The sequence below is a fragment of the Paracoccus haematequi genome, assembly GCF_900631945.1.
In the GTDB taxonomy this organism is placed as follows: Bacteria; Pseudomonadota; Alphaproteobacteria; order Rhodobacterales; family Rhodobacteraceae; genus Paracoccus; species Paracoccus haematequi_A.
Window position 1 is genome coordinate 1 of the sequence record NZ_UZWE01000033.1, and the last position, 54,860, is coordinate 54,860.

At 65.7% G+C, this 54,860-nt stretch carries 56 protein-coding genes, 1 tRNA gene and 1 other RNA gene (1 of these 58 running past the window's edge); 23 read left to right on the forward strand and 35 right to left on the reverse strand.

Annotated features, from left to right (window positions below):
• The first annotated feature begins 78 nt into the window (after positions 1 to 78).
• A complete protein-coding gene (locus PARHAE_RS11640; RefSeq protein ID WP_126154792.1) occupies positions 79 to 525 on the forward strand; it encodes a recombinase family protein in 447 nt (148 codons plus the stop codon).
• 84 nt (positions 526 to 609) lie between these two features.
• On the opposite strand, the gene PARHAE_RS11645 is transcribed toward PARHAE_RS11640, so the two are convergent.
• The gene (locus PARHAE_RS11645) at positions 610 to 1,884 is read right to left on the reverse strand and encodes a hypothetical protein (RefSeq protein ID WP_126154793.1); all 1,275 of its coding nucleotides are present in this window, start codon (positions 1,882 to 1,884) and stop codon (positions 610 to 612) included.
• 70 nt (positions 1,885 to 1,954) lie between these two features.
• On the opposite strand from PARHAE_RS11645, the gene PARHAE_RS11650 reads away from it, so the two are divergent.
• Complete coding sequence (locus PARHAE_RS11650) at positions 1,955 to 3,316, forward strand: hypothetical protein (RefSeq protein WP_126154794.1); 1,362 nt, start codon at positions 1,955 to 1,957, stop codon at positions 3,314 to 3,316.
• Positions 3,317 to 3,493: 177 nt separating this feature from the next.
• Positions 3,494 to 4,972 (forward strand): pentapeptide repeat-containing protein, encoded by a 1,479-nt coding sequence (locus tag PARHAE_RS11655; RefSeq protein ID WP_126154795.1) that lies wholly within the window; start codon positions 3,494 to 3,496, stop codon positions 4,970 to 4,972.
• A 690-nt stretch (positions 4,973 to 5,662) separates the two neighbouring features.
• On the opposite strand, the gene PARHAE_RS11660 is transcribed toward PARHAE_RS11655, so the two are convergent.
• The 7 genes from PARHAE_RS11660 to PARHAE_RS21080 all read right to left on the reverse strand — a co-directional run bounded on the left by PARHAE_RS11660 (position 5,663) and on the right by PARHAE_RS21080 (position 10,987).
• Positions 5,663 to 5,738, reverse strand: a tRNA-Ala gene (locus PARHAE_RS11660).
• A gap of 34 nt (positions 5,739 to 5,772) precedes the next feature.
• Positions 5,773 to 7,128, reverse strand: a complete 1,356-nt coding sequence (locus PARHAE_RS11665) for a cytochrome P450 (protein WP_126154796.1) — start codon at positions 7,126 to 7,128, stop codon at positions 5,773 to 5,775.
• On the reverse strand, positions 7,125 to 8,312 hold the full coding sequence (locus PARHAE_RS11670; protein ID WP_126154904.1) for an alpha/beta hydrolase family protein: 1,188 nt from the start codon (positions 8,310 to 8,312) through the stop codon (positions 7,125 to 7,127). The genes PARHAE_RS11665 and PARHAE_RS11670 overlap by 4 nt, the downstream gene beginning before the upstream one ends.
• A 71-nt stretch (positions 8,313 to 8,383) precedes the next feature.
• Positions 8,384 to 9,052, reverse strand: a complete 669-nt coding sequence (locus PARHAE_RS11675) for a M48 family metallopeptidase (RefSeq protein ID WP_126154797.1) — start codon at positions 9,050 to 9,052, stop codon at positions 8,384 to 8,386.
• 5 nt (positions 9,053 to 9,057) lie between these two features.
• Complete coding sequence (locus PARHAE_RS11680) at positions 9,058 to 9,645, reverse strand: DedA family protein (RefSeq protein WP_126154798.1); 588 nt, start codon at positions 9,643 to 9,645, stop codon at positions 9,058 to 9,060.
• Positions 9,642 to 10,823 carry a vWA domain-containing protein gene (locus tag PARHAE_RS11685; RefSeq protein WP_126154799.1) on the reverse strand — a complete coding sequence of 394 codons (1,182 nt, stop codon included), beginning with the start codon at positions 10,821 to 10,823 and terminating at the stop codon, positions 9,642 to 9,644. Before PARHAE_RS11685 ends, PARHAE_RS11680 begins: the two co-directional genes overlap by 4 nt.
• Positions 10,823 to 10,987, reverse strand: a complete 165-nt coding sequence (locus PARHAE_RS21080; RefSeq protein WP_164555227.1) for a hypothetical protein — start codon at positions 10,985 to 10,987, stop codon at positions 10,823 to 10,825. The genes PARHAE_RS11685 and PARHAE_RS21080 overlap by 1 nt, the downstream gene beginning before the upstream one ends.
• Before the next feature lie 41 nt (positions 10,988 to 11,028).
• Here PARHAE_RS21080 and PARHAE_RS11690 point away from each other — a divergent pair, with 41 nt between their 5' ends.
• Positions 11,029 to 11,238, forward strand: coding sequence for a hypothetical protein (locus PARHAE_RS11690; protein WP_126154800.1), 210 nt, complete (start codon positions 11,029 to 11,031; stop codon positions 11,236 to 11,238).
• Here PARHAE_RS11690 and PARHAE_RS11695 read toward each other — a convergent pair.
• The 5 genes from PARHAE_RS11695 to PARHAE_RS11715 all read right to left on the reverse strand — a co-directional run bounded on the left by PARHAE_RS11695 (position 11,205) and on the right by PARHAE_RS11715 (position 16,037).
• Positions 11,205 to 12,548: a GH1 family beta-glucosidase gene (locus PARHAE_RS11695; protein ID WP_126154801.1), complete on the reverse strand. Its 1,344-nt coding sequence runs from the start codon at positions 12,546 to 12,548 to the stop codon at positions 11,205 to 11,207. The genes PARHAE_RS11690 and PARHAE_RS11695 overlap by 34 nt on opposite strands.
• A 10-nt stretch (positions 12,549 to 12,558) precedes the next feature.
• Positions 12,559 to 13,386: a metal ABC transporter permease gene (locus tag PARHAE_RS11700; protein WP_126154802.1), complete on the reverse strand. Its 828-nt coding sequence runs from the start codon at positions 13,384 to 13,386 to the stop codon at positions 12,559 to 12,561.
• The gene (locus tag PARHAE_RS11705; protein WP_126154803.1) at positions 13,383 to 14,234 is read right to left on the reverse strand and encodes a metal ABC transporter permease; all 852 of its coding nucleotides are present in this window, start codon (positions 14,232 to 14,234) and stop codon (positions 13,383 to 13,385) included. The genes PARHAE_RS11700 and PARHAE_RS11705 overlap by 4 nt, the downstream gene beginning before the upstream one ends.
• An 85-nt stretch (positions 14,235 to 14,319) precedes the next feature.
• Positions 14,320 to 15,168 carry a manganese/iron ABC transporter ATP-binding protein gene (locus PARHAE_RS11710; RefSeq protein ID WP_126154804.1) on the reverse strand — a complete coding sequence of 283 codons (849 nt, stop codon included), beginning with the start codon at positions 15,166 to 15,168 and terminating at the stop codon, positions 14,320 to 14,322.
• Positions 15,165 to 16,037 (reverse strand): metal ABC transporter substrate-binding protein, encoded by an 873-nt coding sequence (locus tag PARHAE_RS11715; RefSeq protein WP_126154805.1) that lies wholly within the window; start codon positions 16,035 to 16,037, stop codon positions 15,165 to 15,167. Before PARHAE_RS11715 ends, PARHAE_RS11710 begins: the two co-directional genes overlap by 4 nt.
• A gap of 114 nt (positions 16,038 to 16,151) precedes the next feature.
• Between PARHAE_RS11715 and PARHAE_RS11720 the strand changes: the two genes are divergently transcribed.
• Entirely contained in the window at positions 16,152 to 16,580 is a 429-nt protein-coding gene (locus PARHAE_RS11720; protein ID WP_126154806.1) for a Fur family transcriptional regulator, read from the forward strand.
• The gene (locus PARHAE_RS11725; RefSeq protein ID WP_126154807.1) at positions 16,580 to 16,936 is read left to right on the forward strand and encodes a YigZ family protein; all 357 of its coding nucleotides are present in this window, start codon (positions 16,580 to 16,582) and stop codon (positions 16,934 to 16,936) included. Before PARHAE_RS11720 ends, PARHAE_RS11725 begins: the two co-directional genes overlap by 1 nt.
• On the opposite strand, the gene PARHAE_RS11730 is transcribed toward PARHAE_RS11725, so the two are convergent.
• From PARHAE_RS11730 to PARHAE_RS21085, 6 genes are all read right to left on the reverse strand, one after another.
• Complete coding sequence (locus PARHAE_RS11730; protein ID WP_126154808.1) at positions 16,933 to 17,952, reverse strand: LLM class flavin-dependent oxidoreductase; 1,020 nt, start codon at positions 17,950 to 17,952, stop codon at positions 16,933 to 16,935. The two genes, PARHAE_RS11725 and PARHAE_RS11730, sit on opposite strands and share 4 nt — an antisense overlap.
• Positions 17,953 to 18,066: 114 nt before the next feature.
• Entirely contained in the window at positions 18,067 to 18,939 is an 873-nt protein-coding gene (locus PARHAE_RS11735) for a lysophospholipid acyltransferase family protein (protein WP_126154809.1), read from the reverse strand.
• Positions 18,936 to 19,859, reverse strand: a complete 924-nt coding sequence (locus PARHAE_RS11740; protein WP_241232787.1) for a DMT family transporter — start codon at positions 19,857 to 19,859, stop codon at positions 18,936 to 18,938. The genes PARHAE_RS11735 and PARHAE_RS11740 overlap by 4 nt, the downstream gene beginning before the upstream one ends.
• Positions 19,860 to 19,862: 3 nt before the next feature.
• Positions 19,863 to 20,840: a site-specific tyrosine recombinase XerD gene (locus PARHAE_RS11745; protein ID WP_126154810.1), complete on the reverse strand. Its 978-nt coding sequence runs from the start codon at positions 20,838 to 20,840 to the stop codon at positions 19,863 to 19,865.
• Positions 20,837 to 22,294, reverse strand: coding sequence for a hypothetical protein (locus PARHAE_RS11750; protein WP_126154811.1), 1,458 nt, complete (start codon positions 22,292 to 22,294; stop codon positions 20,837 to 20,839). The genes PARHAE_RS11745 and PARHAE_RS11750 overlap by 4 nt, the downstream gene beginning before the upstream one ends.
• Entirely contained in the window at positions 22,291 to 22,458 is a 168-nt protein-coding gene (locus tag PARHAE_RS21085) for a hypothetical protein (RefSeq protein WP_164555226.1), read from the reverse strand. Before PARHAE_RS21085 ends, PARHAE_RS11750 begins: the two co-directional genes overlap by 4 nt.
• Positions 22,459 to 22,543: 85 nt before the next feature.
• Here PARHAE_RS21085 and PARHAE_RS11755 point away from each other — a divergent pair, with 85 nt between their 5' ends.
• On the forward strand, positions 22,544 to 23,134 hold the full coding sequence (locus PARHAE_RS11755) for a shikimate kinase (RefSeq protein ID WP_277600676.1): 591 nt from the start codon (positions 22,544 to 22,546) through the stop codon (positions 23,132 to 23,134).
• On the forward strand, positions 23,131 to 24,240 hold the full coding sequence (gene aroB, locus PARHAE_RS11760) for a 3-dehydroquinate synthase (protein WP_126154813.1): 1,110 nt from the start codon (positions 23,131 to 23,133) through the stop codon (positions 24,238 to 24,240). Before PARHAE_RS11755 ends, aroB begins: the two co-directional genes overlap by 4 nt.
• Before the next feature lie 17 nt (positions 24,241 to 24,257).
• Here aroB and ssb read toward each other — a convergent pair whose 3' ends face one another.
• A complete protein-coding gene (gene ssb / locus PARHAE_RS11765) occupies positions 24,258 to 24,740 on the reverse strand; it encodes a single-stranded DNA-binding protein (RefSeq protein ID WP_126154814.1) in 483 nt (160 codons plus the stop codon).
• Positions 24,741 to 24,905: 165 nt separating this feature from the next.
• On the opposite strand from ssb, the gene PARHAE_RS11770 reads away from it, so the two are divergent.
• Positions 24,906 to 25,529, forward strand: a complete 624-nt coding sequence (locus PARHAE_RS11770) for a lytic transglycosylase domain-containing protein (RefSeq protein WP_126154815.1) — start codon at positions 24,906 to 24,908, stop codon at positions 25,527 to 25,529.
• Positions 25,530 to 25,608: 79 nt separating this feature from the next.
• Here the strand turns inward: PARHAE_RS11770 and PARHAE_RS11775 are convergent, their stop codons facing one another.
• The 4 genes from PARHAE_RS11775 to scpA form a co-directional block, all read right to left on the reverse strand.
• Positions 25,609 to 26,913, reverse strand: a complete 1,305-nt coding sequence (locus PARHAE_RS11775) for a homoserine dehydrogenase (protein WP_126154816.1) — start codon at positions 26,911 to 26,913, stop codon at positions 25,609 to 25,611.
• 63 nt (positions 26,914 to 26,976) lie between these two features.
• A complete protein-coding gene (locus PARHAE_RS11780) occupies positions 26,977 to 27,498 on the reverse strand; it encodes a hypothetical protein (RefSeq protein WP_126154817.1) in 522 nt (173 codons plus the stop codon).
• Positions 27,499 to 27,500: 2 nt separating this feature from the next.
• Positions 27,501 to 27,866 (reverse strand): hypothetical protein, encoded by a 366-nt coding sequence (locus PARHAE_RS11785; protein WP_126154818.1) that lies wholly within the window; start codon positions 27,864 to 27,866, stop codon positions 27,501 to 27,503.
• Positions 27,867 to 27,995: 129 nt separating this feature from the next.
• Positions 27,996 to 30,131 carry a methylmalonyl-CoA mutase gene (gene scpA, locus PARHAE_RS11790; protein ID WP_126154819.1) on the reverse strand — a complete coding sequence of 712 codons (2,136 nt, stop codon included), beginning with the start codon at positions 30,129 to 30,131 and terminating at the stop codon, positions 27,996 to 27,998.
• Between the two features lie 57 nt (positions 30,132 to 30,188).
• Here scpA and PARHAE_RS11795 point away from each other — a divergent pair, with 57 nt between their 5' ends.
• Positions 30,189 to 30,695 carry a DUF4174 domain-containing protein gene (locus tag PARHAE_RS11795; protein ID WP_126154820.1) on the forward strand — a complete coding sequence of 169 codons (507 nt, stop codon included), beginning with the start codon at positions 30,189 to 30,191 and terminating at the stop codon, positions 30,693 to 30,695.
• Positions 30,696 to 30,784: 89 nt separating this feature from the next.
• On the opposite strand, the gene PARHAE_RS11800 is transcribed toward PARHAE_RS11795, so the two are convergent.
• The 9 genes from PARHAE_RS11800 to PARHAE_RS11835 form a co-directional block, all read right to left on the reverse strand.
• On the reverse strand, positions 30,785 to 31,462 hold the full coding sequence (locus PARHAE_RS11800) for a hypothetical protein (RefSeq protein WP_126154821.1): 678 nt from the start codon (positions 31,460 to 31,462) through the stop codon (positions 30,785 to 30,787).
• Positions 31,459 to 33,516 (reverse strand): acetyl-CoA carboxylase biotin carboxylase subunit, encoded by a 2,058-nt coding sequence (locus PARHAE_RS11805; protein WP_126154822.1) that lies wholly within the window; start codon positions 33,514 to 33,516, stop codon positions 31,459 to 31,461. The genes PARHAE_RS11800 and PARHAE_RS11805 overlap by 4 nt, the downstream gene beginning before the upstream one ends.
• Positions 33,517 to 33,618: 102 nt before the next feature.
• Positions 33,619 to 33,831, reverse strand: coding sequence for a hypothetical protein (locus PARHAE_RS11810; protein WP_126154823.1), 213 nt, complete (start codon positions 33,829 to 33,831; stop codon positions 33,619 to 33,621).
• 57 nt (positions 33,832 to 33,888) lie between these two features.
• A complete protein-coding gene (locus PARHAE_RS11815; protein WP_103173705.1) occupies positions 33,889 to 34,134 on the reverse strand; it encodes a hypothetical protein in 246 nt (81 codons plus the stop codon).
• A gap of 130 nt (positions 34,135 to 34,264) precedes the next feature.
• Positions 34,265 to 34,693: a hypothetical protein gene (locus PARHAE_RS11820; protein ID WP_126154824.1), complete on the reverse strand. Its 429-nt coding sequence runs from the start codon at positions 34,691 to 34,693 to the stop codon at positions 34,265 to 34,267.
• Positions 34,694 to 34,774: 81 nt separating this feature from the next.
• On the reverse strand, positions 34,775 to 34,921 hold the full coding sequence (locus PARHAE_RS21090) for a hypothetical protein (protein WP_164555228.1): 147 nt from the start codon (positions 34,919 to 34,921) through the stop codon (positions 34,775 to 34,777).
• A 198-nt stretch (positions 34,922 to 35,119) separates the two neighbouring features.
• Positions 35,120 to 36,652 carry an acyl-CoA carboxylase subunit beta gene (locus PARHAE_RS11825; protein ID WP_126154825.1) on the reverse strand — a complete coding sequence of 511 codons (1,533 nt, stop codon included), beginning with the start codon at positions 36,650 to 36,652 and terminating at the stop codon, positions 35,120 to 35,122.
• A 171-nt stretch (positions 36,653 to 36,823) separates the two neighbouring features.
• Positions 36,824 to 36,920: signal recognition particle sRNA small type (gene ffs, locus PARHAE_RS11830), an RNA gene on the reverse strand.
• Between the two features lie 39 nt (positions 36,921 to 36,959).
• Positions 36,960 to 38,813, reverse strand: coding sequence for a bifunctional 2',3'-cyclic-nucleotide 2'-phosphodiesterase/3'-nucleotidase (locus PARHAE_RS11835; protein WP_126154826.1), 1,854 nt, complete (start codon positions 38,811 to 38,813; stop codon positions 36,960 to 36,962).
• Between the two features lie 260 nt (positions 38,814 to 39,073).
• On the opposite strand from PARHAE_RS11835, the gene PARHAE_RS11840 reads away from it, so the two are divergent.
• On the forward strand, positions 39,074 to 39,526 hold the full coding sequence (locus tag PARHAE_RS11840; protein WP_126154827.1) for a hypothetical protein: 453 nt from the start codon (positions 39,074 to 39,076) through the stop codon (positions 39,524 to 39,526).
• On the opposite strand, the gene PARHAE_RS11845 is transcribed toward PARHAE_RS11840, so the two are convergent.
• Positions 39,523 to 40,380, reverse strand: a complete 858-nt coding sequence (locus PARHAE_RS11845) for a prephenate dehydratase (protein WP_126154828.1) — start codon at positions 40,378 to 40,380, stop codon at positions 39,523 to 39,525. The two genes, PARHAE_RS11840 and PARHAE_RS11845, sit on opposite strands and share 4 nt — an antisense overlap.
• A gap of 115 nt (positions 40,381 to 40,495) precedes the next feature.
• Between PARHAE_RS11845 and PARHAE_RS11850 the strand changes: the two genes are divergently transcribed.
• The 12 genes from PARHAE_RS11850 (at position 40,496) to ychF (ending at position 54,402) form a co-directional block, all read left to right on the forward strand.
• The gene (locus tag PARHAE_RS11850; protein ID WP_126154906.1) at positions 40,496 to 41,032 is read left to right on the forward strand and encodes a c-type cytochrome; all 537 of its coding nucleotides are present in this window, start codon (positions 40,496 to 40,498) and stop codon (positions 41,030 to 41,032) included.
• 146 nt (positions 41,033 to 41,178) lie between these two features.
• Entirely contained in the window at positions 41,179 to 43,041 is a 1,863-nt protein-coding gene (locus PARHAE_RS11855; RefSeq protein WP_126154829.1) for an extracellular solute-binding protein, read from the forward strand.
• A 93-nt stretch (positions 43,042 to 43,134) separates the two neighbouring features.
• Positions 43,135 to 44,211 carry a microcin C ABC transporter permease YejB gene (locus PARHAE_RS11860; RefSeq protein ID WP_126154830.1) on the forward strand — a complete coding sequence of 359 codons (1,077 nt, stop codon included), beginning with the start codon at positions 43,135 to 43,137 and terminating at the stop codon, positions 44,209 to 44,211.
• Positions 44,211 to 45,314, forward strand: a complete 1,104-nt coding sequence (locus PARHAE_RS11865) for an ABC transporter permease (RefSeq protein WP_126154831.1) — start codon at positions 44,211 to 44,213, stop codon at positions 45,312 to 45,314. Before PARHAE_RS11860 ends, PARHAE_RS11865 begins: the two co-directional genes overlap by 1 nt.
• On the forward strand, positions 45,311 to 46,909 hold the full coding sequence (locus PARHAE_RS11870; RefSeq protein WP_126154832.1) for an ABC transporter ATP-binding protein: 1,599 nt from the start codon (positions 45,311 to 45,313) through the stop codon (positions 46,907 to 46,909). Before PARHAE_RS11865 ends, PARHAE_RS11870 begins: the two co-directional genes overlap by 4 nt.
• Complete coding sequence (locus PARHAE_RS11875; protein WP_126154833.1) at positions 46,906 to 48,123, forward strand: glycosyltransferase; 1,218 nt, start codon at positions 46,906 to 46,908, stop codon at positions 48,121 to 48,123. Before PARHAE_RS11870 ends, PARHAE_RS11875 begins: the two co-directional genes overlap by 4 nt.
• Before the next feature lie 28 nt (positions 48,124 to 48,151).
• Positions 48,152 to 49,570, forward strand: a complete 1,419-nt coding sequence (gene cysS, locus PARHAE_RS11880) for a cysteine--tRNA ligase (protein WP_126154834.1) — start codon at positions 48,152 to 48,154, stop codon at positions 49,568 to 49,570.
• A complete protein-coding gene (locus PARHAE_RS11885; RefSeq protein WP_126154835.1) occupies positions 49,567 to 50,346 on the forward strand; it encodes a squalene/phytoene synthase family protein in 780 nt (259 codons plus the stop codon). Before cysS ends, PARHAE_RS11885 begins: the two co-directional genes overlap by 4 nt.
• Positions 50,347 to 50,424: 78 nt before the next feature.
• Positions 50,425 to 51,294, forward strand: a complete 870-nt coding sequence (locus tag PARHAE_RS11890; protein ID WP_126154836.1) for an ABC transporter permease — start codon at positions 50,425 to 50,427, stop codon at positions 51,292 to 51,294.
• Complete coding sequence (locus tag PARHAE_RS11895; protein ID WP_126154837.1) at positions 51,291 to 52,103, forward strand: ABC transporter permease; 813 nt, start codon at positions 51,291 to 51,293, stop codon at positions 52,101 to 52,103. Before PARHAE_RS11890 ends, PARHAE_RS11895 begins: the two co-directional genes overlap by 4 nt.
• Positions 52,104 to 52,141: 38 nt before the next feature.
• Positions 52,142 to 53,242 carry an ABC transporter ATP-binding protein gene (locus tag PARHAE_RS11900; protein ID WP_126154907.1) on the forward strand — a complete coding sequence of 367 codons (1,101 nt, stop codon included), beginning with the start codon at positions 52,142 to 52,144 and terminating at the stop codon, positions 53,240 to 53,242.
• A gap of 62 nt (positions 53,243 to 53,304) precedes the next feature.
• On the forward strand, positions 53,305 to 54,402 hold the full coding sequence (gene ychF / locus PARHAE_RS11905; RefSeq protein ID WP_126154838.1) for a redox-regulated ATPase YchF: 1,098 nt from the start codon (positions 53,305 to 53,307) through the stop codon (positions 54,400 to 54,402).
• Between the two features lie 3 nt (positions 54,403 to 54,405).
• Here the strand turns inward: ychF and PARHAE_RS11910 are convergent, their stop codons facing one another.
• On the reverse strand, positions 54,406 to 54,860 hold the 3' portion of the coding sequence (locus PARHAE_RS11910) for a sigma factor (RefSeq protein ID WP_126154839.1). Its footprint extends 295 nt past the window's final position; only the last 455 of its 750 coding nucleotides appear in the window; its start codon lies off the right edge, out of view; it ends in the stop codon at positions 54,406 to 54,408.

Genomic DNA, 54,860 nt, shown 5'->3' on the forward strand with positions numbered 1-54,860 from the left:
CTGGCACCAGTTCCTCGACGACTTCGTTAGCGATCCTGAACTCGCGCAACGCTTCAAGGCTCAACCGCCGCGGTAACAATCGGCCGGTTACGTTCGGTCGCCAAGCGGCAGCAACTTGAGGCTTGCCTGGACTACCTGAGAGAAGGTGACACGCTGATCGTCACCAAGCTGGACCGGCTGGCCCGCAACGTGGCGCACCTGGGGCAACTTGTCGCGACCCTGAAGGCTAAGGGTGTGAGCCTGCGCATTCTGGACCTGGGCCTAGACACCAGCACCCCAACCGGCGAACTGATCCTGAACATGATGGGGGCAGTCGCACAGTTCGAGCGTCAGATGATGCTGGAACGCCAACGGGAGGGCATCGCCAAGGCCAAGGCCGACGGCAAATACAGGGGCCGAGCTCCCACGGCAATGAGACAGGCCCGTAGAGTCCATGAGCTGGCCGCTGAGGGGCTGAAGCGCTCCGACATAGCCCAGAGGCTAGGGCTGTCCGAAAGGTCGGTCTACAGGGCTCTCAGCGTCTAGTTTGGTTAGGTGGGACCGTCTCTCTCCCGACACAGAAATATGGTTCCACCTCCCGACGCGGGATGCTTTTTGAACTGTTTGACATCATTGCCTCCGCAACCTCATTGCTTTGCTCAAAGTCCGCGATAAGCGATGTCTTCGCTCATCACTCCAAGCCAAATCACAGAACTCATAGAACTCACTAATCGATTTGAGTTTGTAAGGGTTGATTATAAAGTGCTTGAGCATTGGATGTATAAATTGGTTCATTTGATAAATAACAAGCTCGCTGTGCTCTTGGTGAACTACGTGTCCGTGAGATAAAGAGTTCCGGCGCTCGGCTAGGTGAAAACCATAGATCGCAGCAAGCTTTGGATCATCGTAAAAGGCTGAAGCTCGCTCCACTAGCTTGGAATACTTTGTGTCTCGGTCTCCTGCTAGGTGCTCCAAAACTCTCCATCCACCTAGGAAAGCCTCATCGACAGAATGATCACTAAACGCGTCATAGTATTTAATGATTGCATCTTCGGCTTTGCGATTAGGGTAAATAGACGATGTTATCTTTCTTAGCCAATCTTTCAAATGCTTCTTGAAGTCTTCGCCACGTCTTGGCAGACGACCAAAAGCAAGGTTTTCCGAGAAGCTCTTGACATGCCAAAACCCTTCAAAAGCTAAATCCCCGTTAGCCGTATGCACTGTCATCTGTGGACCGATATGCACTTTTGCTAAGGGTTGTGGATGTCCGAAGCTTTTAACTCTTGAATGTGGAGCTGTTTCCATAAAAACGATGAGGCCAAGGATAACTCGTATTTCGCGGTAAGTTAATTCATATGCCTCAGTTGCAGAGCGAGCAGCAATGGTTGCCGTGCACCAGCGGGCTTTTTGCAACAGAGTATCGAACCTTGTCTGGTGTTGAGGATAGCGTGCCAGAAGCTTTGCTCTTTCCCTAGCTGCTTTCTTGTAGAAGGAGCTGGATGTTGCGGGAGAAAAGTTAAGAGACACGTTGTTTCTATTAAAGCGACCGATGCATATATTGCTCAGGCCCAGTATAGGGAAAATCACAGAGAATTTCTTGCTGGGTATCTTATCCCGCTCTTTCTTGATTCTAAAGATTGCTTCTTTTAGGGAGCTCTCAGTGATGGTTTGGTGGTCCCGAATGGCTTTCTCAATAAGAATTTTTGCCTCTGTATCGGAGACTTCTGTTATCCTTATATGGGAAAGCAGAACGCTCTCCCATTCAGATAAAGCAAAAAAATCAGTCGTCGAAATGCTTCCGTCTTTATTGACTACCCTACTTTGTGATATTTCCTGAAGAAGATATGGTATATCAGCAGGTGTCTTTTTCCACTCAATCTTCATCTCGGGCTTGTCGCCTTTCATCGTTAACTTCACTGTTTGCGGTTGCTAACGATATGTAGATCAAGCCGCAGACGTTCTAACCAGGAATCACATGCTTAACACTTATCTGACCGCCGAGGCGACCAGGGACCATCTAACTGCTGCTCGAATGGCCACGTTGCTGCACGAGGCCAAAAGCCCGGACGCCGTGGCCTTCCGAGAGGAGGTCTTGCCCCTTTTACACGAGTCCAAAGCAAAGGCTACGCTGGCCCGAGGAGAAAAGCCTCGAAACCCCACACGGAAGGCTTTCGAAAGTCATAGGAAAACACTGGACGCGATCCTGGCCGATCTCATCTGGGCATCCGACAACACTGAGGCGCTGGGCTACTGCTACCGGAGCGCCAATAGACAAGGCTTCACAGACGAAGCGACGGAAGCGACTTCACGAGTCTACGGATGGCAGATGCCTGCTCTTGAGGATGTTGGGCTGCTAGAGCGCATGAAGGGGTTTTCCCGCCTAGAGGATTTCGACGGTGACATTGTTGCGTTCAAAGGCTGGGCAACCCGGATTAGGGCCACACCAGCGCTGCTTGACCTTGCCCAGCGTTATGGCATCAACGCCGCTAACCTTTATGACCATTACGTCAAGCGTAAGGCCGCGCTGAGCCAACCTGTCAGCCTGCGAGGTGGAAAGCACCAGGAAGAACGTGGTCCAATCCTTACCTGTCCGGACACAGAGCAAGTGGCAGAACTGCGGCGACAGGTTGAACGGATCAACGCGATCTACTCTCGTCACCACTTCGAAGGGATGCCAGAGCCCCTGGTTCGAAGAACGTTCAATTGTGCCGATAGCGAAGACTTCGCCTTCAACAAAGGTGGCCGCCTCTACGCTGACTTCCAGGGCATGAGACGTGAAAGCAGGCCAAACATCCGCATCGACGGCCAGGAGGCCGTTGAACTGGACCTGAAGGCATCGCAACTAACCATCCTCTATGGCATCACCAAGACACCAATGCCGGATGGCGACCCTTACGACATAGTCGGGCTGCCGCGATCCGTCGTGAAGGCAATCGTAACAGCCATGATCGGTCTCGGGCATACCAACATCAAGCGCTGGCCTAGTGAGAGCAAGAAACGCCTGATGGGTGAACTTGGGGGCGAACAGCCAATGACCTCCAAGACCTTCGGCAAGGTCTATCCGATCACGGCGACAGCAGCGAAAGTCTTGAAGCGCCATCCGGTCCTGTATCACCTGTCACCGGAAAAGCTGGACTGGGCTGACCTTCAGTTCATCGAAAGCGAGGTGCTGATCTCCACTATCCTTGAGCTCGGAGAGAAATACGACATCCCGGCTCTGCCTATCCATGACAGCATCATCGTTCCCAAATCAGAAGATGAGTGGGGGCACATCTGTCTCGCCAACGCATTCAAGGCGCTTGTCGGGAGGAAGCCCTTAATTGAGATGAAGGGATGACAGAGGCTGGTTAGGCCAGACCTTTGGAACTACCAAAGAAAGTATGATGATAGATGGCAGCGGCCATCACATGACCCCTGGAGGAGCTAGAGGAACCTAGAGCATTACCGTGAACGCTAAGGCACCTACAATCGCAGTGCCTTATGATTATCTCTTGCCCAGAGTAGATGTGATTAAATGCGCAATCTTGAGCCTAAAACAGATAAAAGCCTTTTGAGTTGGTTGGGACTGTCTGACATTCCAGACTGGCGAGTCGCTCGACCGTTGGGATCTATAGTAGGATTTCTCCTTTCATCCATACTGCCTCTTCTCTTAATGTTAGCAGTCATTGCGGCATTTGCAGTGATGTGGCACACCATCAGGCTTGGAATATCTGGTGCGACGCAGGGCATAAATCTCGGCGCAGGTGCTCTAATTGCTACCTTGCTAGGTGCTCCTTTTCTGATATGGTCAACGATCTTGAAGCATCAAACTGTCCGATACCAGAAAGAGGGTCATATTACTGATCGTATAAACAAAGCCGTTGAACAGTTAGGGGCAGAGAAGCCTATTGAACGTATTGGCCGCGCTGTTACTATTTGGACTGGACAGCCAGATCGAGCAGTTGTCTCATCAAGGGTCTTTAAAGCTTGGGCGGATAAGCCGCGAACGAAGTTTTCTGCCCCAGAAGTGAGAGAAGAATACAATCACGAAACTGACGAGGTTGAGCAAGACTCTTGGCGCACGGCTTCTACTTGGCCGGAGGAAAGGACGATCATTCAATGGCAGAATGAGGACGTTAATCTAGAAGGGACCGAAACTGTAGGGGTGGAAGGGGCATGGCAGGTTTTTAAAGAAACGTCTCCAAATATAGAGGTCCGCACTGGAGGAATTTTGTCCTTGGAACGGATTGCACAGGATAGTATCCGTTTTGACAATGGCAGAGATCATGTTCGCATCATGGAAATACTGTGTGCTTACATCAGAGAGAATACTGCAGTTCCAGACTTGGAGGAGAGCGCTGATAGAGTGAGGCCGTTCGTTCCAAGAACCGATGTTCAAATCGCTGTAGATGTCGTTAAACGAAGGAATGCTCAGCAGATTGAAAGGGAAGAGGCGGCTAAATATCGTTTGGATTTACGTCGTAGCGATCTGCGCGGCATGGATATGAGCCGGGGATCATTCAAAGGTGCGATACTAACTAGATGTCGCTTTGAGTTTGCTAACCTGGATGATTCGGATTTTTCCGGCGCACGTTTTGATCACTCGGTCTTGAATTATCTCAGTTGCTACCGAACGTCTTTCGTGGGTGCGAACATGAATTGGTGTAGAATAAACAGGCCGGAGCCGGTTACTGGTGGGTTTGTGGCAAGCGTAAATATGGGAAACTTGACCGGCGTCTCTTTCATCGGAGCAAATATAATTTCACTCCAAGATATAGACAGAAATATTCAAACTTTTGGCACGAAGGATACCCGGCTTTTTGGGGAGCTGGACGAAGTTAGGCAGGAAAATTATAAACTTCGGAAGAACTCCAAATCTCCAAGTGACTCTGATTATAGAACTAAAATGTTTGATGCCTGGTCGGCACATGATTCTAGCGACATGGTAACAGGCCACCTTCTCGCAAAAATGCGCAAATCCCTGGATTTAAATGAGTGGCCATTCAGGGATTAAGGGGCAATTTTAATCCTGTTAGCCAAGGGCTTCGTTCGGGATAGGGTGCTAAGATTAAATATTTCGCTCAGTAGAAATTCCAGACAGTGACCTTCTTCATGGCTAACCTGAAAAATCTCTCTACCTTCGATAGCGTCTGCTACATTAGTTGGCGCTGCAAGAGCTTTGAAACAATCTCTCATAGTATGACAAAAGCCGTCAATGGTTAGCCTTCACTTACCAGTTCGTTATCCTTAACTCACTTGCTGAAAGCAGTTGAGACCGATGCCGCATCAATCGGAAAGTCAGGCTTGCTTGGAGCAAAATTCGAAAATAGCAAGTCGCCCTCGGGGTCTTCAGGCCCCGTTCGGCTACCTATATTGCTTCACTACCAGAAGGATAGTGAGCTAGGAGTCATCGTTTCTTACCTGCAGAAGGACATGGGGCTTGTTGATGTGTGGAATAGTAGCATCCAGAACAACGTCTGACTTCCAGAGGTGATTATTTCCGAAATGGCTGGGCCTTGTGTCCGAGATCACGGCTATCGCCCAGCACGGTTGATGTTGGACTGCATACCTGACAATCCCAGCCTCACTTCGACTGACCGCCTTGCTCAGGATGTGGGCCACGTGTGGGGTATACGTGTGGGTTGCTTCGGGTGACCTCCCAAACAAACCAACCTTTTCAAGCGCTTATGAAAATGATAGAGATTGGTGGAGCCGAGGGGAATCGAACCCCTGGCCTCGTCATTGCGAACGACGCGCTCTACCAACTGAGCTACGGCCCCACTGGCGCCCTTTTTGTCCCGGCAGAGGGGAATGTCAAGCGGGTGAATCGCGGCGGATGCGCGGGGACAGGCGGATCGGGATGCCGTCCTGCCCCCGAACGGTCAGGCGGGCGGCCGGCACCGGGGTGGTCGCGCCGGGGGACAGCTGGAAGGCGGCGGTGAGGCGGGCGAGCATTACCACGCCCTCGATCATCGCAAGGCCCGCGCCGGGGCAGGCGCGTTCGCCCGCCGAAAAGGGCAGGAAGGCGTTGCGGGCGCTTGCGCGGGTTTCGGGGCGGGACCAGCGGCCCGGGTCGAAGGCGTCGGGATCTGTCCACAGCCGCTGGTGCCGATGCAGGTGCCAGGGCGAGAGGACCAGTTGCGCGCCCTGGGGGACCGGGCGACCGCGCATCACGGTCGGCCGGGCCGCTTCGCGCACCATCATCGGGACGGGGGGATACAGGCGCAGCGCCTCGCGGAACACGGCGCGGGTCGTTTGCAGGGCGTTCACGCCTGCCATGTCGGGGGTCAGCGCGGCGGCCTCATGGGCCACGGCCTCCTGCCAGTCGGGATGGGCAGCCAGCAGCCACAGCGCCCAGGCCAGGGCCGAGGCGCTTGTCTCGTGCCCGGCCAGGAAGAAGATCGCCACCTGGTCCACCATCTGGGCTTCCGAAAAGCGGCGGCCGGTCTGCGGGTCGGGGGTGGTCATGATCCGCGTCGCCAGGTCGTCGGGCGCGGTGCCGTCGCGGATGGCCGTCATGCGGCCGGCCACCAGCCCGGCGATCAGGCCGCGGATTTCCGCCGCCGAGCGCCGGGTGCGGCGCGAATGGGGATGCGGCAGCCAGCGGGGCCAGGGCAGCAGCGCGGCCAGGTTCACCACCGGCTGCGCGTTCTGGTGGGCGCGGAAGGCGGCAAAGACCCGTGCGGCGGTGGCGTGTTCGATGGGCATCGAGAAGAGCGCGCGGAAGATCACGTCTGCGGCCGCGAAACTGGCCTCGGGTTCGATGTCCTGTTCGCCGGGGCGCAGGCGGGCGACCAGGGCGTCGGCTGCGGCAAAGATCGCGGGCAGGGTCTGGTGCAGGCGGCCGCTCTCGAAGGCGGGGTCGATGATGCGGCGCTGCGCGGCCCATTGATCGCCATTGGTGACGAAGACCGATTCCCCCAGCAGCGGCGCCAAGCCGGCGCGTAACCGGTTGGATTTCGGGAAATCGCCGGGCCGGTCCCTCAGGATCAGGCGGATCAGGGCCGGGTCGTTGCAGACGAAGCTGTGGATCAGCGGGCTGCGGAATTCGGCCATCCAGGCGCGGTACAGCCGTTCGGGCAGCGCCGACAGCAGGTCGCGGCGGAAGGCGCGGGCAAGGCGCAGGACGCTGCCCTTGCCCTCGGTCGTGCGGGGGCGCGGGGGGATCATGGCAGGCCCGGACCGGGGGGCGTGGCGATGCGGCCGGGCGAGTGTCGGCGGCCCGCGAAGCGGTCGGCCAGCGTGACCGGCCCGGCGGTGATCGCGAAATAGTCGTAATCGCCCGGCCGGTCGAAGGCGCAGAGATATTGCAGGTGCAGCCGGAACCACCGCCACCGCAGCGCCCGCTGCTGCGGCGGCGACAGGGTCCGGCTGAAAGCGGCCGAGACCACCAGCGGCCACCGCTGGCCCGGCCCCGCGACGCCCGTCACGGCGACCGGATCGCACAGCGCGAAGCTGCACGGATCGCCGGGCGCGGTCACGTCCAGCCAGAACAGGTCGGGGTGTTCGGACAGGAAGGCCAGGTCGGCGCGCAGCCGTTGCGCGTGCGGCAGGAACGAGGCCATCGGCACGACTTGGCCCAGCGTCAGCAGCGACAGGGCAGGGCCGGGCACGGCGCCCCGCCGCAGCAGGTCGGCGACCGTGGTCACCGCCAGATAGGCGCCCGAGGAATGGCCGACCACCAGAACCTCGTCCAGATCGTCGGACAGCGCCTCGGCCAGGCGGTCGGTGAACTGCGCCAGCCGCCGTTCCAGATGGGGCGGATAGGCGCCGCGCAGGCTGGCCGCGAAGGCATAGTCGTGCATCAGGTAATAGGCGAACAGGCGATGATCCTGCGCCCTGGCGAAGGCCAGGACGGCCCAGGCCGCGCCCGCCGCGCAGATCGCCGCCAGCCACAACCAGCCGGTCAGCGCCGCGACCGCCCGACCCGTCAGCGCGGCGGCCAGACCGGCGGCGAGGGCCTGCGCCGTCAGAACCGCGACCGGATACAGCGCCGCAAGCACCGGCCCGCGCCGCAGCCGCATCAGCCGCCGCAAAGCCCCCGAGGCCGCATAGATCCAGGCCACGCGGATCATCTGCCCATAGGTCGCCAGGATCCCCGTTCGCATCGACGCCTGCACCAGGTCGGCCCAGACCAGAACCTCGACCTGCGCCTCGGCCTGGCCCTGGGAAAAGCGGGCGCGGGTCCGCCAGCCGAAGCCGCGATCCCCGGCGGGTTTCGCCAGCGTCAGGTCGTATCCGCCGACCTGGGCCTGGCGCTGCGATTCGCGGCGATACAACTCTCGATAGCGGCGGGGGGGCATCGGGTCGAAACCGGGCAGATACAGAACCCGGCGGCGGAAGGGTCGCGTCATCATCAGATCCCGTGCTGCGGGGTGCAGCATAGGACAAGCGCCCCGTGCCACAAGCCCAATCAGCCTTGGCGCTAGCGGGCGGCCTGCGCCTGGATCGCGGCGATGCGCCGGGCGGTGGGGGGATGGGACAGCAGCCAGGCGGGGGCGGTGCCGCGGTTGCCCGTCAGCCGGTCCAGCTTCTGGAACAGCGAGACCTGCGGTTCGGTCCCCAGGCCCGCGCGGATCATCAGGGCGCTGGCGAAGCGGTCGGCCTCGAATTCATCCTCGCGCGACAGACGGGCGGCGACGGCGGTCGCCACGATGCCCGCGATCCAGGCGCCCAGGCCGGGGATGAACCGGCCCAGCACCCCGGCAAGCGCCATGCGGATGGCGTTCTGGCCCGCGAAGTCGATCATCCGCCGCCGGGCATGGCCATGGGCGACGTGCCCCAGTTCATGGGCTACGACGCTGGCCAGTTCCTCGGGCGTGACCTCACCCGCGTCCAGCTTGTCCAGAAAGCCCCGCGTCAGGAAGATCCGGCCGTCCGGGGCGGCAAGACCGTTGACCGGCGCGACCTCGTAGACATGGGCGCGGACCGGGGGCAGGTCCATGGCCCGGCCCAGCCGTTCCAGCATCGGCGTCAGGCGGGGATGGTTCAGCGGCGTCGATTTCTGGTTCAGCTCCTGTTTCAGCCGCCACAGGGAAAAGAACCACATGGCGGCCAGATACAGGATCAGCAGGATGATCGGCGTGTATTTCATGGCCCCTATATGGTCCCGCCGCCCCGCCGGTGCCAGAGCCATCGCAACCCCAGCAGCACGGCGGCAAGGCCAAGCCCGACGGCCACCGCCTTCAGCGCCGCGCCCTCGCTGTGACGAAACCCGCGCGCCATCAGATGGCCCAGAGTCAGGTGCAGCACCGCCCACAGGCATTCGCCCGCAAGGCTGGCAGCGGCGAACCGGCCCGCCGTCATGCCGGTGGCGCCCGCGACATAGTTCGTGGCCGGGCCAAGCGGCGTGATCAGCCAGCGGGACAGGAACACAGCCAGCACCCCGCGCCGGGCGATCAGGGCGCGGGCGCGCCCGAACAGCGCCGCGCGGCGGCTGCCGGGGCGGTTCAGCCAGGGCTCCAGCCGGTGCGCCAGGCCGAAGGCCGCCAGGTCGCCCGCCGTCGCGCCGACAACCGCACCCGCCACCAGTTCCGGCAGCCACAGATGACCCGTCCCCGACAAGGCCCCCGCCGTCAGCAGCAGGGCCGAGGTCGGCAGCGGCACCATCATGCAGGACAGGAAGGCCGAGACTGCCAGCACCAGCGGCCCCCAATGCGGCAGCAGGGCGGCCAGGCCCTGCGTCATCCCAGGATCCGCATGGCCTGGGTCAGCCCGTCCAGCGTCAGCGGCATCATGCGGTTCTCGAAAATCCGCCCGATCATCGCGATGGACTGCGTATGGCCCCAATGCGCCTGCGGGACGGGGTTCAGCCAGACGTGATCGGGCCATGTCTCGGTCGCGCGGCGCAGCCAGACCTCGCCCGCCTCGGGGTTCCAGTGTTCGTTGGCGCCGCCGGGCACCGCGATCTCGTAGGGCGACATCGAGGCGTCGCCCACGAAGATGCATTTATAGTCGCGGCCGAAGCGGTGCAGCACGTCCCAGGTCGGCGTCTGTTCGGTCCAGCGGCGGTGGTTGTCGGTCCACACGCCTTCGTAAAGGCAGTTGTGGAAATAGAAATGCTGCATGTGCTTGAATTCCGCGCGGGCGGCCGAGAACAGCTCGTCCACGACGCGGATATGGTCGTCCATCGACCCGCCCACGTCCAGAAACAGCAGCACCTTGACGGCGTTGCGCCGTTCGGGCCGGGTCTGCACGTCGATATAGCCGTGGTCCGCCGTCGCGCGGATCGTGGCGAGCAGGTCCAGTTCGTCCGCCGCGCCATGCCGCGCCCATTGCCGCAGCCGCTTCAGCGCCACCTTGATGTTGCGGGTGCCCAGATCCACGCTGTCGTCGAAATCGCGGAACTCTCGCTTGTCCCAGACCTTGACCGCCCGGCGGTGGCGGGATTCGTGCTGGCCGATGCGCACGCCTTCGGGATTGTATCCATAGGCGCCGAAGGGCGAGGTGCCCGCCGTGCCGATCCACTTGCTGCCGCCCTGATGGCGGCCCTGTTGTTCGGCCAGCCGCTCGCGCAGCTTGTCCATCAGCGCCTCGAAACTGCCGCTGCCTTGGACTTCTGCCTTCTCGGCATCCGTCAGAAGCTTTTCGGCCAGCTTCTCCAGCCAGTCGCGGGGGATCGCCTGCTCGGTCACAAGGGCCTGGATTGGGATGGTTTCCAGGCCGGAAAACGCCTCGGCGAAGGCGCGGTCGAAGCGATCCAGGTGACGTTCGTCCTTGACCAGCGACAGCCGCGCCAGATGATAGAAGCCGTCCACGGACCAATCGGCCAGACCGGCCTGCATTCCGGCCATCAGGTCCAGCCATTCCCGCAGCGACACCGGAACCCCGTGCCGGCGCAGGCTGTCCAGGAACGGCACGAACATCACATCATCCGATCCAGGATCACGGTGGCGAACAGGCCCAGGACCGCCAAGGCCATGGCAAATCCCGCCGCGTATTGCGCGCGGTCCCGCCGGGTGCCGCCCAACTGCCCGGCGCGGCGCCAGCCGAGGATTGCGCCGATAAGGGCGGCGGCGATGACGATCATGACGGCTCCTTGGGACATGCGCTTGGCTTTCCTGATAGGCCGTGGCGCCATGCTGCGCAACCGGCCGGGCGGGGGCAGAGGTTTTTCCGCTGCCGCCGTTCGGTCCGGTCGATGCGCCCGGCACCATCGACGTGCATCCGCATTTCATGAGCGGCAATGCCCGCCGCTGGATGGGCATCGACCGGCAGGGGGTCCGGCTGGCGGCCTTCTTCGGCGATCACCCGGCCTGGACCGCAGTCGGGCCGCCCTGACCGCGCAGCATCGCGCGGAAGGCGTGCCAACTGGCCTTGGGCGTCCGCAACTGGGTCGCGTAATCGACATGGACCAGCCCGAAGCGCGGACCATAGCCCCAAGCCCATTCGAAATTGTCCAGAAGCGACCAATAGAAGAAGCCGCGCAGATTGACGCCCGCCTCGATCGCCGCGCGGGCGGCGCGCAGGTGGTCGCCGATGAAGGCGACGCGGCGCGGATCGGCGGCGATGTCGGGACCGGCAGCCTCGGCCATGCCGTTTTCGGTGACGACGATCGGCAGGCTGCCGACATGGTCTCGGGACAGGCGGGTCAGGAACTCGGTCAGCCCCTCGGGCCGGATCTCCCAGCCCATCTGGGTCTTGGGCAGGGGGCCGTCCACCGCGCGGTCATGCGGCCACAGCGCGCCGTCGCCCGCGTAAAGCCTGCGGGTGTAATAGTTCACGCCCAGCCAGTCGATGGGCTGGGAAATCCGCTCCATATCGGCTTGCCAGCCCTGCGGCAGGTGCGGTTCCAAACCGTCGAGCGCCCTCTGCGGATAGCCCTGGCCCATGATCGCGCGAATGAACCACTGGTTATAGATCGCGTCCTGCACCTCGGCCGCGCGGATGGCGGCCGGGCCGTCGTCGGCGGGATGCGCGGTTTCGAAATTCAGGACGATGCCCAGGTTCCGCGCGCCACCGGCCCGCAGCGCCTGCGTCGCGGTGCCATGGGCCAGCAGGACATGGTGCATGGCGCGGGCGGCGGCGCGGATGTCGCGCAGGCCGGGGGCGTGGTGGCCCAGGAAATGCGACAGCCAGGCGATGCACCACGGCTCGTTCAGGGTGGCCGTGCTGGCCAGCCGGTCGCCCAGACGCGCATGCAGCGTGGCGCAGTAATCGGCGAAGCGCGCGGCGATGTCGCGGTTCCGCCAGCCGCCGATATCCGACAGCGCGGCGGGCAGATCCCAGTGATAGCAGGTCAGGTGCGGCTGAAGGCCCCGTTCGACCATCCCGTCCACCAGCCGGTCATAGAAATCCAGCCCCTGCGAGTTCACCGTGAGCCCGTCCGGCATCACCCGCGCCCACGAGGCCGAGAAGCGATAGGCCGAAAACCCCGCGTCTCGGATCAGGTCCAGATCTTCCTGCCAGCGGTGGTAATGGTCGCAGGCGATGCTGCCGTCGCTGGCATCCGCGATGGTGCCGGGCGTTGCGGCGAAGGTGTCCCAGTGCGACAGACCCGCGCCGCCATGGCTGGACCCCTCGATCTGATAGGCGGATGCGGCGACGCCGAAGGTGAAGTCGGGCGGGAAGGTCGCACGGTCTGGCAGCATGGTTTCCCCCTTATCCTGTGACGGCGCGGCGGGCGGTCAGTTGCCGCCAGGCGAAGACCAGCGTGAACAGCGCGGTCATCACCACCACGATGGTCGGGGCGGGGGCGCTGTCCAGCCAGAAGCTGATCCAGATGCCCAGCAGGCTTGACCCCGTGCCGATCAGCACCGACAGCGCCAGCATCGCCTGCAAGCGCCGGGTCAGCAGAAAGGCGATCGCCCCCGGCGCGATCAGCAGCGACACCGACAGGATGATGCCCACCGCCGACAGCATGGCGACGACCACGGCGGAAATCATCGCCAGCATCCCGTAATGCAGCCATGCGACCGGCAGCCCGGCCACCCGCGCCTGCACCGGATCGAAGACCAGCAGCGCGAAGTCCCGCCATTTCAGGACCAGCACCAGCGCCACCACGGCCGAGATCGACCCGGCCGAGATGAAGTCCTCGCGGCCTACGCCCAGGATATTGCCGAACAGGATATGGTCCAGATGCACGTCGGTCGGGAACTGCGTATAGATGACGATCCCCAGGCCGAACATGCCCGACATGACCACGCCCAGGGTGGTGTCGGGTTTCACCCGGCTGTTGGCGTCCAGCCAGCCCGCCGCAAGCGCGCAGATCATTCCCGCCACGAAGGCGCCGATCAACAGCGGGATGCCCGCCAGATAGGCGATGACGATGCCCGGCAGCACCGCGTGGCTGATGCCGTCGCCCATCAGCGCCCAGCCGCGCAGCACCAGGAAGCAGCTGAGCAGCGATGCGGGAATCGCGACGATGACGGCGATCAGCAGCGCATCGACCATGAAGGGGAAGGCGAAGGGGGCGGTCAACCAGGTCATCGCACAGCCTCCCGGATGCGGCGGCGGGTGGCAAGGATGCCGTGGGTCGGCGCGAAGGCGAAGGCCAGCAGGAAGATCAGCGTCTGCATGACGACGATGATGCCCCCGGTCGCGCCGTCGAGAAAGAAGCTGAGATAGGCGCCAATACCCGAGGTCAGCGCGCCGATGGCGACCGACAGCGCGATCAGCCGCGGAAAGCGGTCGGTCAGCAGATAGGCGGTGGCGCCGGGCGTCACCACCATGGCGATGACCAGGAAGGCGCCTACGGTCTGCATGGCCGCGACGGTCGAGGCCGCCAGCAGCGTGAAGAACAGGACGCGCAGCCGCCCCGGATGCAGGCCGATGGTGCGGGCATGGCTTTCGTCGAAGAACACCACCATCAGGTCGCGCCATTTCGCCAGCAGCACCACCAGCGACACCCCGCCGATGATCGCCAGTTGCAGCGTGTCCGCGGGCGAGATCGCCAGGATATTGCCCATGGTGATCGCCTGAAGATCGACCGAGACCGGATTGAGCGAGATCATGAACAGCCCGATCCCGAAGAAGCCAGTGAAGATCAGCCCGATGATCGCGTCCTCTTTCAGCCCGGTGCGGCTGTTCAGGAACAGCATGGTCAGCGCCGCCAGCCCGCCGGACAGGAAGGCGCCAAGCGCGAAGGGCAGGCCCAGCATATAGGCGCCCGCCACGCCCGGCACGATGGAATGCGACAGAGCGTCGCCGATCAGGCTCCAGCCTTTCAGCATCAGATAGGCGGACAGGAAGGCGCAGACCCCGCCGACCAGGGCCGAGACCCAGATGGCGTTCGCCATGTAGCCGTAGGTAAAGGGGATCAGCAGGGTATCCATCATCAGCGCTGCGCCTTTTGCGTCCCGCGGCGGCGGGGGGCCAGCCCCCCGGACCCCCCGGGATATTTGGACCAAGGCAAAGAAGCCATCATTCGCCGTCCTTCCTGCGGGCCCGTTGGTCATAGAAGACCAGCGGGCGTTCGTCGTCGGTGAACACGTCCAGGCTACGGTGGTCGGCGTCGTCGTGCAGGTCGGTGCCGCCCAGCACGAAATGGCGCAGGACGCCGCCGAAAGCCTGGCGCAGGTTTTCCGGCGTGAAGGTCGTCTCGGTCGGGCCGCTGGCCAGCACGGTGCCCTTCACCATCACCACGCGGTCGCAATATTCGGGCACGGATCCCAGGTCATGGGTCGAGACCAGCATCACCCGTCCTTCCTGCCGCAGATCCTTGAGCAGGGCGATGATCGCCTCTTCGGTCTTCACGTCGACGCCGGTGAAGGGTTCGTCCAGCAGGATCACCTGGGCTTCCTGGGCGATGGCGCGAGCCAGGAAGACGCGCTTTTTCTGGCCGCCGGACAGCTCGCCGATCTGGCGGCTTCGGAAATCGGTCATGCCGACGCGCGCGAGGGCCGCATCCACCGCCTGCCGGTCGGCGGGGCGGGCGCGGCGGAAAAAGCCCATGTGGCCGTAGCGGCCCATCATCACCACGTCCTGAACCAGGACGGGGAAGGTCCAGTCCACCTCCTCGGCTTGGGGGACATAGGCGACGAGGTTTCTGGCCAGGGCCTGTTCGACACTGCCGCCCAGGATGCGGACCTGCCCGGATTCGCGGGGCAGAAGGCCCATCAGCGCCTTGAACAGCGTCGATTTGCCGGCGCCGTTCACGCCCACAAGCGCGGTGACGGATCCCTGCGGCACGGTAAAGCTGGCGTCGCGCAGGGCCGTCACGCCGCTGCGATAGGCGACGGTCAGGTTCTGGACCTCGATCCCCTGGATCATTCGCGCAATCCGTTCACGATGGTTTCCGAGGTGACGCGCAGCAGGTCCAGATAGGTCGGCACCGGGCCGCCTGCTTCGGACAGGCTGTCCACATACAGCACGCCGCCATAGCGGGCGCCGGTTTCCGCCGCGACCCGACGCGCCGGGCGGTCCGACACGGTGGATTCCGAGAACACCACGCCCACGTCGTTTTCGCGCATCACGTCGATCACATGGCGCACCTGCTGGGGCGTGCCCTGTGCATCGGCGTTGATCGGCCACAGGTAAAGCTCGCGCAGGCCGAAATCGCGGGCGAGATAGGAGAACGCGCCCTCGGACGTGACCAGCCAGCGGCGATCCTGGGGCAGAGCGCGGGCGGCGTCGCGCAGCGGCGCGATGGTGTCGGCGATCTGGGTCTTGTAGGCTTGGGCATTGGCGCGATAGGTCGCGGCGTTTTCGGGATCGGCCCCGGCCATCGCCGCGGCGATGTTGTCCACATAGATCAGCGCCGAATCCAGCGACATCCAGGCATGGGGGTTGGGCTTGCCGTCGTAATCCCCCCCGGCGATCGAGATCGGCTGGATGCCGTCGCTGACCACGGCGACAGGCACATCGCCCAACTGGTCGATGAACTGCTGGAACCAGCTTTCCAGGTTCAGCCCGTTCATCAGGATCAGATCCGCATCCGCCGTGCGCACCAGGTCGCCGGAGGTTGGCTGGTAGTTGTGAATTTCGGCCCCTGGCTTGGTGATCGATTCCACCTCTGCCGCGTCGCCCGCCACGTTGCGGGCCATGTCGGCGATGATCGTGAAGGTCGTTGCGACCTTCAGCTGGTCGGCCTGCGCGGGCAGGGCAGTCAGAGCGAAGGCCAGGGCAAGGGGCAGTTTCATCGGTCTTTATTCCAATCTCGATCCAACCATGGCGCAGTTATGTGCGAATGACTCTCAACTGTCAAGAGTTGAGAATTAGTTGCAACTGGGCGCCGGATGCTGCATGACGGATTCATGGAAAACCGTGCTTCACAATTGGAACAGGCTTTGCGGCGCGCCGGGGTGCGCGTGACGCGGCAGCGCGCGGCGTTGCTGCGGGTGATCGCGGCCAGCGAGGATCATCCCGACGCCGCCGAACTGCACCGCCGGGCCGAGGCTGCGGGCGCGGGCGTGTCGCTGGCGACGGTCTATCGCACGCTCACCACGTTGCAGACCCAGGGCGTCATCGACAAACTGGAATTCCAGGGCGAACCGGCCCGATGGGAGGCTGCGGACCAGCGGCACCACGACCACATGATCGACCTGGATACGGGCGAGGTGATGGAGTTCACCAACGACCGCATCGAACGCCTGCAGGCCGAGATTGCGGCCGAGATGGGATATGACATCGTCCATCACCGGCTGGAGCTGTATGTGCGGCGGCGCGGCAGCCCCGGCGCGTGATGCAGGTCTTCGACAAGATCATCTCGGATCGGGGGTCGCGCTATGCGGTGTCGGGCGGGGCGGCGGCCAGCCGGGCCGAGGTCGCGGCGCTGCTGGCGGAACTGACGCGCGACAAGCGGTTCGCCAAGGCCACGCATCACAGTTGGGCGGCGGTCCTGGCGGGCGAGCCGGTCAAAGACGACGACGGCGAAGCGGGTGCCGGTGCGCTGATCCTGCAAATGCTGGAGCGCGCCGGGCTGCGCGATCAAGCGGTGATCGTGACCCGCTGGTATGGCGGCAAGCATCTGGGCGGCGACCGCTTCCGCCATGTGGCGGAGGCGGTCAGGATTTATCTGCGCGAGACCGGCTTGGGTTAGCGCCAGCCAAGCGCCGGGGCGACGTGGCGCAGGATGCTGTCCAGCACATGGACGTTGTAATCCACGCCCAGCATGTTCGGCACCGTCAGCAGCAGGGTATCGGCCTCGGCGATGGCCTCGTCGTCGCGCAACTGGTCCACCAGGCAGTCGGGTTCGTCGGCATAGCTGCGCCCGAACACGGCGCGATAGTTGTCGATGTTGCCGATCTGGTCGCTGTCCTTGCCGCCGCGCCCGAAATAGCGGCGGTCCATGTCGTTGACCAGGGCGAAGATCGACCGGCTGACCGACACGCGCGGGGTCCGCCGATGGCCCGCAGCCTTCCAGGCGTCGCGATAGATGCGGATCTGGCGGGCCTGCTGGACATGGAACGGCTCGCCCGATTCATCCACTTTCAGGGTCGAGCTTTGCAGGTTCATGCCCATCCGCGCCGCCCATTCAGCCGTCGCGTTCGAGGCCGATCCCCACCAGATCCGGTCGCGCAGACCTTCGGAATGGGGTTCCAGCCGCAACAGGCCCGGCGGGTTCGGAAACATCAGGCGCGGGTTCGGCCGCGCGAAGCCCTTGCCCTCAAGCTGTTGCAGGAACACCTCGGTATGACGGCGGGCCATGTCTTGGTCGGTCTCGCCCTCGGCGGGGTGATAGCCGAAGTGGCGCCAGCCATCGACGACCTGTTCGGGGCTGCCCCGGCTGATGCCCAGTTGCAGCCGCCCGCCCGAGATCAGGTCGGCCGCCCCCGCGTCCTCGACCATGTACAGCGGGTTTTCATAGCGCATGTCGATGACGCCGGTGCCGATCTCGATCCGGCTGGTGCGCGCGCCGACGGCCGCCAGCAGCGGGAACGGAGAGGCCAGTTGGCGGGCGAAGTGATGCACGCGGAAATAGGCGCCATCCGCGCCCAGCTCCTCGGCCGCAACCGCCAGATCGATGGATTGCAGCAGCACGTCCTGGGCGGTGCGGACCTGGGATCCGGGTTCCGGCGACCAGTGGCCGAAGGACAGAAAGCCGATCTTCTTCATGAATTTCCCTTGCTGCGCGGGATTGCGCGTTACCGGGGATGTAGGGTCCGGCCCCGCGCCGCCGCAAGGTTCACCGGCGCGCAGGGGCTGTGCGCCGATGTGCGCACCGACCCGTCACTTCCAGCGGCGGTGGACCCAGAACCACTGGTCCATGTGGCGGCGGACCAGCATCTCCAGATCGTCGTTCAGCGCCTGCATCATCGCGGCGGGATCGCTGTGCGGGACCGGATCGCCGACATGGACGCGGAACCGCAGCCCGTCCGGGCAGCGGATGCCGTGGACCGGGATCAGCAAGGCGTCGTATCGCAGCGCAAGCTCGGCGGGGGTCAGGACCGTGCGGCTGGGCAGGTCGAAGAAGCGCAGTTCCGGGGCGTGGCGGTCGTATTGGTCGAAGCCCAGGGCCAGCCAGCCGCCGCCCTTCAGGAACCGCAGCATCGAGGCAAGGCCCGACCGGCCGCGCGGGAACAGCGGCTCGGCGATGGCGGTGATAGCGGGGATGTAGTGGCGGTTGAACGCCTCGTTGTTCATCGGACGGTACAGCGCGCCGACCGGCCAGCCGCGCCCGGCAAGCGCCGCGCGCATGGCGTCGTAATTGCCGAAATGCGCGCAGGCGATGATGACCGGGCGATGCGCGTCGAAGGCGGCCTCCAACGCGGGCAGGCCGGGGCCTTCCAGCGGGTCGGCGTCGCGGATCCGGGCGGTGAATTCCTCGCCCGAATAGATCTCGGCCACCGACCGCCCGGCATTGTCGGGGACGGCGCGGGTCAGGGCCTTGACCTCGGCTTCGGTCAGGTCGGGGCGCGCCAGGGCCAGGTTGTCGCGGATCCGCCGGCGCCAGCCTGCCAGCGGGCCCAGAACATGCCCGAACAGCCAGCCGACCGCAGGGATGCGTCTTTCGTAGGGCAGCAGCCGGGCCAGCCCGATCACCGACAGGAAGGCGGCATTGGCGATGCGGTCGGACAGGGGAGGCGTGTCGGGATGGCTCATGGCATTCTCCGCGCCGCGCGGGATTCGCGCGACCAGACATAGAGGCCCGCCGCGACGATCAGCCCGGCGCCCGCGACCGTGAACGGATCCGGCAACTGCCCGAACAGCAGCCAGCCCCACAGCCCCGCCCAGACCAGCCCGGTATAGCCGAAGGGGGCCAGCACGCCCGCCTCGGCCGTGGCGAAGGCGCGGACCAGCAGATACTGGCTGAGCGTGCCGAAGATCCCCAGCAGCGCGAAGGCCCACAGGTCGGCCATGGCGATGGGCTGCCAGACGAAGGGCACCACCAGCGATGTCAGCGCGCTGCCCACCACCGCCGACCACATGACCGAGGTCGCGACCGAATCCGCCCGCGCCATCCGCGTCAGCAGCGCGCCCGCGGCATAGGTGAAGGCCCCCGCCAGCGGCAGCAGGGCGGCGGGCTGGAAGACGCCCAGGCCGGGGCGGATGATGATCAGCGCGCCGATCAACGCCACGCCGATGCCCGCCAGCCGCCGGGGGCCGATCCTCTCGCCCAGGAACAGTGCGGCGCCCAGGGTGATCAGGACGGGGTTCAGGTCCATGATCGCGGTCGCCTCGGCCAGGCCGATATATTGCAGCGAACTGAAGAACAGCCCGACCGAGCCAAGCTGCATCAGCGCGCGGGAAAATTGCAGGCAGGGGCGGCGGGTGCGCATCAGCGGAAACATCGCGTCCCGGAAGATCACCGCGAAGATCGCCAGGTTGCCGACGAAGCGCGCCCAGACCACCTGCGCCGGGTGATAGGTCTGGGTCAGGTGCTTGGCGGTCGCGTCCATCAGCGTAAATCCCAGGATCGCGGCCAGGATCAGGGCGATGCCCGCCGTCTGCGCGTTGGCGGGCCTGCCCGTCGCAGGGTTTTTCCGCCCCATCAGGGCAAAGGCCCGCGCCAGAACCTGCATTCCCTATTCCCCCGCTTCCCGTCCCGCCTTCCTAGAGACGGCGGGGGCCTGGGCCAAGGGGTGATGGGTCAGGACCAGGTCGCGCATCCGTTCGTCCAGGACATGGGTATAGATCTCGGTCGTGCCCAGGTCGGCATGGCCCAGCAGGGTCTGGATGGACCGCAGGTCGGCCCCGCCTTGCAGCAGATGCGTGGCGAAGGCGTGGCGGATCACATGCGGCGTGACGCGGGCGGGGGACACGCCCGCCGCCACCGCCATGTCGTTCAGCAGCCGACCGAAGGTCTGGCGCGGCATGTGCCCCGCCGCGCCGGGGGCGGGAAACAGCCAGCGCGCGCCCTTGCCCGCGACCAGGCGGCCCAGCGGGCTGTCCTTGGGCGCGTTGTCGCGGACCGCAAGCCAGGCCGACAGGGCGCGCCGGGCGGGCGGCGTCAGGGGCACCATACGTTCCTTGTCGCCCTTGCCGCGGATCAGCAGCACATGGGGATCGCCCCGGCAGGCGGCGGCGGGCAGCGACACCAGCTCGCTGACGCGCATCCCGGTCGCATACAGAAGCTCGATCAGGCACAGGTTGCGCGCCTGATCGGCGGGGTGGCGCCCGATCCGGGGCGCGGCGGCCAGAAGGGCGTCGATCTCGTCCCGGTCCAGCGTCTTGGGCAGGCGCTTGGCCCGGCCCGGCCCGCTGATGCGGATCGCGGGATCGTCGTCGCGCCAGCCTTCCTCCAGCGCGAAGCGGGTGAACTGGCGGATCGAGGACAGCCGCCGCGCCCGCGTGGCCCGCGACAGGCCCTGAGCGTCGCAATGGGTCAGGTAATCTTCGACCCGTTCGCGGGTCAGGTCGGCCAAGGCCAGCCTGCGCGCGGCCAGCCAGTCGGACAGGTCGCGCAGGTCGCGGCCATAGGCCAGCACGGTGTTGCGCGCCGACCCGGATTCGGCGGCCTTGGCGTCCAGAAAGGCCGATATGGCGCGATGATCGGCAATCACGGGCTGGGCCGCATGACGGGCAGCAGCGACAGTTGCGCGGCGGCCAGGTCGGCCTCGGCCCCCAGCCCCAAGGCGCGCAGCATGGCCAGACCGCGCCCGGCGCGGGCCATGTCGCCGTCCAGGCCCGCGTCCACATCGGCCATGGCGGTCAGCAGCGCCTCGCCCCTTTGGGTGGCGGGCGGCTCGACGGCTTCGGCGTTCAGCGCGGGGTCCAGGACCAGCGGCATCGGCACCGGCAGCCCCTGCCACTGGCGCAGGATCGTGGCGATCTCGGCCGACCGGCCTTCGCCCCCCTGCGGCAGGTCGGCAGCGATCATCGCGGCCAGCACATCGGCCATGCCCGCCTTGCGGAATTCGTCGAAGGCAGCCGGCAGCGCGGGCGAGGGATCGCCGCCCGCCAAGGCGGCCTCCAGCGTGCGCATCGCGCCCGCACGTTCCCAGACCCCGCCCGAGGCGGCGGGTTTCTGTTCGCTGTACAGCGCGCGCAGCGCGGCGGGGGACATCGCCCCGGCGCGGGCCAGCCGCTCGGCCGCGTCCAGCCGGGCCTTCCAGCCGTTGTTCGGGCGCAGATCGGAATGGGCGAAGGCGATCGGCAGCGAGGATGTCGGCAGCGGCTGGCCGATCGCCTCGTGGATGCGGAAATCCAGGGGCGTCATGCGGTCCGACGGCGGCAGCATCTGGTCGCTGTCCACATAGGCATCGTCCAGGAAATGCGTCAGCAGCACCGCCTGGCCCTGATCCAGCAGGCCCAGCGTCTCTGCCCCGTGCAGGCTGATCGCGGCGGCGGCCCAGTCGCCCGTCTGCGCCAGGCAGAAGATCCGCGCGGCGAAGCTGGGGGCGATGCCGGGGGTGGTGTTCATGATTTCGCAGGCGCGCGCCTCGTCCCCTTCCAGCAGGGCGATGTCGAACAGACGGCGAAAGATCTCGGGCGTGGTGGGTCCGGCGGCGGTCAGCAGGGCCTGCGCCCGGTCCACCGCGCCCGCGTCCAGCAGGCGGTCGGCGCGGGCCAGGAACAGCGTGCCCGGCGGCGCGTCGGCCTGGCTGGGCGGGGTCAGCTGCGTGGTCAGCAGGCGGTCCAGCAGCGCGTTCATCGCGGGCAGCCGCGCCGGGGTGCGCAGGATCAGCCCGGCCAGCGTGGCGGCGCTGCTGCCCGCCCACAGATCGGCCGGAAGCCCCGCCTTGCGCGGCGTCTTCAGGCCCACCGTGTCGGGGTTGCCGATGCCCAGGCGCGTGACCTGGACCGGCCCGACCTCGCCCGTGGTGGCCACCGGCTTGGGACCGGGCGCGCCCGGAACGCCGGGAGGCGGCGCATCGCCGGGCCGCCAGGCCGAGCTTTCGCGGTCGGGCCCGCGCACGCTGCCCGACAGCCAGTCGCTGGCCGACAGAGGTTGCTGGGCCTGGGCGGGCAGGGCCAGACCAAGCGCCAGGGCAAGGGGCAGCAGGCGATGGCTCACTCGGTCGCGGTCCCGGTTGCGGGGGCGGCGGGGGCCGCCGGGGCGCCGCTGACGGGGCTGCGCACTTCTGACCGGACCGGCTGCATGTCGCCGAAATAGGCATAGCCCGCCAGGCCGACCACCGCCGCCACGATCAGCACCACCAGAACCTTGAGCAGCCGCATCGAATTCGCCTCGTTTCTTTGTCGTTTGCGCTTGCGGCCGGTCTTTTGCCGGCCTGACCGGAATATATATGGCATTTTCCGAAAGATCACGCCATTCAGTCGGGCCAAGAAACGGGGGACAGACATGCGCCAGCGTCTGGGGCGCCATATCGTGCTGATCGGAATGATGGGGGCGGGTAAGACCGCGCTTGGGTCGGAACTGGCTCGGCGGCTGCACGTCCCCTTCACCGATTCGGATGTCGAGATCGAGACGGCGGCCGCCATGTCCATTTCCGAAATCTTCGCCCGCGACGGAGAGGCCTTCTTCCGCGACCGAGAGGCGCAGGTGATCGCCCGGATCCTGCGGGAATCGCCGCGCGTGATCTCGACCGGCGGGGGGGCTTGGATGCAGGACCGCAACCGCGCGGCCATCGGCGCGGCAGGCATGTCGGTCTGGCTGTCCTGCGACTTGGACACGCTGTGGCACCGCGTCCGCCAGCGCAGCACCCGGCCCCTGCTGCAAACCGCCGATCCCAAGGGCACGCTGGCGCGGCTGCTGGCCGAGCGGAACCCCACCTATGCCCTGGCCGAACTGACCTTTCCCGCCCGCCCCGGCGACAGCGTGGATGCCGCGACGACGCGGCTGCTGGACGCCATCCGAACCGCCGATCCCGCCCTTGTGACCGAGACGCCATGACCTCTGATCCCGTTACCGTCCATGTTCCCCTGGACGACCGCGCCTATGACGTGCGCATCGGCCCCGGCCTGATCGACCGCGCGGGCAGTGAAATCGCGCCCCTGCTGCGTCGCCCCCGCGTGGCCATCGTCACCGACGAAACCGTGGCCGGGCTGCATCTGCCGCGCCTGCAAGCCGCGCTGAAGGCCGAAGGCATCGCGTCCGAGGCGCTGACGCTGCCTGCGGGCGAAGCCACGAAAAGCTGGCCGCACCTGACCGCCTGCGTCGAATGGCTGCTGGAACAGCGGGTCGAACGCCGCGACATCGTGGTGGCCTTCGGCGGCGGCGTGATCGGCGACCTGGTGGGCTTTGCCGCCGCGATCCTGCGTCGGGGCGTGCGCTTCGTGCAGATCCCCACCACGCTGCTGGCGCAGGTGGACAGCAGCGTCGGCGGCAAGACCGGCATCAACAGCCCGCATGGCAAGAACCTGATCGGCGCCTTCCATCAGCCCTCGCTGGTTCTGGCCGACATCGCGGTGCTGGACACGCTGAGCCCGCGCGATTTCCTCGCAGGCTATGGCGAGGTCGCGAAATACGGCCTGCTGGGCGACGCGGATTTCTTCGAATGGCTGGAAGCGAACGCCCCCCGCCTGCGCGACGATCTGACGCTGCGCCAGCACGCCGTGGCCCATTCGGTCGCCATGAAGGCCGGGATCGTCACGCGCGATGAAACGGAACAGGGCGAACGGGCGCTGCTGAACCTGGGCCACACCTTTGGCCATGCGCTGGAATCCGCGACCGGCTATTCGTCCCGCCTGTTGCATGGCGAAGGCGTGGCGGTCGGCTGCGCGCTGGCCTTCGATCTGTCGGCCCGGATGGGCCTGTGCAGCCAGGAAGCGCCGTCGCGGGTGCTGGAACACCTGCGCCGGATGGGAATGCCCGCCGCGATCCGCGATATTCCGGGCGATCTGCCCGACGATGCGGCGCTGATCGCGTTGATGGGGCAGGACAAGAAGGTCGTTGACGGCCGCCTGCGATTCGTCCTGGCGCGCGGCATCGGCGAGGCTTTCGTCAGCGACGAGGTGCAGCCCGACACCCTGGCTGCCGTGCTGCGGGACGCCCGCTAGGGCGCCCCGACCGCAGATCAGAACGGGATTTCGTCGTCGTAATCGCTGCGGCTGCTGCCGCCCTTGTTGCCGCCGCCCGAGGACGAGCCGCCCCGGTCGTAATCGTCATAACCGCCGCTGTCGCGGCCGGCGCCGCCGGCGGATCCGCCCCGGCCTTCCAGCATCGTCAACTCGCTGCGATAGGGGCGCAGGGCGACCTCGGTCGTATAGCGGTCGGCGCCGGACTGATCCTGCCATTTCCGGGTCTCAAGCTGACCCTCGACATAGATCTTGCTGCCCTTCTTCAGATATTGCTCGGCCACGCGGACCAGAGGTTCCGAATGGATGACGACGGAATGCCATTCCGTCCGCTCCTTGCGTTCGCCGGTATTGCGGTCCTTCCACGTCTCCGAGGTGGCGATGCGCAGGTTCGCGATCTTGCCGCCATTCTGAAAGGTGCGGATTTCGGGATCGGCGCCCAGATTGCCGATCAGGATGACCTTGTTGACGCTGCCTGCCATGACGTTTTCCTGCAAAGATGGTCTTGCGACGGGTCTAGCGCAGCCCCCGCCGCGATGCAAATGCGCGCTTTGCCGCCGCGTGCTGCCTGGCCGAAAAGCGATGCTGGCGATGCGGCCCGATTTCTGTATAGTCCCCGCAAAACCCAGAACAACGAGGGACGGGACATGACATTCATCCCTACCATCAAGGCGGGTCTGTGCGCGATGCTGGTCGCCGGCCTTGCGCTGCCCGCCGGGGCCGAGGGGCTGCGCCTGTCGGGCAGTTCGTCGAAATCGCGCGCCGAACAGTTCGCCCGCCAAACGCGGCTGATGGATTCGCGGCTGGCCGGGCAATACCAGCAATCGGCGCGGCTCCAGCCGCGCGGCGGCGCCTCCAGTTCGGTCGAGATCGAGCTTTCGGCGAACATCCCCGCCTATCGCGGCAAGCGCAGCGACTTCATCCCCCACGCCCGCGCCGCCGCCCGGCGCTATGGCATCCCCGAAGATCTGTTCCTGCGGCTGGTCCAGCAGGAATCGGGCTGGAACCCAAGCGCCCGGTCTCACAAAGGCGCCACCGGCCTTGCGCAACTGATGCCCGGAACGGCGGCCAAGCTGGGCGTGAACCCGCATGACCCGGTGCAGAACCTGCATGGCGGCGCGCGCTACCTGCGGATGATGTACAACCAGTTCGGCAACTGGCGCCTGGCGCTTGCCGCCTATAACGCCGGGCCGGGCGCGGTGCAGAAATACAACGGCATCCCACCCTATCGCGAAACCCGCAACTATGTGCGGATCATCGCGGGCGGCTGAAGCCTTTTCTGTGTCCAAATATCGTCGGGGGTGAATTGCGCCCCGCGCAAGAGGGGGGCGCGAGCGCCCCCTTTCTTCGTCACACTTCCTCGATCCGCAATTCGACCGGCTCGCCCGCCAGGACGCCGGTGCGGGGCAGGGTCTCGATGGCAAAGTCGATCGCCTCGGGCGTGGTCTTGTGGGTCACGACCAGCACCGGCACGCTGTCGGGGCTGTGCTGGCCGTATTGCCGCATCCGGTCGATCGAGATCCCGGCATCGCCCAGGACCGTCGCCACCTTGGCCAGGGCGCCCGGCTTGTCCTGCAATTCCAGGCGGATGTAATAGGCCGCCGGCACGGCGGTGCGCGCGGGCTGGGCGGCCTTCAGGGTCGTGGCGGGCTGGCCGAAAACCGGCATCCGCACGCCGCGCGCGATTTCTACCACGTCGGACAGGACCGCGCTGGCGGTGGGGCCTTCGCCCGCGCCCGCGCCGCGCAGAACAAGCTGGCCCACGCTGTCGCCTTCGACCACCACCATGTTGGTGCCGCCCATCAACTGCCCCAGGGGGCTGTCGGCGGGAACCAGGCAGGGCGACATGCGCTGTTCCAGGCCGCGCGGCGTCATCTGCGCCACGCCCAGCAGCTTGATCTTGTAGCCCATGTCGGCAGCGCGGCGAATGTCGTCGATGCTGACGCGCTCGATCCCTTCGATCTCGACGGCCTCGAAATTGACCCGGGTGCCGAAGGCGATCGAGGACAGGATCGCCAGCTTGTGCCCCGCGTCGATGCCGCCCACGTCCAGCGTCGGGTCGGCTTCCAGGTATCCCAGCTGCCGCGCTTCCTCGAACACGGCGTCGTAGGGCAGGCCCGCGCTGTCCATCCGCGTCAGGATATAGTTGCAGGTGCCGTTCATCACGCCCATGACGCGGCGGATCTCGTTGCCGGCCAGCGATTCCGTCATCGCCTTGATGACCGGGATGCCGCCCGCCACCGCCGCCTCGAAGCGCAGGGTGCGGCCCAGGCTCTCGGCCAGTTCCGCCAGCGCCTGTCCGTGGACCGCCAGCAGCGCCTTGTTCGCGGTGACGACATCCTTGCCCGACCGCAAGGCGGCCTCGATGCTGTCCTTGGCAATGCCGCTGTCGCCGCCCACCAGTTCGACGAAGACATCCACGTCATCCGCCGTGGCCACCGCCATCGCATCGTTCTCCCAGCGATAGGACGACAGGTCGGCATCGCGGTTCTTGCGCCTGTCGCGCGCGCAGATGGCGGTGATCGCCACGGTGCGGCCCGTGCGGCGCGCCAGCAGATCGGTGTGTTTCTGGACGATCTTGACGACACCGATCCCGACGGTGCCAAGCCCGGCGATGCCAAGTCTGAGGGGATCGGGGCGAAGGGGGGACGACATAAAGGCCTCTTGTCTGCGACTGCCTGCTGTTAGCGCGGGCCGCGCCGTCATGCAACGCGCGAGTCAGCCGCCTTCGTCAAGCCCTGCCCATTCCCCATCGATGCCCGTTCCGCGCATGATCGACACGACCCGCCGCGCGGCCCGCAGCGTTTCGGCATGGATGGCGTGGACGGCTGCCGGATCCATCTCGTCGGGATAGCGTTCGCCGCGCGTGTTGATGAAGGTCGGATGCCAATGGCCGGGCTTGCGCCCCGGACGCCACGAGGCATGGCACAGCAGGTTGCGGTTCAGGCGGATGGCGCGCAGATCCTCGGCCAGCCGGTCACGGCCCTGAACCTCGGCCTGCCGCATCGAGGCCGCGAAACTGTCGATCAGCGTGCCCAGGGTATCGTCGGCGATCTCCTCCATCCGCCGCAGCCAGCGCTGCAACGCCTTGTCGTCCGCCTCCTCGCCCAGTTGCTGGCGGGACAGGGAAAAGATCGCCCGCTTCAACGCCTCCTCAAGAAAGCCGAAGCCCGCCACGGCATGGCCGATGGCCGCGGCCATCTCGTCGGACAGGCGGTCGGGGGCGCGGGGCAGGGCCATGGCTATTCGCGCGACAGCCCCCGGGCCCAGGTCGCGGGCAGCAGGTCATGGCGCAAGTGCCGGGACAGGCTTTCGCAGCGGCGCCCGGAAAAGGCCCGCCGCAGATGTCTCGGTGACCGACGATGGGTTTCGTTCTTGTGGCAGCGTTCTTCGCCGGCACGGAAGAGGTCGAGGGTGCCTGCAAAAACCGGCACCGGCCTGACAGCTATGTCGGGATGCAGCCCCGCCCCGTCATCGGTAAGGCCGAACAGCCGGAAGGGCGGCGTGATGTCGCGCCCGATCATCCCGTGCAGACGGTTGACGTATTCCGGCCCGAACGTCGGGCTCCATTTGATGCAGTCGACCTGCCTGATCTCCCGCACGTCCATCCGCCGTTTCCTTCTTTCTCCGGCAGGGTTTCACAGCCGGCCAGGTAAGGCAACGCCTGTTCACCTTTGTCCAAATATCCCACAGGGGGTCCGGGGGACGTGAAGTCCCCCGGCTATCGCGGGACGCAATCAGGCCGCGCGGTTGTCCCGGATCAGCTTCAGGATATCGGCCGCTGCCGCCGGGATGTTGGTGCCCGGCCCGAAGATCGCCTTGACGCCAGCCTTGCGCAGATAATCGTAATCCTGCTGGGGGATCACGCCGCCGCAGATGACCAGGATATCCTCGGCCCCCTGCGCCTTCAGCGCCTCGATCAGCTTCGGCGCCAGGGTCTTGTGGCCCGCCGCCTGCGAACTGATCCCCACCACATGCACGTCGTTGTCCACGGCGTCCTGGGCGGCTTCCTCGGGGGTCTGGAACAGCGGTCCCACGTCCACGTCGAAGCCGATATCGGCGAAGGCCGTGGCGATCACCTTGGCGCCCCGGTCGTGGCCGTCCTGGCCCATCTTGACGACCAGCATCCGCGGGCGGCGGCCTTCTTCTTCGGCGAAGGCTTCGATGTCGCGCTGGATGGCCGCGAAACCCTCGTCGCCTTCATAAGCGGCTCCGTAAACCCCTGCCAAAGTCCTCACCTCCGCCCTGTGGCGCCCGAACGTGGCTTCCATCGCCAGGCTGATTTCGCCGACGCTGGCCCGCGCGCGGGCGCATTCGACCGCCGCCTCCAGCAGGTTGCCGCCCTCGACCGTGCGGCGGCCCAGTTCCAGCAGCGCCGCATCGCAGGCCGCCTGGTCGCGGGTGGCGCGAATCTTCTCCAGCCGGGCGATCTGACTGTCGCGGACCTTCACGTTGTCGATGTCCAGGATGTCGATGGGATCCTGCTGGGCCAGCCGATACTTGTTCACGCCGACGATCACATCCTCGCCCCGGTCGATCAGCGCCTGACGCCGCGCGGCCGTTTCCTCGATCCGCAGCTTGGGCATGCCGCTGGCGACGGCCTTGGTCATGCCGCCCATCGCCTCGACCTCTTCGATCAGCGCCCAGGCCTTTTCGGCCAGTTCGGCCGTCAGGCTTTCGATGTAATACGACCCCGCCAGCGGATCGACGACATGGGTGATGCCGGTTTCCTCCTGGAGGATAAGCTGGGTGTTGCGCGCGATCCGCGCGCTGAACTCGGTCGGCAGGGCGATGGCCTCGTCCAGGGCGTTGGTGTGCAGCGACTGCGTGCCGCCCAACGCCGCCGACATCGCCTCATAGGCGGTGCGGATCACGTTGTTATAGGGATCCTGTTCCTGCAAGGACACGCCCGAGGTCTGACAATGCGTGCGCAGCATCAGGCTGCTGTCCTTCCTGGGATTGAAGTCCGACATGATCCGGTGCCACAGCAGCCGCGCCGCGCGCAGCTTGGCGATCTCCATGAAGAAGTTCATGCCGATGGCGAAAAAGAAGGACAGCCGCCCCGCGAACTGGTCCACGTCCATCCCCGCCGACAGCGCCGCACGGACATATTCGCGCCCGTCGGCCAGCGTATAGGCCAGTTCCTGCACCAGGTTCGCGCCCGCTTCCTGCATGTGATAGCCGGAAATCGAGATCGAGTTGAACTTGGGCATCTCCTTGCTGGTGTATTCGATGATGTCCGCGATGATCCGCATCGAAGGCTCGGGCGGATAGATATAGGTGTTGCGGACCATGAACTCTTTCAGGATGTCGTTCTGGATGGTCCCGGACAGCACCGAACGCGGGTGGCCCTGTTCCTCGCCGGTGACGATGAAGTTCGCCAGGATCGGGATCACCGCGCCGTTCATGGTCATCGACACCGACACCTTGTCCAGCGGGATGCCGTCGAACAGGATCTTCATGTCCTCGACCGAATCGATGGCGACGCCCGCCTTGCCCACGTCGCCCACCACGCGCGGATGGTCGCTGTCATAGCCCCGGTGCGTGGCCAGATCGAAGGCCACCGACACGCCCTGCTGACCGGCGGCAAGCGCCTTGCGATAGAAGGCGTTCGATTCCTCGGCCGTGGAAAAGCCCGCATATTGGCGAATGGTCCAGGGGCGGCCCGCATACATCGTCGCGCGCGGCCCGCGTGTGAAGGGGGCGATACCGGGCAGGGAACCCAGATGGTCCAGCCCCTCCAGGTCGGCCTCGGTATACAGGGGCTTGACGGGGATGCCTTCCAGCGTGTTCCAGGTCAGGCTGTCGGGGTTGGCCCCCTTCAATTCCTTCGCCGCCAGCTTCTGCCAGTCGTCCAGCGTGGGTTTCGTCATGATCCATCCTTTCGCACGGCGCGGCCTGCCCTATATTCAGAACAGGAAGGGGTGCCGATGAAGTTGAAATTGCTGATATTCGCGATGCTGGCCGCAGCCATGGGACCGGCCAGGGAGGCGCCCCCGCCCCAGGTCGAGGCCCAGCCCGCCAGTCCCGAGGAGGTTCCGGCCGATCCGGTGGCGCCGGAACCGCGTGCGGAGCTGCGGATCCTGTCCGCATCCGACGCCAGCCCGGTCGATTTCCTGTGGAACGCGCGTCCGGTGGTGGTCTTTGCCGACACGCCCGACGATCCGGCCTTCCGCCAGCAGATGCGCGCCCTGGAAGGCCGCAGCGAGGCGTTGGTCGAACGCGACGTGGTGGTCATCGCCGACAGCGATCCGCAGGCCAACAGCGCCTGGCGGCAGCAGCTGCATCCGCGCGGCTTTTCGCTGGTCATCATCGACAAGGACGGGCAGGTGAAGCAGCGCCGCCCCTTGCCTTGGGACGTGCGCGAAATCAGCCGGGCCATCGACAAGCTGCCCCTGCGCCGGCAAGAGATCGGCCGGGCGGGACTGTTGCCGTGAGGATTGAAATGCAGGCGCGCGCCGCCTATATTCAACCCGAAGGACAAGGAGGTTCGACATGAGCACGACATCCTACAACCCGCGCCCCATTACTGGCCGAACCGGCCCGATGCCGGGTTATTCCCGGCGCTGAGCCGCGTCTTTTCAGCCTGAATCCACGTCGTGACGCCCGCTTTGGTTTCCGCAAGGCGGGCTTTTTGCCGCGAATCGCTCAGCCTGGCGACGGCCTCGCTGCCGCCGGTCAGATGGGCCAGCAGGAAGGCCATCGCTTCTTCGCCCAGGTCGATCGCCTCGATCTTCATCTCGATATAGTGGCGATACATCCGCGCGGCCCTCTGCGCGCCGATCCGGTTCAGCCGCAAGGCGCGCAGATCGGCGATCATCGCGCCGATGGTGGCAAGCTGGTTGTAATACTGCACCACCGGATCGACGACGCGGAAGGGCAGGACGTGGATGTCCTCGACGATGGCGCTGAACAGGCGGTCGTTGTGTTCGGTCGGGATCACCGGAAAGAAGCCGCCGCCCTTCAGGATCAGCGCCTCGATCTCGGCGCCATAGCGGGGCAGGTTCTGGCCCTTCAGCGTCGCGACATGCACGCGGATTTCGGCGTAAAGCGCGCCCTGCACGTCGCGGACGCGTTCGGCGCGCGCGGCACGGTCCCGCGCCGCGCTGAGAAGATGCGTCACCACCCAGCCGCCCGCGACCACCGCGCCGCCGATCATGGCGGCGACGACGCGGGCGTCGGACAGGGTGGCGGCGACGCTCATTCGAATTCCAGGATCACGTCATCGACCTTGAGGCTTTGGCCCGGTTCGGCACTGACCGACTTCACCACCGACTTGCGTTCGGCGCGCAGGATGTTTTCCATCTTCATCGCCTCGACCGTGGCAAGCGCCTGGCCTTCCTGAACCTCGTCGCCGACGGCCACGTTGATCTTCACCACCAGGCCCGGCATCGGGCACAGCAGGAACTTCGACGTATCCGGCGGCAGCTTTTCGGGCATCAGCCGGGCGAGTTCGGCGGTGCGGGGGCGGCGGACCTGCACCTTCAGGTCGGCGCCGCGCGTGCGCAGGCGGAAACCGGCGGGGATCTTGTCGACCTTCAACACCAGCGGGCGGCCGTCCACCAGCAGCCGGGCAAGCGTCTGGCCGGGCTTCCAGTCGCTTTCGACGCGCAGGTCGCGGCCGTTCACCGCGACCGTCGCGCCGTCGCGGTCGGCGCGGATGCGCACCGGCACCTCGCGGTCACCGACGAAGACCACCCAGTTTTCGCCGACGCGGCGTTCGTGGTTGTCCAGCCGCCCGCTGATCCGGGCGCGGCGGATCTCGGCCACGCGGTGCATGGCCGATGCCGCCGCCGCGACGCGGGCCAGTTCGTCGTCGGGCAGCGTGGCGCCTTGGAAGCCCTCGGGATATTCCTCGGCGATGAAGGCCGTGGTGATGTCGCCCGAGACGAATTTCGGATGATCCATCACCGCCGACAGGAAGGGCAGGTTGTGGCCGATCCCCTCGACCTCGAATTCGTCCAGGGCGACGCGCATCCCTTCGATGGCCTCGGCCCGCGTCGGCGCCCAGGTGCACAGCTTGGCGATCATCGGGTCATAGAACATGCTGATCTCGCCGCCCTCGTAGACGCCGGTATCGTTGCGCACCCCGGTCTGGGCCACGGCAGGCGTGTCGCCGGGATGGGCGGGCACCCAGCGGTCGGCCTGCTGCATCGGCCCGGCCGCCTTCTCGACCGGCGGGCGATAGCGGGTCAGCCGCCCGATCGAGGGCAGGAAGTTGCGATAGGGATCCTCGGCATACAGGCGGCTTTCCATCGCCCAGCCGTTGATCTTCAGATCCGGCTGCGCGAAGGGCAGGGCTTCGCCTGCGGCGACGCGGATCATCTGTTCCACCAGGTCGATGCCGGTGATCAGTTCGGTGACCGGATGTTCCACCTGAAGCCGTGTGTTCATCTCCAGGAAATAGAAGTTCTTTTGGCCGTCCACGATGAATTCCACCGTGCCCGCGCTTGTATAGCCCACCGCCTTCGCCAGGGCGACCGCCTGTTCGCCCATCGCACGGCGGGTTTCGGGGTCGAGGAAGGGCGAGGGCGCCTCTTCGATGACCTTCTGGTTGCGCCGCTGGATCGAGCATTCGCGTTCGTGCAGATAGACCGCGTTGCCGTGCTTGTCGGCCAGCACCTGGATTTCGATGTGGCGCGGCTGGGTCACGAATTTTTCGATGAAGATGCGGTCGTCGCCGAAGCTGCTGGCCGCCTCGTTCTTCGAGGATTGGAAGCCCTCGCGCGCTTCCTCGGCGTTCCAGGCGATGCGCATCCCCTTGCCGCCGCCGCCCGCAGACGCCTTGATCATCACCGGATAGCCGATCTGATCGCTGATCTTCACCGCCTCGTCCGCATCCGCGATCAGGCCCATATAGCCCGGCACGGTGGAAACCCCGGCCTCCTGCGCGATCTTCTTCGAGGTGATCTTGTCGCCCATCGCCTCGATCGCCGGGGACGGCGGGCCGACGAAGATCACGCCTTCCTTCTCAAGCGCCTCGGCGAATTTCATGTTCTCGGACAGGAAGCCGTATCCGGGATGGACCGCCTCGGCGCCGGTCTGGCGGATGGCGTCCATGATCTTGTCGATCACGATATAGGACTGGTTGGCGGGGGGCGGGCCGATATGGACGGCCTCGTCGGCCATCTTGACATGCAGCGCGTTGCGGTCGGCGTCGGAATAGACGGCGACGGTGGCGATGCCCATCTTGCGGGCGGTCTTGATGACGCGGCAGGCGATCTCGCCCCGGTTGGCGATCAGGATTTTCTTGAACATGGGCGGCCCCCCCGGCCAGGCATGAAAAAGCCGCCCAGGGGCGCAAGGCCCCGGGCGGCGATCGATGGGTCGCGGCGCGACGGGCGCGCCGGGATCAGCGCGTTATTGGCAAAGCCGCACGTCGTTGCACAGCGCACCGGCCGCGCCGCCGATGGCAGCGCCCTTGACGACGTTGTGGCCGCCGACATGGGCGACGGTCGCACCCACGCCCGCGCCGATAAGCGCGCGGTCGGTGTCGGTCGGGTTGATGCCCTGGGTGCAGCCCGCAACGGCAGTCGTGCCGACAAGGGCGGCAATGGCAAGGAACTTGGACATGTCTGTCTTCCTGTGAGGTGATTGGCTGGACGGGAACGCCCGCCCAGCCGGTCAGGTTCAGTAACGACGCTGGCAGACGCCGGCGTCGTCGCACAGCGCGCCGCCCACGGCGCCGATGGCCGCGCCGGTCGCCAGATCCTCATCCAGGGCCTTGGCGATGACCGCACCGGCGACAGCGCCGCCAGCCGCGCGCTGCGCATCGGGCGACAGGCCGGTCGCGGTGCCATAGCCCTGGTCGCAGGCCGCCAGGCCCAGAAGAACGAAAGCGCCAGCGGCGACACGGGTGAACAGCGAAGTCTGCATGAGGATTTGCCTGTATAGTGGGCCGGATGACCGGCCGTTGAAGGATGGTGACCGACTATCGCACAGCCGGGGGCAAGGTCAAACTGACATGGGTGTGACTTCAAGGCCCTAGGCAGCAAATTGCGCATTCTCAACGATCCGCCGGATGGTCGTCGTCGCCGTTGTCGCCGTCGTCCCAATCGTCTTCCTCCCAGCCGAAATCGGGCGGGCTGTCCTGGGCGAACAGTTCGGGGAAGGACGCCTCGGCGGCGGCCATGTCGACTTGCAGCAACTGGTCGTAATCGGCGGGGTCGAAGGCGCCGACGGGCTTGACCTCGCGCCCGATCAGCCAGCCCAGGCGGCCGGCGTCCAGGTTGCCGCGAACGAAGGGTTCGTCTCCGAAATGTTCGATCAGCGCGGCCAGGAAACCGGCATCGGCGCGGCGGTCGGCGGGCTTGCGGTCGCGGAAGCGTTCGCGCCGGGTGATCGGCGTCGCGCCCTTCTTGCGGTTTTCGCGGCGGATGACGAATTGGAAATCGGTGCCGGGAAGGCGTCCCGGAAAGCCCCGGTGTTTCAGCATGATGTGCCCCTTTTGTCGGGGCGGGCCGGGCCGGAAAGGCGCGGGCAGCCGGACCGCCCGCGCAATGTCAGTCGGTTCGGCTCAGTTGGCGCCGTATTTGCCCTGATAGACCGGCTCGGTCGTGACCGGGTTGGCGGCGGGCACATAGACTTCGGGTTCGGGGGCCTGACGCTGGCACGCCGCAAAGGCCGAGACCAGCACGAGGCTGAGGATGATTTTCTTCGACATGTCGTCACGCTCCTGTAAAGCGGGCGCGGCTGCGCCCGTCTGCTCGGGTTCAGGGGGATGTCTTCATGCACCGCCCCGCCGGGCATGATAGCGGCGGCACGCAGGCGCAGACAGACGGGCCGGGCGGCGGGCATCAAATGTCCCGCAGCCTGTGGCCAGCCTGCATCATTCACGCGTTTGTGCAACACCGTTAGCATCTTACAAAGGAATGTTGTCGTGCTTCTTCCAGGGATTCGACAGCTGCTTGGTGCGCAGGCTGGCGAAGGCGCGGGCGATGCGCTTGCGGGTCGAATGGGGCTGGATCACCTCGTCGATGAAGCCCTTTTCGGCGGCCACGAAGGGATTGGCGAAGCGGCCTTCGTAATCGCGGGTCCGGGCGGCAATCTTGTCGCTGTCGCCCAGTTCGCTGCGATACAGGATCTCGACTGCGCCCTTGGCGCCCATCACCGCGATTTCCGCCGTGGGCCAGGCATAGTTGAAATCGCCGCGCAGATGCTTGGACGCCATCACGTCATAGGCGCCGCCATAGGCCTTGCGGGTGATGACCGTGACCTTCGGCACCGTCGCTTCGCCATAGGCGAACAGCAGCTTGGCGCCGTGCTTGATGACGCCGCCATATTCCTGGCCCGTTCCCGGCAGGAAGCCCGGCACGTCCACGAAGGTCAGGATCGGAATTTCGAAAGCGTCGCAGAAGCGCACGAAGCGCGCGGCCTTGCGCGAGCTGTCGATGTCCAGGCACCCGGCCAGCACCATCGGCTGGTTGGCGACGACGCCCACCGTGCGGCCTTCGATCCGGATGAAGCCCACGATGATGTTGCCCGCGAAATCCTTCTGGATCTCGTAGAAGTCGCCCTCGTCCGCGACCTTCACGATCAGCTCTTTCATGTCATAGGGCTGGTTCGGATTGTCGGGAATGAGGGTGTCCAGGCTCTCCTCGATCCGTGCGGGGTCGTCGAAGAAGGGCCGCACCGGCGCCTTGTCGCGGTTGTTCAGCGGCAGGAAATCGAACAGGCGGCGGATTTCGGTCAGGGCTTCCACGTCGTCCTCGAAGGCGCCGTCGGCGACCGAGGATTTCTTCGTATGGGTGGACGCCCCGCCAAGCTGTTCGGCGGTCACGACCTCGTTCGTCACCGTCTTGACCACGTCCGGGCCGGTCACGAACATGTAAGAGGTATCCTTCACCATGAAGATGAAGTCGGTCATCGCCGGGCTATAGACCGCGCCGCCCGCGCAAGGCCCCATGATGACGCTGATCTGCGGCACCACGCCCGAGGCCATGATGTTGCGCTGGAACACGTCGGCATAGCCCGCCAGCGACGCCACGCCTTCCTGGATCCGGGCGCCACCCGAATCGTTCAGTCCGATCACCGGCGCGCCGTTCTGCATCGCCATGTCCATGATCTTGCAGATTTTCTGGGCATGGGTTTCGGACAGCGACCCGCCGAAGACGGTGAAGTCCTGCGAAAACACATAGACCATGCGGCCGTTGATCGTGCCCCAGCCGGTCACCACGCCGTCGCCATAGGGGCGGTCCGCCTCCATCCCGAAATCGGTGGATCGGTGGGTGACGAACATGTCGAATTCTTCGAAGCTGCCTTCGTCCAGCAGGATTTCGATGCGTTCGCGTGCGGTCAGCTTGCCCCGTGCGTGCTGCGCGTCGATCCGCCGCTGCCCGCCGCCCAGGCGGGCCTGCGTCCTGCGGTCTTCCAGTTCCTGAAGAATATCCTTCATCGCAGCACCTCCCGCTTGTTGCGCCGCAGCCTAGTCAGGCGGGGAAGGGCAGGGAAGCAAAATCAAGAAAATTTGCAAACTATGTTTTTCATCTGAAGAGAAAAATGAAAATCTGCAAACCAACGGACGCCGACGTGCCGCGCGCTGCTGTCGTTCGAATAGGGGGAGAGGGGTGAGAGGCTGGACAACGACCCAAGCGGGGCTCGTTACGGCTGCTTCCTTCCGGACCTGACCGGGTTGGCGAGGCGCCTGCCCGCGCCAACCTCTCAGGCGGATAGATAGTGCGCCGCGCGGCGCGATGCAACCGTCAAAGATGCAGGCGCACCACCGCGAAGTCGCTGTCGGATTTGCCCACATGCTCCATGTGCCTGCCGCAGCGGGCGGAGATTTCGGGCAGAAGGGGCAGGGCCTGGGGTCCGGTCTCGAACAGGGCCGAGGTTCCGGGCATCGGCAGGAAATGCCAGGCGGGGGCGGCTTCGATCGACAGGTGGCGGCGCTGGCGCAGGTAATCGCGGATCACGTCGCGGGTCGGCGGTCCGGGCGGCAGAATCACCGGCGTTCCCGCCGTCAGCGGCGCGAACAGCCCGCAGGCCGCCAGGCGATAGGAATTGGTCGCCAGCACGAAGCGATCGTCGTCGGCCAGGGCGCCGCCGCGCCAGGTCAGGTCGCGCACCCGGCTGCCGCCCGTCGCGCGGCCGTCCTGCGCGAAGGCGGGGGGGCGGGACAGGTCGATGTCCCAGCAGAGATCCTGGATGACATCGAACTGATAGGCCGGAAAGCCCGGATCGGTCAGCGGCTGGTCAGAACAGCCAGGCCGGATCTGCCGGAACAGGCTGGCCGACCGCTCCAGCCAGCCGCGCAAGTCCGCCCCGGTGACCAGCAGGGCGCAAATGCGGTTCGGAAAGGAATAGATGTCGGTCAGGTTGCCCAGCCGCAGCCGCCCCGGCGCCACATCGGTGTAATAGTCAGGCCCGCCCCGGCCCCCTGCGCGGAAGGGCGCGGCGGCGGACAGAACCGGGATTCCGTCCAGCCGCGTGCCCTTCAGGCTTTTGCGCACGAACCAGCGTTGCGCCATATTCACCAGGCGCAACGCCGGATCGACACCGACCAGGGCGAAATAGCTGCTGATGCGCCGGTCGCTGTGGCCGATGCGGCGGCGCAGATGGGTCTGGGTCAACCGATGCGTGGCCGCCACCGCGCGCAGGACGGCGGGCGAGGCGGGCTGGTCGGGCGCCACCCTCTCGCACCGGGCGGAGGCGTGGGACAGGCGCCATCCCGTTTCCTGGTCGTGAGTCAGCGACAGGTCGATCACCCCCAGGTGCGATCCGCCGAAACCGGGCATCACGGCGGGCTTGCCCGACAGGGTGGCACCTGCGGCGCCGCTGCCCGCGCGGGGGAAAACCTCGTGCGTGTGGCCCGCGACGATCACGTCCACCCCGTCCAGGGCGGCCAGGTCGGCTGCGACGTTTTCCGCGCCGGGACGGGACGGGCGGTCGGAAATCCCGCTATGGGCCAGGGCCACGATCAGTTCGGCGCCCTCCGCGCGGATCCGGGGCAGGACGCGGCGCGCGGTCTCCAGGATGTCGGCGCAGGCCATCTGCCGCGACAGGTCGCGGTCCCAGGCGGTCGTCTGCGGCGGCAGAAAGCCCACCACGCCGATGCGCAGCACCACGCGACGTCCTGATGCTGTCAGGACCGGCTTGTCCAGGATAGTGAAGCCGGGAAAATCCGCCCGGCTCCGCAGCCGCAGGTTGGCCGCCAGAAAGGGAAACCGCGCTTGCCGCGCCGCCGATTGCAGCGCGTCCAGCCCGAAGGCAAAGTCGTGATTGCCGATGGCGGCGGCGTCATAGCCCATCAGGTTCATGGCGGCGATGGCGGGATGGCTCTTGGCGCCTGGGCGCGCCGCCTGGTCGCCCAGGGGCGTTCCCTGAAGGAAATCGCCGTTGTCCAGCAGCAGCGTGTTGCGCGCCGCCGCCCTGTGCCTGTCTACCAGCGAGGCGATTTGCGCCAGGCTGCCCCGCGCGCAGGGCCGGTCTGCCAGATAGTCGTGGGGCAGCAGCTTCATGTGCATGTCGGTGGTGGCCAGGATCCGCAGGGCCACAGGGTCGGCGGCACCGGCAGAAAGATCGCATGCGCAGATCTCGTCCGTTGCGTCCCGCATCACAAAAAACCCCGATTACAGACCAACTTGGCATCCGCGCCAAACCGCAACCTACCCGGAGGGATCGCATCTTCTCAACCCTAGATTGTCGAAGCGGACGATTAATGCCGGGATCGGAGCATATTCGTCACAGCTGCGGGGATGCGATCGGCGGGCTTCTGCGGGGCGCCGTCCTTGCGGTTGAACACGACGCCTCCGGTGCCTTATGAACCCAGCGTCGCGGCAGCCGCGCCGGGATCGGGAGGAGGGTCAAGGCAGGCATGAAATTTTCGTCCCGCATCGACACCGACAGATCGTCGGCCGAGCTTTTCGACCTGATCGGCGACTTTTCCCGCGGCGAACGCGCCCTGGCCGCCCGAGGTGCCCAGGTCCGCCGGATCGATCCGTCCCTTGAACCCGGCACCAGCCTTGGCTGGGTGATCCGGTTCCACTGGCGGGGCGGGCTGCGCATCGTGCGGATGGACGTGACGCGCTTCGACCGGCCGTCGCATATCACGCTGGACGGGCATTCCGACCAGTTCGACCTGGCGATCAACCTTACCGTCGTCGCGCTCAGCCGGGTGAAATCGCGCCTGCTGTTCGAAACCGAAATCCGCCCCCGCACCATGCGCGCCCGCCTGCTGCTGCAAACCGCCAAGCTGGGCAAGGCGCAGTTGGACCGCAAATACGACCAGCGGATCGCCGATTTCGTGGCCCACCTGCGCGCGGCCTAGGCGTCCTGGCGCTGCGTCTCGCGTAGGGGATCGGCGGGATAGACGCCCAGCATGTCCAGCGACGAGGTGAAATAGCGCAGTTCTTCCAGCGCGCGGTGCAGGGCGGGATCCTCGGGATGGCCCTCGACATCGGCATAGAACTGCGTCGCGGTGAACACGCCGTCGACCATATAGCTTTCCAGCTTGGTCATGTTGACGCCGTTCGTTGCGAACCCGCCCATCGCCTTGTAGAGCGCGGCGGGAATGTTGCGGACCCGGAAGACGAAGCTGGTCAGCATCCGGTCCGACCGGCGGCTGTAATCGGGCTGGCGCGACATGATCAGGAAGCGGGTGGTATTGTTCTGCCGGTCCTCGATCTGGTCGGCCAGGCGGTCCAGGCCATAGATCTCGCCCGCCAGGGGCGAGGCCAGGGCCGCCAGCGACGGATTGCCGCGGGACGCCACCTCTTTGGCGGATCCGGCGGTGTCGGCCCCGGTCACGGCGCGGATGCCGTGGCGGCGCATGAAGCCCCGGCACTGGCCCAGAAGAACCGTGTGGCTCATCGCCTCGCGCACTTCGGACAGGGCGGCGCCGGGGACGGCCAGCAGGCTGATATGGACGCGGACGAAGGCTTCCTCGACGATGTGCAGGCCGGATTCGGGCAGCAGGTGGTGGATGTCGGCCACCCGGCCATAGGTGGAATTTTCCACCGGCAGCATGGCCAGGTCGGCCTGGTGGCTGCGCACGGCCTCGATCACGTCCTCGAAGGTGCGGCAGGGCAGGGCCTCCATGTCGGGGCGGGCCTTGCGGCAGGCCTCGTGGCTGTAGGCGCCGGGTTCGCCCTGGAAGGCGATGCGGTTGGTGGGGGTCGTCATGGGCCGCTGTCCGAATTTTGACTGGTGGCGCGGTAACTATACCTTGATCCTTCAAAGCGAAAGCGGATAGATACCCGTCGAATTGACGAGCTTACCAATGCGGGGATCGCACGCGATGTTCAACACCATGACCGTGACCAAGGCCGCAGGCGCGCTGATCGGCGCGCTGCTGTTCCTGATGCTGGCCAACTGGGCGGCAAGCGGCCTGTATCACGTCGGCGCCGCCGGCCACGGCGGCGAGGGCGAAGAGCACGCGCAGGCCTATACCATCCCGGTCGAGGACGCGGCGGGCGGCGAGGAAGCGGTCGAGGAGACCATCGACTTTGCCGCGCTGATGGCCTCGGCCGATGTCGCGGCGGGCGAAAAGGATTTCGGCAAGTGCAAGGCCTGCCACAAGCTGGACGGCACCGACGGCGTCGGCCCGCACCTGAACGGCGTGGTGGGCCGCGCAGTCGCCTCGGTCGGCGGTTTCAGCTATTCGCCCGCCATGGTCGAACACGCCGCCGAGGCGCCGGAATGGACGCATGAAGCCTTGCAGGAATTCCTGGCCAACCCCAAGGGCGTGGTGCCGGGCACCAAGATGTCCTTCGCGGGCCTGAAGGATCCGCAGGACCGCGCCGACATCATCGCCTATCTGGAATCCCAGCAGTAAGCCGGGCCTGCGGCAAGACCCGAAGGCGCATCGCGGGATGCGCCTTTTTTCATGGCCCGCGCTTGCGCCGATTTCACGAAATCGCGGCTTGATCGCGCCCCCGGCGCTGCCTAGCGTGCAGCAGACATCACAGCCGGAGTTCGCCGATGCGCCGCCTTGCCCTGATCGCCGCCCTTGCCCTTGCCCCGGCCTCTGCCGCCCTGTCGCAAGAGGCACCGGCGGCCGAAGGGGGCGAGAAGGTCATCAAGACCCACGCCATCGCGCTGTTCGGCGAACCGGCGCTGCCCGCCGATTTTCCGCATTACCCCTATGTGAATCCCGATGCGCCGAAGGGGGGCGAGATTTCCTTCGGCGCGGTCGGCGGCTTTGACAGCTTCAACCCCTTCACCCATCGGGGCCGGGCTATCGCGCTGTCGGTGATCCAGCTGGAACGGCTGATGGACAGCCCGGCGGACGAGCTGGGGGTGGATTACTGCCTGCTGTGCGAGACGCTGGAATATCCCGAAAGCAAGGATTGGGTGATCTTCAACCTGCGCCCCGAAGCGAGGTTCAGCGACGGCACGCCCCTGACCGCCCATGACGTTCTGTTCAGCTTCGAAACCCTGCGCGACAAGGGCCTGTCGTCCTTCCGGATGGCGATGCAGCAGATGATCGCCAAGGCCGAGGTTCTGGACGACCACCGCATCAAGTTCACCTTCGCCGAAGGCTATCCCCGCCGCGACGTGATTTCCCAGATGGGCAACCAGATCGTCTTCTCGAAAAAGGACTTCGAGGAGAACAACCGCGATCTGGAGCAGAGCAGCAACATCCCCTTCATCGGCTCTGGCCCCTATATGTTCGACCGCGCCGACATGGGCCGCACCATGGTCGTCAAGCGCAACCCTGATTACTGGGGCAAGGATCTGCCCATCAACAAAGGCCGCTTCAACTTCGACCGCATCCGGTACGAGATGTTCGGCGATTTCGACAGCGCGTTCGAGGCGTTCAAGGCGGGCGAATACACCTTCCGCAACGAGACCTCCTCGATGCACTGGTCCACGCGCTATGACTTTCCGGCGCTCGCCTCGGGCGCGGTGGTGCGCGAGGAACTAGCCGACGGCACGATCGCCACCGGCGACGGCTGGGTCTTCAACCTGCGGCGCGAGAAGTTCCAGGACATCCGCGTCCGCGAGGCGATCGGGCTGATGTTCAACTTCGAATGGACCAACCAGACGCTGCTGTACGGCCTGGAAACCCGCGTCAATTCCTTCTGGGACAACAGCGAATTCCGCGCCGACGGCCCCCCGTCCGACGCGGAACGGGCGCTTCTGGAACCCGTCGCGGGCGATCTGCCCGATGGCATCCTGACCGACGACGCGGTGGTCCAGCCCGTGTCCGGCGAACGCCAGCTTGACCGCCAGAACATGCGCCGCGCCGTGGCCCTGCTGGATCAGGCCGGGTGGACCGTGGGCAGCGACGGGATGCGCCGCAACGCCGACGGTCAGACCCTGACGGTCGAGATCCTGAACGACGACGTGGGCAACGACCGCATCATCAACCCCTTTATCCAGAATCTGCGCGCCATCGGCATCGACGCCATGAACCGCCGCGTGGACAATGCCGAGATGCAGCTTCGCACCCGGTCCAAGGATTTCGACATGGTCGAGGACAGCCTGGGCCAGTCCTATGCCATCGGCGGCTATGCGGGCCAGGTCTTCGGGTCCGAGGACAAGGACGACGTGTTCAACCCGATGGGCCTGGCGAACCCGGCCATCGACAGGCTGCTGGAGATCGGCCAGCAGGCCACCACGCAGGAAGACAACATCGTCGCCATCAACGCGCTTGACCGGGCGCTGCGCAGCCTGCGCTTCTGGGTGCCGAAATGGTTCAAGGCCGAATACACGCTGGCCTATTACGACATCTATCGCCATCCCCAGGCCATGCCGCCCTATGCGCTTGGCACGCTGGATTTCTGGTGGGCCGATACCGCGCGCGAGGCCGAGCTGAAGGCCAAGGGCGCGATCCGCTGACCGGGGCGCACTTGATTTCCAGCCGGTCCCGACCCACAAGGGCGGGATAAGGAAACAGGGCCGCGAAGGCCCGGAAGGGGCAAGGTCGATCCGATGGGCGCCTATATCCTGCGGCGGCTGCTGCTGATCATCCCGACGCTGATCGGGATCATGGTGGTGAACTTCACCCTGACGCAATTCGTCCCCGGCGGTCCCATCGAACAGATCGCGGCCCAAGTTCAGGGATCGGGTGACGCCTTCAGCAACATCTCGGGCGCGGGCGCTGGCGCCGATACCGGCGCGGTCGAGGGATACGAGGGCGCGCGCGGCCTGCCCCCCGAATTCATCGCCCAGCTTGAAAAGGAATTCGGCTTCGACAAGCCGCCGCTGGAGCGCTTCCTGACGATGATGGGCAATTACCTGACCTTCGATTTCGGCACCAGCTGGTTCCGGTCGATCAGCGTCATCGACCTGGTGATCGAGAAGATGCCTGTGTCGATCACCCTGGGGCTGTGGTCGACGCTGCTGGCCTATCTGATCTCGATCCCGCTGGGGATCCGCAAGGCGATGCGGGACGGGTCGCGCTTCGATACCTGGACCTCGGCCGTCATCATCATGGCCTATGCGATCCCGGCCTTTTTGTTCGCGGTGCTGCTGATGGTGCTGTTCGCGGGCGGCAGCTATTGGCAGTGGTTTCCGCTGCGCGGGTTGACCAGCGACAATTTCGCGGACCTCTCGCTGTGGGGCAAGATCAAGGACTATGCCTGGCACGCGACGCTGCCGGTCGTCGCCTCGACCATTTCCAGCTTTGCCACGCTGACCCTGCTGACCAAGAACAGCTTCCTGGACGAGATCAACAAGCAATACGTCATGACCGCCCGCGCCAAGGGCCTGACCGAACGGCGCGTGCTGTACGGCCACGTTTTCCGCAACGCCATGCTGATCGTGATCGCGGGCTTTCCCGCCGTCTTCCTGGGCGTGTTCTTCGGGGCAAGCATCCTGATCGAGACGGTCTTTTCACTGGACGGGTTGGGCCGCCTGGGCTTCGAAGCGGCGGTGCAGCGCGATTATCCGGTGATCTTCGGCACGCTTTACGTCTTCGGCCTTCTCAGCCTGGTCGTGGGGATCCTGTCGGACATGATGTATGTCTTTGTCGATCCCCGCATCGACTTTGAATCGAGGGCCGGCTGATGGCGCTGTCGGAACTCAACCGCCGCCGCTGGCGCAATTTCCGCCGCAACGGCCGCGCCTTCTGGTCGCTGGTGATCTTTTCGGTGCTGTTCGTGCTGGCGATGTTCGCGGAAATCGTCGCCAATGACAAACCCATCGTCGCCAGCTATCGCGGTGAACTGTATTTCCCGGCCTACAACTTCTATCCCGAAACGGCCTTCGGCGGCGATTTCGGGACCGAGGCGATCTATACCGACCCCGCCGTGCAATGCCTGATCGTCACCGGCGGCAGTCAGGACTGCTGGGACACGCCCGAGGATCTGGTCGCCGCCGTGGATACAGGCACCAGCGACATTCCGAAGGACCAGCAGGGCTGGATGATCTGGCCCCCGATCCCGTTCCATTATTCCACCATCAACAATGTCGGCAGCGCGCCAAGCGCCCCGGACGCCACGCATTGGCTGGGCACCGACGACACCGCCCGCGACGTGCTGGCGCGGGTCATCTATGGCTTCCGCATCTCGATCCTGTTCACGCTGATCGTGACGGTGGTGGCGTCTACCGTGGGGATCGCGGCGGGGGCGATCCAGGGCTATTTCGGCGGGCGAACGGATCTGGTGTTCCAGCGGATGCTGGAGATCTGGGCCTCCACCCCGTCGCTCTATGTCATCATCATCCTCTTCGCGATCCTGGGGCGCAGCTTCTGGCTGCTGGTCTTCGTGACCATCCTGTTCGGCTGGCCCGCGCTTGTGGGGGTGGTGCGGGCGGAATTCCTGCGGGCGCGGAATTTCGAATATGTCCGCGCCGCCCGCGCCCTGGGCGTGTCCGACCGCACCATCATGTTCCGCCACATCCTGCCCAATGCCATGGTCGCCACGCTGACCATGCTGCCCTTTGTCGTCACGGGCACGATCAGCGGGCTGGCCGCGCTGGATTACCTGGGCTACGGGCTGCCCGCCTCGGCCCCGTCGCTGGGGGAACTGGCGTTGCAGGCCAAGCAGAACCTGCAAGCGCCCTGGCTGGCCTTCACCGCCTTTTTCACCTTTGCCATCATGCTGTCGCTGCTGGTCTTCATCTTCGAAGGCGTGCGCGATGCCTTCGATCCCCGAAAGACCTTCAAATGACCGAAGCCGTCCTGTCGGTCCAAGACCTGCGCATCAGCTTCCGCCAAGAGGGCAGGGTCGTGCCCGCCGTGAAGGGCGTCAGCTTCCAGATCGGCAAGGGCGAGACCGTGGCCCTGGTGGGCGAATCCGGGTCGGGCAAGTCGGTCACGGCGCTGTCTACCGTCCGCCTGCTGGGCGATTCCGCCCTCATCGAGGGGTCGGTGAAATACGCGGGGCGCGAGATGGTCGACGCGCCCGAAAAGGTGCTGCGCGACATTCGCGGCGACGACATCAGCTTCATCTTCCAGGAACCGATGACCTCGCTCAACCCGCTGCACACGCTGGAAAAGCAGTTGGGCGAAAGCCTGGCGCTGCACCAGGGGCTGACCGGCGCGCGGGCGCGGGCGCGGATCGTGGACCTGCTGACCCGCGTGGGCATCCGCGATCCCGAATCGCGGCTGGCGGATTATCCGCACCAACTGTCGGGCGGGCAGCGGCAGCGGGTGATGATCGCCATGGCGCTTGCCAACGGCCCGGAACTGCTGATCGCGGACGAACCGACCACCGCGCTTGACGTGACAATCCAGGCGCAGATCCTGGATCTGCTGGCGGAACTGAAGGCGGCCGAGGGGCTGTCGATGCTGTTCATCAGCCACGACCTTGGCATCGTCCGCCGCATCGCCGACCGGGTCTGCGTGATGAAGGACGGCGAGATCGTCGAGCAAGGCCCGGTCGAGGCGATCTTCGCCGATCCGCAGCACGACTACACCCGCAAGCTGCTGGCGGCCGAGCCGACCGGCCGTGCCGATCCCGTGCCCGAGGGCGCCGAGACGATGGTCGAGACGCGCGACCTCAAGGTCTGGTTTCCGATCCAGCGGGGACTGCTGCGCCGGACGGTGGGCCATGTGAAGGCCGTGAACGGCGCCACCCTGACCGTGCGGGCCGGGGAAACGCTGGGGATCGTCGGCGAATCGGGCAGCGGCAAGACCACGCTGGCCTTGGCGATCATGCGGCTGATCGCCAGCGACGGGCCGATCCTGTTCCTGGGCCAGGACATTTCCCGCTGGCAGTCGCGCCAGCTGCGCCGCTTGCGCCGCGACATGCAGATCGTCTTCCAGGATCCCTTCGGCAGCCTGTCGCCGCGCATGACTATAGAACAGATCATCGCCGAGGGGTTGGGCGTCCACGGCGTCGAAAAGGGCAGCGACCGCCGCCGGATGGTCGCCGACATCATGGCCGAGGTCGGGCTTAACCCCGACACCATGCACCGCTATCCGCACGAATTTTCCGGCGGGCAGCGCCAGCGCATCGCCATCGCCCGCGCCATGATCCTGCGTCCCAAGGTGGTGGTGCTGGACGAACCGACAAGCGCCCTGGACATGACGGTGCAGGTGCAGATCGTCGGGCTGCTGCGCGGATTGCAGCGGAAATACGGGCTGGCCTTCCTGTTCATCAGCCACGACCTGCGCGTGGTCCGCGCCATGTCCCACAAGATCATGGTCATGCGCGCGGGCGAGGTGGTCGAACAGGGCGCGACCGCCGACATCTTCGACAACCCGCAGCAGGATTACACCCGCGCGCTGCTGGCGGCGGCGTTCCGCGACCGCAGCGCATGAAGATCCTGTTCGTCCACCAGAATTTCCCCGGCCAGTTTCCGAATCTGGCCCCGGCCCTGGCGGCGCGCGGCCATCAGGTTCTGGCGCTGACGGACGAAAAGAACCAGCGGCCCAGCCCGGTCCCGACCGTCCGCTACAAGACCCCCGATGCGGTGCAGGTGAACGGGCTGGGCCGCAGCTATGCCGGTCACGCCGAACGCGGCTATCTGGCGGCGCGCGGCGCGCGGGCCTTGCGCGACCGGCACGGCTTCACGCCCGATCTGATCATCGGCCATTCCGGCTGGGGCGAGACGCTGTTCCTGCGCGAGATCTGGCCCGACGCCCGGCTGCTGATCTATGCCGAGCTTCTGTACCGCACGCGCGGCCACGATGTCGGATTCGATCCCGAATTCCAGGAAACCACCGACGAATCCCGGATGCTGGCCATCGCCCGGTCGGCCCATCTGGTCCAGGGTCTTGCCCAGGCGGATGCCGCCATCGCCCCCACCCGATACCAGGCCGACAGCTTTCCGCCCGAACTGCGCGGCAAGATCACCGTGATCCATGACGGCATCGACACCGCCCGCGTTCGCCCGAATCCGGCCGCGCGCCTGGCCCTGCCGGGCGGGCCGGTGCTGCGCGCCGGGGACGAGGTTCTGTCCTATGTCAGCCGCTCTCTGGAACCCTATCGCGGCTTTCACATCTTCATGCGCGCGCTGCCCGCCGTGCTGGCCGCCCGCCCGCAGGCGCAGGTCGTCCTGGTCGGGGCCGAGGGCACCAGCTATGGCAACGCGCCCAAGGAAGGCGGCAGCTGGAAGGCGCGGATGCTGGCGGAACTGGGCGATCTGGATCTGTCGCGGGTGCATTTCCTGGGGCGCGTCGCCTATGACGACTATCTGGCGCTGATCCAGGTCGCGCGCGTCCATTGCTATCTGACCTATCCCTTCGTGCTGTCCTGGTCCCTGACCGAGGCGATGGCGGCGGGCGGCTATGTGGTGGCCTCGGACACGGAACCCGTGCGCGAACTGATCCGCGACGGGGAAAACGGGCGGCTGGTGCCGTTCTTCGACGTGGCGGCGCTGTCGTCCGCCCTGGTCGGGGGCCTTGCGGGCGATCCCGACGCGGGCCGGCTGCGGGCTGCGGCGCGGGCGACGATCCTGGACGGCTATGACCTGCATCGCCACAGCCTGCCCCGCCAGATCGAATGGGTGGAAAGCCACGCGCCGATGGGCTAAGCCCGCAGCGTTGGAAGAAAGGCGCATCATGGTCGACATCCGGCTGACGAATACCCGCACCCGAGCAAAGCAGCCCTTCACGCCGCTGGATCCGCGGAACGTGCGCCTCTATCTCTGCGGACCCACCGTCTATGACCGCGCGCATCTGGGCAATGCCCGGCCCGTGCTGGTCTTCGACGTGCTGGTGCGGCTGCTGCGCCATGTCTATGGCGCGGATCAAGTGACCTATGTTCGCAACATCACCGACGTGGACGACAAGATCAACGCCCGCGCCGCCGCCACCGGCCGCACCATCCGGGAAATCACCGAGGAAACGGTGGCCTGGTATCATCAGGACATGGACGCCTTGGGCGCGCTGCGCCCCGACCATGAACCCCGCGCGACTGAATATATCGTGCAGATGATCGCCATGATCGAAACCCTGATCGCGCGCGGCAACGCCTACGAGGCCGAGGGTCATGTGCTGTTCGACGTGCGGTCCTTCCCGGATTATGGCCGCCTGTCGGGCCGGTCGGTCGATGACATGATCGCCGGCGCGCGGGTCGAGGTCGCGCCCTTCAAGCGCGATCCGATGGATTTCGTGCTGTGGAAACCCTCGGATGCCGATCAGCCCGGATGGGACAGTCCTTGGGGCAGGGGCCGTCCGGGTTGGCATATCGAATGCTCGGCCATGTCCGAGGCGCTGCTGGGGCCCAGCTTCGACATCCACGGCGGCGGCATCGACCTGCAATTCCCGCACCATGAAAACGAGGTCGCGCAAAGCTGCTGCGCCCATCCGGGGGCCGGCTTCGCCAGTGTCTGGCTGCATAACGAGATGTTGCAGGTCGAGGGCAAGAAGATGTCCAAATCCCTGGGCAATTTCTTCACCGTCCGCGACCTTCTGGACCGCCGCATCGCCGGAGAGGTGATCCGCTATGTCCTGCTGTCCACCCATTACCGCAAGCCGATGGACTGGACCCAGGCCAAGGCCGACGAGGCGCGCGACATCCTGTGGCAATGGCGGCTGCTGACCAAGGACGCGGAACCCGCCGCCGCGCCGCATCCCGAGGTGGTCGAGGCCATTGCCAACGACCTGAACACCCCCGGCGCCATCGCCGTGCTGCACCGGCTGAAGGACGATCCGGGTACGCTGCTGGCCTCGGCCCGGTTCATCGGGCTGTTGCAGGCGGGCGATGACGACTGGATGCGGGCCGATTACCAGGCGCTCGACAGCCAGTCGGATTACAAGGATTTCGACCAGATCCTGGCCGCCTTGCAGGACAGGCTGGCGGCGATCCGCGCGCAGGCGATGGACAGCAAGGATTTCTCGCATCTCGACCAGGCCAAATCCGACCTGACCGCCGCCGGGTTGGAGGTGCGCATGTCCAAGGCGGGGATCGAACTGTTGGTGCGCCCGACAACCGTCCAGAAGGATGTCGCCCGCATTGCCGAGCGGCTGCTGACGTGACGCTAGACGCCTGCACCGAGCTGGTGCGGACGCAGGATCCCGACCGCTTTGGCGCGACTCTGGTCGCCGCGCCGCCGGATCGCCCTGCCTTGATAACGCTTTATGCGCTGAACCTCGAAATCGCGCGGGCGCCGTTCCAGTCCGCCGAACCCATGCTGGCCGAGATGCGGCTGCAATGGTGGATCGACCGGCTGGAGGAGATGGGCGCGGGTAAGCCGCCGCCGTTGCACGATGTTCTGACGCCCCTGTGGGACGCGTGGGGAGCCGATGCCGGACGGCTGGCGCCGCTGGCCGAGGCGCGCCGTCGCGATTGCGAAAGGCAGCCCTTCGACAGCGCCGATGCCGTCGCGGCCTATGTCGCGGATACGGCGGGACGGCTGATGGTCAGGGCCGCCGAACGGCTGGGCGCGCAGGGCGCGACACTGGATGCCGCCGCCGACCAGGGGCTGGGCGCGGGGCTGGCCGCCTGGCTGCGCGCGCTGCCCCGGTTGCAACCGATCGGCCTTGGACTGGCCGCCGAGGATACCGCAGAGACCGCCGCCCTGGCGGGCATGGCGCGCGAGGCTCTGGCCCGCGCGGCCCGGTCGCGGGCCATGCTGCCAAAGCGGGCAGCGGCGGCGCTGTATCCCGGTCCGCGCGTCCTGCCCTTTCTGGAGACGGTTCGTCGAGGCGACATCAACTCCTATCGACAAGTCATTGAGATCACGCCGTTTCAGCGCCGTTCCTCTTTGGCTTGGCTGGCGCTGACCGGACGCTGGTGGCGGCAGGGCGGATAAAATCGGCCGCATAAACCCTCTTTTCACCCTTTCCCCGATATGAAAGGAATTGGACGGGCGCGCGGCAGGAAGGATCGTATGGCCAAGGGGTTGGATGCACAGGCCAGGCAGGGCTATGCCCTGATCGCGCCGCCGTTCCTGTATGCGCTGCTGATCCTGGCCGCGCCCTTGCTGACCATCCTGACCTACAGCTTCCTGACGGACGGCTATCTTGAGGTCGTGCGCGACTTCACCCTTGCCAACTATGTCCAGGTCTGGACCGATCCCATCGTCCGCACGGTGATGATGCGGTCGTTGACGGTCTCGGCCCTGGTGACGCTGGTCACGGTGCTGCTGGCCTTTCCGGTGGCCTATTACGTCAGCTTCATGGTGCGGCCCGAAAAGAAGGCGACCTGGCTGTTCCTGATCACGATTCCCTTCTGGACCAGCTATCTGATCCGCGTGTTCCTGTGGAAGGTGATCCTGGGCTATAACGGCGTCATCAACTCCAGCCTGACCGGGCTGGGGATCATCGACGAACCGCTGACCTTCATCCTGTATAACGTCAACTCCATCGTCATCACGCTGGCCCATGCCTATGCGCCCTTCGCGATCCTGCCGATCTTCGTTGCCCTGGAAAAGATCGACCGTTCGCTGCTGGAGGCCGGGCGGGATCTGGGCGAAAGCCGGGCGATGACCTTCTGGCGGGTGACGCTGCCCCTTGCGATGCCGGGGGTCCTGGCGGCGGTGCTGATCGTCTTCATCCCGACCATCGGCGATTACGTCACGCCCGAACTGATCGGCGGCGGCAAGATCCCGATGATCGCCAACCTGATCCAGGTGCAGATGCTGGCCCTGGACAACCGCCCGCTGGGATCGGCGCTGGCGGTGACGGCCATGGCCATCGTGGCGCTTGTCAGCGTGGTCTTCCTGTTCATCAACCGCCGCTTCCTGAAGGTGCGGTTGTGAGGGGGCAGGGGCGCGGTTTGCAGGTCTATGCGGCGCTCTACCTGCTGTTTCTCTATGCGCCGATCATCCTGCTGCCGCTGTTCGCCTTCAATTCCGGCACGATCATCGCCTTTCCGCTGCAAGGCTTCACCACCGGCTGGTTCGCGCAGATGTGGGCCAATGCCACGTTGCGCACCGCGCTGACCAATTCGCTGATCATCGCGGTCAGCGCCTCGATCCTGGCGACCTGCCTTGGCATCTTCGCGGCCCGCGCCTCGACCCGGTTCGAGTTTCCGGGCAAGGGCGGCATGATGGGATTCATCCTGCTGCCGATGGTGCTGCCGGAAATCATCGTCGCCATGTCGCTGCTGGTCGTGCTGCTGGGCATGGGCGTGCAGCTGTCGATCCTGACCGTGATCGTCGGGCATACGCTGATCTGCATGCCCTATGCCATCGCCATCCTGACCACGGCCTTTTCCAGCCTGGACAAGTCGCTGGAGGAAGCGGCCTATGACCTGGGCGAAACCCGGTGGAGCGCGTTTCGCCTGATCACGCTGCCCCTGGTCATGCCGGGCATCATCAGTTCGCTGCTGATTTCCTTCACGATCAGCCTGGATGAATTCATCATCGCCTTCTTCCTGGCGGGCAACCAGCCGACGCTGCCCACCTATATCTTCAGCCAGCTGCGCTTTCCCAAGCAGATCCCGATGATCATGGCCCTGGGCACGGCCCTGGTGGCGCTGTCCATCGTGCTGCTGGCCCTGGGCGAATATTTCCGCCGCCGCGGCAATGCCCGCATGGGCGGCAATCCGACCGGAGGCTTCCTGTGAGCGAGACCCGATACGATCGGCTGGATGCCGCGACGCCGATGATCGAATGTCGCGGCGTTCACAAGCATTACGGCGATTATCATGCCCTGCGCGGCATCGATCTGACCATCCGGGCCGGAGAGTTCTTTTCGCTGCTCGGCCCCTCTGGTTGCGGCAAGACCACGCTGCTGCGCACCATCGCCGGGTTCGAGGATATTTCCGACGGCGCCATCCTGATCGACGAAAAGCGCATGGACGAGGTTCCGGCGAACAAGCGTCCGACCAACATGGTGTTCCAGTCCTATGCCATCTTCCCGCATCTGACGGTCGCGCAGAACGTGGCCTTCGGGCTGCGCCGCGATCCGCGCGGCAAGGCTGAAAAGGCCGCCCTGGTCGAGGACGCGCTGGCGATGGTCGGGTTGCGCGGCTATGGCAACCGCGCGGCTCACGCCCTGTCGGGCGGGCAGCGCCAGCGGGTCGCGCTGGCCCGCGCGCTGATCCTCAAGCCCAAGGTGCTGCTGCTGGACGAGCCGCTGTCGGCGCTGGACCGCAAGATGCGCGAGCAGATGCAGGTCGAACTGATCAAGCTGCAACGCCAGGTCGGCATCACCTTCGTGCTGGTGACCCATGATCAAGAGGAAGCCTTGGTCATGTCCGACCGCATCGCCGTCATGTTCGAGGGCGAGATCGCCCAGCTTGACGGACCCGAGGCGCTGTATGCCCGGCCCGCCAACCGCCGCGTCGCGGATTTCATCGGCGTGATGAATTTCCTGCCCGCGCGGATTCTGGGCGAGAAGGACGGGATCGTCACGGCCGAGGCTCCGGGCCTGGGCGTGGTCGACCTGCCCGCCCGGCAGGTCAGCCGCGCGAATCCGGACGACGACGGCCCGACCATCGGCTTCCGGCCCGAGACCATGACCCTGGTGGGGCCGAACCAGACGCACAGCCAGCCGCGCGAAACCAACGCCACCATCGACGAGGTCGTCTATTACGGCGACATGACCTATTACGATCTGCGGCTGGACGGCGCGGCGGCGATGGACGGCAAGGCCCGGCCGGTGCGGATTTCCATGCGCAACGTCTTCGGCCGCGACGTGCAGGATGTGGGCACCCGCACCCGCCTCGCCTGGTCGCCGGGATCGCTGGTGCTGTTCCGCTGACGCTTGCGAAACCCCTGTCGCTTGCCTAGAACGCGCCCTGACTTCAACGAAAGGGGCGCGTCATGGGCTTTCGCATGGGAATTGTCGGCTTGCCGAACGTGGGCAAATCGACGCTGTTCAACGCGCTGACGAAAACCGCCGCCGCGCAGGCCGCGAATTTCCCCTTCTGCACCATCGAGCCGAACGTGGGCGATGTCGCGGTTCCCGATCCGCGCCTTGATACCCTGGCCGCCATCGCGGGCAGCAAGCAGACCATCCCGACGCGCATCACCTTCGTGGACATCGCGGGCCTCGTGAAGGGCGCCAGCAAGGGCGAGGGGCTGGGCAACCAGTTCCTGGCCAACATCCGCGAGGTGGACGCCATCGCCCATGTCCTGCGCTGTTTCGAGGACGGCGACGTGACCCATGTCGAAGGCCGCGTCGATCCCATTGCCGATGCCGAGACCATCGAGACCGAATTGATGATCGCGGACCTGGAGTCGGTCGAACGCCGCCTTGCCAACATCGCCCGCAAGCTGAAGGGCGGCGACAAGGACGCGGTGGCGCAGGAAAAGCTGCTGAAGGCCGCGCAGGCGGCGTTGGAATCGGGCAAGCCCGCCCGCACCGTGCAAGTCGCCGATGAGGATCGGCGCGCCTGGGATATGCTGCAACTGCTGACCGCCAAGCCCGTGCTGTTCGTCTGCAATGTCGAGGAGGACAAGGCCTCGACCGGCAACGCCCAGTCGGACCGCGTGGCGAAGATGGCTGCCGAACAGGGTGCGGGCCATGTGGTGATCTCGGCCAGGATCGAGGAAGAGATCAGCCAGCTTCCCGCCGAGGAAGCCGCGATGTTTCTGGAGGAGATGGGCCTGCACGAAGCGGGCCTCGACCGGCTGATCCGCGAGGGCTACAAGCTGCTTGGCCTGGACACCTATTTCACCGTCGGCCCCAAGGAGGCGCGCGCCTGGACCATCCACAAGGGCACGCTGGCCCCGCAGGCGGCGGGCGTGATCCACGGTGATTTCGAACGCGGCTTCATCCGGGCCGAAACCATCGCCTATGACGATTATGTCGCCTACAAGGGCGAGGCGGGCGCGCGCGAGGCGGGCAAGTTCCGGGTCGAGGGCAAGACCTATGCCGTCAAGGACGGCGACGTGTTGCATTTCCTGTTCAACGCCTGACGGTCAGCGGCCCCACAGGAACCAGGCCGCCACGGCGGCCAACAGGATCAGGGCCAGGATGCCGCCGGTGCCGCGCCACCAGGGCGCGCGCTCCAGCGGATCGACCGACAGGGGCGCCACGCCGTGCCCCAGGCTTTCGCGGATCCGCTGCCAGGCGCGGGCCGGGGCCATGACCGGCGTCAGGTCGTCGGCGAACCGCGCCAGCCGTTCCCGCCAGTCGGCAAGCTGCGCGCTGTCCGTCGGCTCGCCTTGGCGCAGCCCAAGCGCCTGTTCGGCGGCCGCCACGCTGTCGGCGTCGTCTGCGGCATGGCCCGCCAGCCGCTCCAGCCCCTCGTGCAGGGCGTGGCGCGCTTCGTCGGCGGAGATGCCATGGCGGTCGGCAAGCTGGCGATAATCCAGGCCCTCCAGATAGGCGGCGCGCAGCAGCGCCAGGGCATCTGCCGCTCCGCCCCCGGCAA

What these genes read in the sequence shown, in the direction of transcription:
- PARHAE_RS11780 (WP_126154817.1), bottom strand. Translation starts at nt 27,498, where the DNA reads ATGGCCCTGCCCCGCGCCCCCGACCGCCTGTCCGACGAGATGGCCGCG.
- scpA (WP_126154819.1), bottom strand. Translation starts at nt 30,131, where the DNA reads ATGACGAAACCCACGCTGGACGACTGGCAGAAGCTGGCGGCGAAGGAA.
- PARHAE_RS21090 (WP_164555228.1), bottom strand. Translation starts at nt 34,921, where the DNA reads ATGTCGAAGAAAATCATCCTCAGCCTCGTGCTGGTCTCGGCCTTTGCG.
- PARHAE_RS11695 (WP_126154801.1), bottom strand. Translation starts at nt 12,548, where the DNA reads ATGCTGCCAGACCGTGCGACCTTCCCGCCCGACTTCACCTTCGGCGTC.
- PARHAE_RS11810 (WP_126154823.1), bottom strand. Translation starts at nt 33,831, where the DNA reads ATGTCCAAGTTCCTTGCCATTGCCGCCCTTGTCGGCACGACTGCCGTT.
- PARHAE_RS11770 (WP_126154815.1), top strand. Translation starts at nt 24,906, where the DNA reads ATGACATTCATCCCTACCATCAAGGCGGGTCTGTGCGCGATGCTGGTC.
- PARHAE_RS11705 (WP_126154803.1), bottom strand. Translation starts at nt 14,234, where the DNA reads ATGATGGATACCCTGCTGATCCCCTTTACCTACGGCTACATGGCGAAC.
- PARHAE_RS11720 (WP_126154806.1), top strand. Translation starts at nt 16,152, where the DNA reads ATGGAAAACCGTGCTTCACAATTGGAACAGGCTTTGCGGCGCGCCGGG.
- PARHAE_RS11700 (WP_126154802.1), bottom strand. Translation starts at nt 13,386, where the DNA reads ATGACCTGGTTGACCGCCCCCTTCGCCTTCCCCTTCATGGTCGATGCG.
- PARHAE_RS11715 (WP_126154805.1), bottom strand. Translation starts at nt 16,037, where the DNA reads ATGAAACTGCCCCTTGCCCTGGCCTTCGCTCTGACTGCCCTGCCCGCG.
- PARHAE_RS11855 (WP_126154829.1), top strand. Translation starts at nt 41,179, where the DNA reads ATGCGCCGCCTTGCCCTGATCGCCGCCCTTGCCCTTGCCCCGGCCTCT.
- PARHAE_RS11795 (WP_126154820.1), top strand. Translation starts at nt 30,189, where the DNA reads ATGAAGTTGAAATTGCTGATATTCGCGATGCTGGCCGCAGCCATGGGA.
- PARHAE_RS11890 (WP_126154836.1), top strand. Translation starts at nt 50,425, where the DNA reads ATGGCCAAGGGGTTGGATGCACAGGCCAGGCAGGGCTATGCCCTGATC.
- PARHAE_RS11725 (WP_126154807.1), top strand. Translation starts at nt 16,580, where the DNA reads ATGCAGGTCTTCGACAAGATCATCTCGGATCGGGGGTCGCGCTATGCG.
- PARHAE_RS11785 (WP_126154818.1), bottom strand. Translation starts at nt 27,866, where the DNA reads ATGGACGTGCGGGAGATCAGGCAGGTCGACTGCATCAAATGGAGCCCG.
- PARHAE_RS21080 (WP_164555227.1), bottom strand. Translation starts at nt 10,987, where the DNA reads ATGATCGTCATCGCCGCCGCCCTTATCGGCGCAATCCTCGGCTGGCGC.
- PARHAE_RS11820 (WP_126154824.1), bottom strand. Translation starts at nt 34,693, where the DNA reads ATGCTGAAACACCGGGGCTTTCCGGGACGCCTTCCCGGCACCGATTTC.
- PARHAE_RS11650 (WP_126154794.1), top strand. Translation starts at nt 1,955, where the DNA reads ATGCTTAACACTTATCTGACCGCCGAGGCGACCAGGGACCATCTAACT.
- PARHAE_RS11835 (WP_126154826.1), bottom strand. Translation starts at nt 38,813, where the DNA reads ATGCGGGACGCAACGGACGAGATCTGCGCATGCGATCTTTCTGCCGGT.
- aroB (WP_126154813.1), top strand. Translation starts at nt 23,131, where the DNA reads ATGACCTCTGATCCCGTTACCGTCCATGTTCCCCTGGACGACCGCGCC.
- PARHAE_RS11670 (WP_126154904.1), bottom strand. Translation starts at nt 8,312, where the DNA reads ATGACGCGACCCTTCCGCCGCCGGGTTCTGTATCTGCCCGGTTTCGAC.
- PARHAE_RS11815 (WP_103173705.1), bottom strand. Translation starts at nt 34,134, where the DNA reads ATGCAGACTTCGCTGTTCACCCGTGTCGCCGCTGGCGCTTTCGTTCTT.
- ssb (WP_126154814.1), bottom strand. Translation starts at nt 24,740, where the DNA reads ATGGCAGGCAGCGTCAACAAGGTCATCCTGATCGGCAATCTGGGCGCC.
- PARHAE_RS11730 (WP_126154808.1), bottom strand. Translation starts at nt 17,952, where the DNA reads ATGAAGAAGATCGGCTTTCTGTCCTTCGGCCACTGGTCGCCGGAACCC.
- PARHAE_RS11870 (WP_126154832.1), top strand. Translation starts at nt 45,311, where the DNA reads ATGACCGAAGCCGTCCTGTCGGTCCAAGACCTGCGCATCAGCTTCCGC.
- PARHAE_RS11865 (WP_126154831.1), top strand. Translation starts at nt 44,211, where the DNA reads ATGGCGCTGTCGGAACTCAACCGCCGCCGCTGGCGCAATTTCCGCCGC.
- PARHAE_RS11655 (WP_126154795.1), top strand. Translation starts at nt 3,494, where the DNA reads ATGCGCAATCTTGAGCCTAAAACAGATAAAAGCCTTTTGAGTTGGTTG.
- PARHAE_RS21085 (WP_164555226.1), bottom strand. Translation starts at nt 22,458, where the DNA reads ATGCGGCTGCTCAAGGTTCTGGTGGTGCTGATCGTGGCGGCGGTGGTC.
- cysS (WP_126154834.1), top strand. Translation starts at nt 48,152, where the DNA reads ATGGTCGACATCCGGCTGACGAATACCCGCACCCGAGCAAAGCAGCCC.
- PARHAE_RS11875 (WP_126154833.1), top strand. Translation starts at nt 46,906, where the DNA reads ATGAAGATCCTGTTCGTCCACCAGAATTTCCCCGGCCAGTTTCCGAAT.
- PARHAE_RS11850 (WP_126154906.1), top strand. Translation starts at nt 40,496, where the DNA reads ATGTTCAACACCATGACCGTGACCAAGGCCGCAGGCGCGCTGATCGGC.
- PARHAE_RS11805 (WP_126154822.1), bottom strand. Translation starts at nt 33,516, where the DNA reads ATGTTCAAGAAAATCCTGATCGCCAACCGGGGCGAGATCGCCTGCCGC.
- PARHAE_RS11840 (WP_126154827.1), top strand. Translation starts at nt 39,074, where the DNA reads ATGAAATTTTCGTCCCGCATCGACACCGACAGATCGTCGGCCGAGCTT.
- PARHAE_RS11860 (WP_126154830.1), top strand. Translation starts at nt 43,135, where the DNA reads ATGGGCGCCTATATCCTGCGGCGGCTGCTGCTGATCATCCCGACGCTG.
- PARHAE_RS11735 (WP_126154809.1), bottom strand. Translation starts at nt 18,939, where the DNA reads ATGAGCCATCCCGACACGCCTCCCCTGTCCGACCGCATCGCCAATGCC.
- PARHAE_RS11775 (WP_126154816.1), bottom strand. Translation starts at nt 26,913, where the DNA reads ATGTCGTCCCCCCTTCGCCCCGATCCCCTCAGACTTGGCATCGCCGGG.
- PARHAE_RS11845 (WP_126154828.1), bottom strand. Translation starts at nt 40,380, where the DNA reads ATGACGACCCCCACCAACCGCATCGCCTTCCAGGGCGAACCCGGCGCC.
- PARHAE_RS11680 (WP_126154798.1), bottom strand. Translation starts at nt 9,645, where the DNA reads ATGACGCAGGGCCTGGCCGCCCTGCTGCCGCATTGGGGGCCGCTGGTG.
- PARHAE_RS11645 (WP_126154793.1), bottom strand. Translation starts at nt 1,884, where the DNA reads ATGAAAGGCGACAAGCCCGAGATGAAGATTGAGTGGAAAAAGACACCT.
- PARHAE_RS11825 (WP_126154825.1), bottom strand. Translation starts at nt 36,652, where the DNA reads ATGAAGGATATTCTTCAGGAACTGGAAGACCGCAGGACGCAGGCCCGC.
- ychF (WP_126154838.1), top strand. Translation starts at nt 53,305, where the DNA reads ATGGGCTTTCGCATGGGAATTGTCGGCTTGCCGAACGTGGGCAAATCG.
- PARHAE_RS11740 (WP_241232787.1), bottom strand. Translation starts at nt 19,859, where the DNA reads ATGCAGGTTCTGGCGCGGGCCTTTGCCCTGATGGGGCGGAAAAACCCT.
- PARHAE_RS11685 (WP_126154799.1), bottom strand. Translation starts at nt 10,823, where the DNA reads ATGTTCGTGCCGTTCCTGGACAGCCTGCGCCGGCACGGGGTTCCGGTG.
- PARHAE_RS11665 (WP_126154796.1), bottom strand. Translation starts at nt 7,128, where the DNA reads ATGATCCCCCCGCGCCCCCGCACGACCGAGGGCAAGGGCAGCGTCCTG.
- PARHAE_RS11675 (WP_126154797.1), bottom strand. Translation starts at nt 9,052, where the DNA reads ATGAAATACACGCCGATCATCCTGCTGATCCTGTATCTGGCCGCCATG.
- PARHAE_RS11710 (WP_126154804.1), bottom strand. Translation starts at nt 15,168, where the DNA reads ATGATCCAGGGGATCGAGGTCCAGAACCTGACCGTCGCCTATCGCAGC.
- PARHAE_RS11900 (WP_126154907.1), top strand. Translation starts at nt 52,142, where the DNA reads ATGATCGAATGTCGCGGCGTTCACAAGCATTACGGCGATTATCATGCC.
- PARHAE_RS11800 (WP_126154821.1), bottom strand. Translation starts at nt 31,462, where the DNA reads ATGAGCGTCGCCGCCACCCTGTCCGACGCCCGCGTCGTCGCCGCCATG.